Here is a 48,436-nt window from a genome sequence, read left to right on the forward strand (position 1 = left end):
GCCCAAGCTCTTATGGCATCTAAAAAAAACAATCTTGACTTAGAGTTGCTCATTATAGTAATTATATCCTATATACTTATAAAACAGTATGTTTGGATGTTTACGGCTGCAAAATTAGATAAAAAAAGTTCAGGTTTATTCTATTTGGATTAAATTCGCTAACATTCAAAAAATGATGTTTATGGGTTATATTCTAGCATTTGCAGGTAGTAATTCTTCCACTTCTATCAATTATAAATTGGTAAATTTTACCTCCTCATTAATAAATGGTCATGAAGTGCGGTTAAGAGATATGGCTAATCATCCATTTCCTATGTATAGCGAAGATATTGAAAAGGATTATGGATTCTCAAATTCACTTGTTGAATTTAAGAATGAAATAAGAAATGCTAAAGGTTTGATAATTTCTGTAAATGAACATAATAGCTACCCGTCTGCTTATTTTAAAAATGTATTAGATTGGCTTTCTAGGTTAGATGCTCAATTTTTAGTCAATAAGAAGATTTTGTTAATGGCTACATCCAATGGAGGCCGTGGTGCAATAGGGGCATTAGAGGTAGCGGAAAAAATGCTGACGCGTTTTAAGGGTGAGGTTGTCGAAACCTTCTCACTTCCAAAATATGGTGAAAATTTCGATGAAGAAAAAGGAATTACCAATGCGGAATTAGCCAAAATTCATGCTGAGAAAGTAGCTTCTTTTGTTAAATCAATTTCTTAAATATTAGGATAGAATTTAAGGGATTAAACTCGAGGATATTCGTAATGTTCATAGATACTTAGTTACCTTTATACCGTGTTAAAAGCGTTTAAAAAACATATTGTAGATTCTTTCCCTGAACTGCTAGATAATCATTTCATTATTGCCTGTAGTGGTGGATTGGATAGTATCGTGCTTACGGATTTGTGCCACCAGGCTCAACTTCAATTTTCTCTAGCCCATTGCAATTTTAGATTAAGAGGTGAAGAAAGTAACAGAGATGAAAATTTTGTTCGCGACTATGGAGATAAGTTAGGTGTAGTGGTTTATGTGACTCATTTTGATACAATTGGCTTTGTAAATCAACACAAAGTCTCTATTCAAATGGCAGCACGTGAACTTCGATATACTTGGTTTGAACAGTTATTAATAAAGCATACTTTTCCATATGTCTTAACTGCCCACCATGCCAATGATAATTTAGAGACTTTTTTAATTAATCTTTCTAGGGGTACAGGTATAGACGGATTAACTGGAATACCAGCTAAAACAGCAATTTTAAGAAGACCTCTGTTGCCTTTTACAAGGCAGGAATTAGAGTCATATGCTGAAGAGCAAAAACTAAATTGGAGAGAAGATGCAAGTAATGCCGATACAAAGTATTTAAGGAATAAAATACGTTTAGAGATTATTCCGAAATTGAATGAATTGCATCCTACTTTTGTAGATAATTTCAATAATACGATTCATTATTTAAGTCAGACCGAAACCATTGCCTCTGCATATCTTCAAAAATTGAAAGAAGAACTTTTTGTTGAAATAGATGGGAGGATTGAAATTTCAATTTCGAGGCTTAAATCATTAAATCCGCTTTCAACGTATCTATTTGGACTTTTCAATACATACGGATTTAAAGAATTAGAGAAAATCGAAGCCTTGTTAGATGGGTTGAGCGGAAAACAGTTGGTGTCTTCAACTCATGTTTTGGTAAAGAATCGTGACGTATTGATACTGTCTTCAATTGATAAGAAGGTAGGGGGAGAAGAAGAGTTTTTTATAAACGAAAGTCTGGTGGAATTAAATCGCCCACTATCACTAAAATTTTCGGTAGTACCTGAACGTTATAATAATTCTGTTAAAGAGATATTCGTTCAAAAAAATGCGTTAAAGTATCCTTTGGTGATAAGAAAATGGAAAAAGGGCGACTACTTTTACCCATTGGGCTTAAATCATAAAAAGAAACTTTCAAAATTTTTTAAAGATGAGAAGGTTGATGTTCTATCAAAAGAACAGATATGGCTATTATGCTCTAATGAGCAAATTGTATGGGTTATAGGTATGCGAGCAGACCATCGATTTAGAGTTGAAGATAGTACTGAAGAGATTTTAAAAATAGAAATGATATGATGAGAATAATTATTTTACTTCTTTTTGTGGTTGTGTTGCCTCTTGGTGCATATGCCCAATCGGATGATAACCCGGTAGTTTGGGAGAAGGAAATTAATAAAATTTCAGATACTGAGTATGAATTGATAATGCAGGCCGAAATTTATGAAGGTTGGCATTTGTATTCACAATTTACTTCTGAATTTGGAGCTTTGCCTATTATTTTGAAATATAAAGGAGCTGATCAAAAATATGTATTGATCGAGGGTACAACTGAGAGTGAAACATTTACAGAATACAGCGATATATTTGAAGTTGATGAAACTTTTTTTAAAGAAAACGCCACATTAACTCAGCGTATAAAAATTCTTGATTCTACGATTAATCAAATCGAAGTTTATGTGGAATATCAGGTGTGCAAAGATGTTTGTATTCCTATGGATAAAGAATTCATTTTCACTTTAGACGGCTCGGAAGCAAAAAAAACGGTTTTAGCGGTAGACGACAGGAGCTTAACATTAGGTGAAAAATTAAGATTAGACCTAAAGAATAAAGAACTCCTTACTCAAGGTCAAGATAATATTGCCGAAAGTACAAATATTTGGGTCATTTTCGGCTTGGGTTTCCTTGGGGGGCTCATTGCGTTATTGACACCCTGTGTATTCCCAATGATACCTTTAACCGTGTCATTTTTCACAAAACACTCACAGAAAAAATCGAAAGGAATTATAAATGCTCTTTTATATGGTTTCTTTATTGTGCTAATCTACTTTTTATTAAGTCTGCCATTTCATTTATTTGATTCGGTCGATTCGCAGATACTCAATTCTATTGCAACCAATGTGTGGTTGAATCTTTTATTCTTTTTCATATTTCTATTCTTTGCTTTTTCCTTTTTTGGATACTATGAACTGACCTTACCAAGTTCATGGGCAAATAAAATGGATGCGGTTTCGTCGAAGGTTGGTGGAGTTATCGGTATCTTTTTCATGGCAGTAACCTTGGCTATAGTATCATTCTCATGTACAGGACCCATATTAGGAGGTTTGTTAGGAGGAACAACTTTGGCCGAGGGAGAAGTTGCAACAAACCTTACGGCCGGTATGACTGGTTTTGGAGCTGCGTTGGCATTGCCATTTGCTCTTTTTGCATTATTCCCAGCATGGTTGAATTCACTTCCAAAATCTGGTGGGTGGATGACTACCGTAAAAGTGGTACTCGGATTTTTAGAAATAGGCTTGGCTTTAAAATTCTTATCAAACGCTGATATGGTTGGTCATTGGGGTATATTAAAGCGAGAAATTTTTTTAGGAATATGGATTGTTTTAGGAATAGCAATGACACTTTACCTATTCGGAATATATAAATTTCCGCACGACGGGCCTGTCAAGAAATTAACTATCGGTCGCAAATTAATTGCCTTTGCAAGTTTAACATTTACAGTTTACTTGATTCTAGGTCTTACCAAAATAACCAACCTAAAATTATTAAGTGGTTTTCCGCCACCAGAGTTTTACAGCGTATTTGAACAAGAGAGCGACTGTCCGCTCGGGATTGATTGTTTTAAAGATTTTGAGGAAGGTTTAGCTTTTGCTAAAGAAGTTAATAAACCAATTCTGTTAGATTTTACAGGTTGGGCATGTGTAAACTGTAGAAAGATGGAGGAAAATGTTTGGAGTGATCCAGAGGTGTTTCCTATCATTAAGAATAATTACGTACTCATATCATTATATACAGATGATAGAGAAGAACTGCCTGAATATGAGCAGTTTAATTTTAAATTTGATAGTGGTCGTGTAAAAGAGATTAGTAACATTGCTCAAAAATGGGGGACTTTTCAAGATATTAACTTTAATTCTATCTCTCAACCCTTTTATGTATTGTTGTCTCCAGATTTAAAAGTACTCAATTCAACCATGCAAAATTCTGATATTCCTACCTATAAAAACTGGTTATTAGATGGGCTTAGAAATAATAATTAATGTTCATGAACTGTAAGATGTTGACTACTTGTCAATAAAAAGCAGTACTGCGAGGTATTTGTTGTTAAAAATATCTCTAACTTAGAATTTAATTCCCCCGTTAAATATGAGAACATTTAAAAGAATCGGAAAAATTCTATTGGTAATTCTTGTCCTATTGGCAATAGGAATTGCAATTTTCATTTACACCTTAAAACCAGACTATTCTGGTGAACAAGAACTTGTTCATCTTGATCAAGAGGTTAATGTGTACTATGATAATTATGGTATTCCTCATATATACGGAGAGAACGAAAAAGATGCTTTCATGGCGCTAGGTTACGTTCACGCACAAGACCGTTTATGGCAAATGGAGTTACTTAGAAGAATTGGAAGTGGTGGCCTATCTGAAGTTTTTGGAAAAGATTTAGTGGGTACCGATAAGTTCTTTCTCTCGTTAGGTATTGCAGATGCTTCTAAAATTACCGTTGCCAATGTTGATGAAGAAAATGAAGGTGTTGTTTTGGCTAGAGCTTATTTAGATGGTATCAACCAATTTATTGCTGAAGGGCCTACACCAATTGAATTTTACCTAACGGGTATCGATAAAGAAGAATTTGTTTTAGAAGATATATATAACACCATAGGTTATATGGCATTCAGTTTCGCCATGGCACATAAAACCGACCCGCTTTTAACGACCATAAATTCTAAATTAGGTCCAGATTATTTAAAAGATTTACATATTGGTTCTGATGTAACTACAGAATGGATTAAAAATTTTAATCCTTCCCAAAATGATTCTATCCAAAACAACCTAACTGCCGCTGTTAACAAAGCATTAGGTGTATTGAATGTTCCATTATTTGAAGGTAGTAATAGTTGGGTTATCGCTCCGGAAAAGACTAAGAACGGAAAGGTCATTTTAGCCAATGATCCACATATTGGTTTTGCACAACCTTCTGTTTGGTATGAAGCACATATAGAAACCCCTAACTATTCTAAATATGGTTATCATATTGCAGGCATACCTTTTCCACTTTTAGGCCATAATAGAAAATCTGCCTATGGCATTACTATGTTCGAAAATGATGATGTCGATTTTTATTATGAACAGAACAACCCTGAAAATGATAATCAATACCTTTCTCCAAATGGATATGTCAATTATGAGATAATAAATAAAACCATTAAAGTAAAAGATTCAACCGATATAGAATTCACCTATAAGAAATCTGTACACGGACCTATTTTGAATGGTATTGCTGACCAAATTCAAGGAGATAGGCCAATAGCGATGTCATGGATATACACCCAAATGGACAATAAGGTGATTGATGCATTATTCGGATTGAGCCACGCTAATAGCTTCAATGAATTTAAGACAGCATTACCAAAAATTCATGCGCCAGGATTAAATATAATGTATGGTGATGCCGATGGTAATGTAGCTTGGTTTGCCACAGCACAACTTTATTATATTCCAGACTCAATAAATACAAAATTAATCTATGAGGTAGGGGAAGGACTTCCTCTACAAAAAGACCTGCTCAGCTTTAACGAAAATCCTCAAGCAATAAATCCGCCAAGTCATTATGTGTATTCTGCTAATAACCAACCTGATTCTATTGTGGGCATGCTTTACCCAGGGTATTACTTACCAGAAAATAGGGCGAAGAGAATTGTAGAGCTATTAGAGCCTAAAAATGATTGGGATAAAGATTCTACAAGTGAAATGATTAATGATGTTACGTCAACAGTAGAACCAACAATTATTGCAGATTTAGCCAAATTAATTGATATTAATTTGTTAAATGAGGCAGGATTAAAAGTTATGGACGGTTTAAAAATGTGGAATGGTAACTACAATCTTCAATCTGTAGAGGCGACTGTTTATAATCGATGGATTTATTATTATTTAAAAAATACGTTTAAAGATGAATTGGGTGAAGAATTATTTACCCAGTTTTTAAGTACCCATTTTATCAAACGTCTTATTGCACCATTATCGAGAAATGAAAGCTCGGTCTGGTGGGATGATATGTCAACTACAGATGTTGCCGAAAACATGCAGGATATTGTAAATAAATCATTTTCTGAAGCAATAACATCTTTGGAAAATGATTTTGGAAAAAATACTGAAAATTGGGAGTGGAAGAATGTCCATACTATAGAGCATGGTCACCCTATAGGGCAAATTGCGGCCTTGCGTTCATTTTTTAATGTAGGTCCTTATCCTATAGAAGGCGGTAGGGAGGTTATTAATAATCTGGCGTTTTCCTATGATGAAACAGGTTTTTACAAAACCAATTCAGGACCATCGACAAGAAGGATTGTTGATTTCTCAGATATTGAAAACAGCATTAGTATTTTACCTACGGGCCAATCAGGTAATCCTTTTAGTAAGCATTACAAAGATCAGGCAGATATGTATGTAAAAGGTGAATTTCGTAAAATGATGATGAATGAAGATGATATTAAAAAGAATGCGGAATCTACGTTGACCCTAATTCCTTTGGTCAAATAAGTGTTAAGTATTTAATGAGTCTGTTAAATTATTGAAGATATATTGGTAATTAGTCAACATACTATATTATTATTAAAACTTGATTATAAAATGTGACATTGAGTTTAAATTTATTATTTATTGTTATTTTTAAAACAATAACCAACCTATGAAAACCAACCAACTAGTGCTTGCACTAATATTGATTTTAATCACCACTAATTATGTGATTGGTCAAAATGTGCAAAAGGAACCTCAATTTTATAATTGGTTCGATAATCAGTTAAATAGATATAATACTTCGCTATTTAATGGCCTAGAGTATATTGAACTTTATAGGACTATTAATGAAAGACATAAGTTTTTTGAGAATAGCGATTTTCAAGATGGGTCAATTTTTTATGATGGTCAGTTTTATGATAAAGTGCCTTTAAAGTACGACCTAAACGTAGACGAATTGCTCTTTAATGTGGGATATAATTATCCCTACCCGACATTAATTCTTTTTAAATCTAAAGTAAAAAGTTTCACCCTTGGTAAAAGTGATTTTATTCAAATCAACAATATCGAAGGTGAAACAGAAATGGTAGGCTTTTATGAGGTGCTGTTGAATAAACAACCTATAACCTTACTAAAGAAAAACAAAAAGAAGCGATTTAAAAGAATAAAGGGTAATACCGTGTATTATGAATTTGATTACGATAATACATTTTATATATCGTATAAAAACAATTTTTATGAAATAGACTCTAAGAATGATATTATTAGAGTGTGGCCAGATAAGAAAGAGTATATAAATGAATATTATAATTCAGCATTACGTAAAACCAATGAAGATAACTTTTGGGCTAGTTTCTTTGAAAGGTTAGCTGATACATTCACTACCGAAAAAGAAGGAGAAAAGCTATGAGAAAATATTTACAACTGCTCATGCTTCTTTTGAGTATTGGCATCTTTGCACAAGAAAATGAAAATAGATATAATTTTCAATTTGAAAATAAGAATGTTTTAGAAGTTCTTAAAGAAATTGAACAAGAGACTGGGGACACTTTTTATTTAGATGAGAAGTGGGTGGCAGATAAAAATTATTCGGGAAATTTCACGAATGAAACTCTAGAGAATATTTTAGAAACCATTTTTAAAGAAACTAATCTGAATTTTTTTAGGCTAAATGATTCTAAAATAGTTTTTACTCAAAATAATATCATCTATAAAGATTTGCCTGAAGGTTTTTTTGGAAAGGAAGAGATAGATTCTGTTGTAGAAAACACCAATTATACAAGAATATCAAGTAATCCGGTATTTTCTAATATAGAAGCTTCCAATAAGAATACGGTAACACGAACGGTTCGTATAGGTAAAGAGAATTTGAACAATAATCGAAGTGGATACACCATTAAGGGTTATGCTAAAACTGCTGAGCAAGGTCAACCGATTTCTAATTTATCTATCATATTAAATGGAAAAAATTCAGGGGTCGTTACTAATGATGATGGCTTTTATGAACTAGAGGTGCCTATGGGTACGAGTATTTTAAAAACAAGCTCTTTAGGAATAGAGCCAAGCACTACCAGAATTATTGTTTTTAACGATGGCGAGTTAAACTTTAACCTAAATGAAAGTGTAGAGTTTTTAGACGAGGTAATTGTCGAAGCTAATGCCGCCAAGAATGTAGAAGAGGCTTTATCGGGAAGTACCGAGTTGGTAGTAGAAGAAACCAAGAACATACCATTGGTGTTGGGTGAACGAGATGTTTTGAAAGTAGCAACTACGCTACCGGGTATTTCTACGGCAGGTGAAGGTGCGGCTGGTTTTAATGTACGTGGTGGTAGTACAGATCAAAATCTTATTTTATTGGATAATGCTGTAATTTATAACCCTTCGCACTTTTTCGGAATTTTTCAGGCATTGAATCCCTTTACCACTAAAGATCTTAAGATTTTAAAAGGAGGTATACCTTCTGAATATGGTGGTCGTTTATCCTCTGTTTTTGACATCACTTCTAAAGATGCCAATAATGAAAAATTTTCAGGTGAGGCGGCCGTTGGGCCAGTGACCTCTAATGTGGCATTAGAAATACCTGTAGTAAAAGGTAAATCTGGACTTCTAGTTGGTGGTAGAGGTACCTATTCTGGATGGATTTTAAGATCTCTAAAAGATGAGTCTCTTCAAAATAGCGAAGCTTCATTTTATGATGCTATTGCTAAATATACGCATGTTGTAAATGATAAGAATACGGTAAGAGCTATGGGTTATTACAGTAGTGATGCTTTTAGTATTACTTCAGATTCGGTTTATGGGTATAATAATAGATTACTTTCTTTTCAATGGGATCACCAGTTCAATGAAAAGAATACTGCTAGTTTAATTGTAGCGAATAGTAATTATGAATTCAATATTGGTTACGAAGGTAATTCAGATAGTAATTTTGATTTAGGTTTTGTAGTTGATGAAACAGAAGCCAAATTTAAATTCACCTATTTACACAGTACAGCGCATAAGTTTGACTACGGTCTTTCTGCTAAATTATATAATGTGCAACCTGGTAATTTAGAACCAAATGGCGGTAATTCTATTGTAGACACTAAAATTATTCCTAATGAAAAGGCTGTGGAGGCAGCTCTTTATGTATCAGATAATTTTAATGTCAGTGATAAACTTCTCATCGATGTAGGTCTTCGGTATTCCATGTTTGCCACGCTAGGTATTGCAGATGCTCGTGTGTATGAAGAAAACATGCCAAAGAATGAAGAAACCTTGATTGAAACTGTTTCTTATGATACTAATGAAGTGGTAGAAACGTATGGTGGTCCAGAGATAAGACTTTCTGCACGATACTTTTTGGGTCGCGATTTATCTGTAAAAGCTAGTTATAACAGTACGTATCAATATATTCATAGATTGTCTAATACAACCACCATTAGCCCAATTGATACTTGGAAACTATCTGATAATAATATTAAACCTCAAAAGGGAAGACAAGTAGGACTCGGATTATATAAAAACTTAGAAGGCAATCAATACGAAATTAGCTTAGAAGGGTATTATAAGGAAGCCGATAATTTGTTGGACTTTAAAGTTGGTTCAGAACTTTTGCTAAACGAAACCATAGAGACAGAAACTTTACAAGGTGATGGTCAAGCATATGGTGTGGAATTTTTAATCCGTAAAAATTCAGGAAAGCTTAACGGATGGCTAGGCTATACCTATTCGCGTTCCTTTTTAAAGTTAGATAGTGAATTTGCTGAAGAGCGGGTGAATAATGGAGAATTCTTTCCCACTAATTACGATAAGCCCCATGACTTTAGTGCAGTAATGAATTATAAACTTACTAAAAGGTATAGTCTTTCGGCAAACTTGTCTTACCAAACCGGTAGACCTGTAACGTATCCTGTAGCACGGTATAACTTTAATAATTCCGAGTATGTTGTGTACAGTAACAGAAATGAATTTAGAATTCCGGATTATTATAGATTAGATCTTGGTATTAATATAGAAGGAAATCATAAGATTAAAAAATTGGCACATAGTTTCTGGAATATTTCAGTCTATAACGTGTTGGGCAGAAACAATCCATATTCGGTATTTTTTGTAACAGAGAATGGAGAGTTAAAGGCATATCAAAGTTCTATATTTTCGATTCCTGTACCAACCATTACATATAACTTTAAGTTCTAATATAAAAGGATTAATGCTGATGAAAATTATAAAATATTCATTTTTAATAAGTTGTATTTTATTGTTGGTTAATTGTATCGACCCTTTTGAAATTGAAACAACTGAATTTAAAAGCGCTTTAGTAATTGAGGGGACCATTACAGATCAAGAAGAAATTCAGCGCATTATGGTGTCACGTACATTTCCTTTAGACACTGTTTTAATGACAGGTTTAAGTGCTGCGAATGTTAATGTATTAGATAGTAATGGAGGCGTTTATTCCTTTAACGAAACTTCACCAGGCGATTACCGTTCCGATACTCCATTTGGAGCTACATCAGGCCTGACTTATACTTTAAAAGTAGAGACCGCTGATGGAAATAGCTATACATCAGAAGAAACAGCGGTTCCGTCAAAGACAAACATAGATAACTTATATGCCGATAGAGATTTTAAAGATGATGGTGCAGAAGAAGGTATGTATATCTATGTCGATAGTTATGATGCTACCGGTCAATCTAAGTATTATCGGTATGAATATGAGGAAACCTATAAGATAATAGCCCCAAACTGGAGTGCTTCAGATGCTTACATTGTTTCTCCATTACCCAATCCTGAAGTTGCAATACGAGCGAAAACTAAAGAGGAGCGAGTGGCCTATAATACCGTTGCTTCAAATACTATTATTCAAGAGAATACAACCGAATTAGGAGAAGACCGTGTAAATAAATTTCCTGTTCGATTTATAAATAGAGAAAATTTTATTTTATCTCATAGGTATAGTATTCTAGTAAGACAGTTTGTTCAGAATAGGGCTGCATTTTCGTATTATGAAACTTTAGAATTACTCTCAGGCACAGAAAGTCTTTTCTCCCAGCGGCAATCTGGTTTTTTAGAAGGGAATATTAAGTCTGATACGAATGCAGATGACGATGTAGTTGGTTTCTTTCAAGTAAGTACTGTTTCTGAAAAACGTTTGTTTTTTAATTACACTGATTTTTTTGAAGGTGAAAGTTTACCGAAATATCCAATCGATTGTACTTTGGTTTCTCCACCAATTATAAATGAAGCTGGTGCTTCTCCATTGCTAGTAGCTATAGAGTTAGAAACGCTTAAATATGTAGAGGAATATAATCAAGAAACAAATCCTAATAATCTTAGTGAATTCGGTCCATTTTTAATGGTAGCGGCCCCATGTGGAAATAGTACATTTTATGGTACTAATGTAGTGCCAGAGTTTTGGATGGAATAAGTGAATGACTAATTAAGCAATACATAATAGTAGATAAATTTTTAAATTTTTGAAAGTGGAATATTTAAAATCAACGATTCACTTACTCTTTGTAATATGCCTAGGTATCTTTATGCATAGTTGTATTGATTCGTTTGAAATTGAAACAATCGAGTTTAATAGTGCTTTGGTCGTAGAGGGTACAATTACCGACCAAAACGAGATACAGCTTATTAGGGTTTCAAGAACGTTTCCACTAGATACAGTTTTAATGTCTGGATTAAGCAAGGCAAAGGTTGAGGTTAAAGATAGTAATGGCAGTATTTATGAATTTAAAGAGACATCTGCTGGTGTCTATACCTCTAAGGTGCCTTTTGCGGCTGTTGCCGATCTTACCTATTCATTGACAATACAATCGAATGATGGAAAAACATATATTTCTGAAGATACAACGGTGCCAGCAACCAGTATTATTGATAATTTATACGCCGAAAGAGATTTTAAGGATGATGGTGCTGAGGAAGGTATGTTTATTTATGTAGATAGTTATAATCCTACAGGTCAATCGAAATATTATCGATATGAATATGATGAAACATTTAAGATTATAGCACCATTTTGGAGCTCTGCTGATGCCTATGTGGTTACACCGCTACCTGAGCCAGAAGTAGATATTAGGGCAAGAACTGAAGAGGAGCGTGTTTGTTACAAAACAGTTTCTTCAAATACAATCATTCAGGAGAATACAACAGAATTCAGTGAGGATCGCGTTAATAAATTTCCAGTACGTTTTATTAATAGAGAGAATTTCATTCTATCTCATCGATATAGTATTTTGGTAAGACAATTTGTGCAGAATAGGGCTGCATATGCCTATTATGAAACCCTAGAAACGCTATCTGGCTCAGAAAGTCTTTTTTCTCAAATTCAAGCCGGCTTTCTAGAAGGAAATATAAAATCACAAACAGATAAAGAAAACGTTATCGGTTATTTTCAAGTAAGTACGGTTTCAGAGAAGCGTATATTTTTTAATTATACTGATTTTTTTCCTGGTGAAAATTTGCCAGATTATGTGAGTGATTGTCCATTGCTGGCCCCGCCGCTTATAACCGAAGGTGGTGCATCTCCATTAATTGATGGTATTGAACAGAATCTTCTTAAATATTATAGTGAGTATTCTCCGATGGATGATTTATTAACGACAGAGTCACCTGGACCTTATTATATGGTATACTCCGTTTGTGGCGATTGTACGGTTTTGGGAGATAATACAGTGCCTGATTATTGGATTGAATAAGAAGAATAAAAAGCTTTAGACATGAAGAATAAAATTAATATAATAGTACTTGTGGTAATTCATTTTACATTACTTCAAATGAGGGCACAAGGTACAGCGGTTAGTCCAATAAATAATGAAGGCTTGGTTCCGCATCAAGAACAGGTATATGTACATACTAATTCAAAGCTTGTTTTTGTTGGCGAGTATCTTTACTATACCATTTATTGTTTGAAAGATAATACAGGCCAATTAAGCGATGTAAGCAAAATAGCCTATTTGAAATTGGTCAATGAAAATAGAGAAGTAGTCTTAAACCAAAAAATTAAGTTAACCGACGGTATTGGAGATAGTAATTTTTTCATTCCTTCAAGCATTCCTTCAGGAAATTATAAATTGATTGCCTATACGCAATGGATGCTTAATAATGGGAAGGATTATTTTTATAGTAATGATATAACTGTTTTAAACCCATATACAAGTAACCAAGCAGTTTTTAGGACAAAAAACATTGATGATGCAACCAAATCAGTTTTAAAATCATCTAATAATCAAAGTACTAATAGTATTAATGTGCCTGTACGGTTAGAATTAAATGAATCTATTTATGGAACTCGTCAACCAGTATCTCTACTTATATCATCCACCACATTAGAAGGTTTAGGCAACTATTCGGTATCAGTTAGAAAAGTTGATGAAATGGAGCCCCAGTTTAATACTTCAAGTTTGAATTATAAAGGTGTTTATCCACAGAAAGATAAAATAGAAAATCTCATACTTCCAGAATTAAGAGGGGAGCTTTTAATAGGGAATGTTTTAGCAGAAAATGAAAACGTAAATAAGAACAATAAGGCCTTAGGAGTGTCATTTCCAGGTAAGGAATATCTATTTAAATTAGTGACGACAAATGAGAAAGGACAATTTTTTATAAATGTAGAAGAAGATTATAATACAGAAGAGGTGTATGTTCAGGTGTTAGACGATGACGCTGAGGAATATAGCATCGAATTAAGACCAGAAGAAAATTTGAACTTGTCAGATTTAAAGTTTGACATGTTTAAATTGAATAGAGAAATGGAATCTCAAATAGAAGAACGAAGTATATATAATCAAATAGAGAACGCATATTATAGTAGTAAACCAGATACTATTTTAATAGGAAAACCCAATAGTAGATTTTATGGAGAAGGTACTATGAATTATGTACTTGATGATTATACAAGATTTCCGTCGATAAAAGAAACATTTGTTGAGGTCGTTGAACATGTTTGGATACAGGACAACAAGGATGGAAAACCAGAATTTCATGTTCGACCTATAGCACCTTATGTTGAATCAGGAAAGTTACCCTTGGTGTTTGTAGACGGAATTTTATTACTAGATCACGAGCGTCTTATTAATTTATCGTCGGCTCAGGTAGAATCTATTAATATATCAAGAAATCAACATTTTTATGGTACCAGAACATTTCAAGGTGTAGTAGATGTAACTACATTTAAATCTAATTTTTATGAGAACTATTACACTGATAATATGTTGTCTAAAAAACTTTTTAAACCTAATGAGAGTAAAAATTACTATCAGCAATCTTATGAAGGAGACTTAAAGGACGATTATAAAAGATTACCAGATTTCAGATATCAATTAATTTGGTTGCCTAATTTTAATACGAAGAACAAACAAGAAAAGATACAATTTTTCACATCTGATATTACCGGTAAATTTGAAGTCTCACTTGAGGGCTTTACAAACTCAGGAAAACCAGTATCATTAAAAAAGAAGTTTTCGGTTAAATAATAGAATGAAGTCATTTATAATAAAAGGGTTAAATTTAAAATCCAATATATAATAGATGATATGCTTACAAAAGTTTATGGTAGTGCAGTTTTTGGCGTAGAGGCTACGACAATAGTTGTTGAGGTTAATATCGACAAGGGTATTGGATATCATTTAGTAGGCCTGCCCGATAATGCAATTAAAGAAAGTAATTACCGAATTGCTGCCGCACTACAAAACAACGGTTATAAAATTCCCGGTAAAAAAATTACTATTAATTTGGCTCCTGCAGATCTTCGTAAAGAAGGATCGGCCTATGACCTTACGTTGGCTGTAGGTATTCTTGCAGCTTCTAATCAGATTAAATCTGAGAATATTGAGAAGTACATTATAATGGGAGAACTTTCCTTAGATGGTGGGCTACAGCCAATAAAAGGCGCATTGCCAATAGCCATTAAAGCTCAAGAGGAAGGTTTTACAGGTTTTATGCTACCTACTGCAAATGCAAAAGAGGCCGCTATTGTTGGTGATTTGAAAGTGTACGGAATCGATAATATTAAGCAAGTATTGGATTTCTTTGATAAGGGCACACCTTTAGAACAAACTATTATAGATACGCGAGAAGAGTTTTATAAAAATCTTGATTTTCCTGAATTTGATTTTTCGGATGTAAAGGGGCAAGAAAGTATTAAACGATGTATGGAGATTGCCGCTGCAGGTGGACATAATGTTATATTGATTGGTCCGCCTGGTGCCGGTAAAACCATGTTAGCAAAAAGATTACCCTCTATTTTGCCACCCATGACATTACATGAAGCATTGGAAACTACCAAAATTCATAGTGTGGTCGGTAAAATCAAGAACATGGGTTTAATGAGTCAACGGCCCTTTCGAAGTCCACATCATACAATTTCAGATGTAGCCTTAGTCGGTGGCGGTTCGTACCCTCAACCTGGTGAAATTTCCCTTTCGCACAATGGCGTTTTATTTTTAGATGAACTACCAGAATTTAAACGAGGCGTATTAGAAGTGCTTAGACAACCTTTAGAAGATAGGGAGGTAACGATATCTCGAGCACGATTTACGGTCACCTACCCCAGTAGTTTTATGTTAGTGGCAAGTATGAACCCTAGTCCTGGAGGGTATTTTAATGACCCAGATGCACCAGTAACATCTTCGCCTGCAGAAATGCAACGATATTTAAGTAAAATTTCTGGTCCGTTATTGGATCGTATCGATATCCATATTGAAGTTACACCGGTTCCTTTCGAAAAATTATCGGAAGAACGGAAAGGAGAGGGGAGTGTAGAAATCAGAAAACGGGTTACTGCCGCAAGGGAACTACAAACATTACGTTTTGCCGAATTAGAGAATGTGCATTATAATGCCCAGATGAATACCAAGCAAATTCGTGCCCATTGTAAGCTAGATGATAAATCGAAGTCATTATTAAAAAATGCTATGGAACGATTAAATCTTTCAGCACGGGCCTATGACAGAATTCTCAAAGTAGCTAGAACAATCGCTGATCTTTGTGGTGATTCAGACTTGAACGGCGATCATATATCAGAAGCAATCCAGTACAGGAGCCTAGATCGTGAGGGGTGGTTGGGGTAGGTTTTTGGTTATCAATTTGACCTCTAGCTAAAAGCTGTTGTCAGCCAAGTGTATTTGCTGAATTCATTTTCAGATACTAGTTTTAACGAATTTTTCTAAAGAATTTGATCATATGAAATAGTGGTTGGTTTAACAAGTTACTGAATTATTTAATCTATAATAATCATGATATAAAATAACTAGTTTGATTTTATACAAGTGATTTGAAGAAGGACTGAATTTTGTATTCCAGACTTACACATTCGGGCGTATAGCCTTAGCCATCCACTACAGAAGCTTAGATAGAGAGGGGTGGTTGGGGTAATATTTTACTTGCTGGATATATTCTTTTTTTGAATTGTAGCGCTAATTGACAATTTTTGAATTAAGACTTGTAACTAATTCTATGGCTAAGGAATCTTGCTTTTTAAAGTATTGAATAAAAAACTGATTTTTAAAAAAATAATACCCTGCGGCCTGCTCCCTCAACCGAAATCCAATCGAAGTTGGATCGTTGATATAGTCCCAATCTGAGGATCTGAACATATAATCTTCATCGAATAGATCATTTAATCCGAAGTATTTCATTGCCGCATTAACTTCTGAAGCCGTACCTAACATTGTTATGCTTGTCTGATTTAATTCGGCAATGTGTGTCGCAGCGATATCATACGTTTTGTAGTAACCCAAAATCTTATCCTTTAAGGACTTATCCTTGATAATACTCAATTTTCCTGAATTCACCAGCTCGTCAAAAGTTTTAATTTGTAGAATAAAATTATCGGCATTCCATTCAACCGATGAGTTAAGTTTTATAAAATCCTCGGTTGATTTTTGTGTTTGGTAGGCGTTGTGCACATGATTATAGAGGGCCTTTTTCTCTCGCTTTGAAAGTGCTATTCTTTCCTTAATAATAATTAAATCTTCTTTTATATCAGACAATAGATTTTCATAGATTTTCTTTTCAACAATGCGTTCCTTCCTATCCTCATTCCAATTATTGATCTGCAAAGCAATCAGGATCCCCATGACCACGAGTACAATCTCACCAATGGCATAGAGTAGGTATTTACGGAACTTGTTTTCAGTCAGTAATTTTTGACGAATTTTCCGAAAGAACTTTATCATAAAAGGAATAGGTTGGTGGTTTCCCTATCAAGGTACGGAAATATTCAGTTCCTAATTTTTTGTGTAATGGATTTGTCAGCTGCGAGATATTTTAAAGGTTACACCTTCGGGTGTATAGCCGAAGCGATGCAATATAGGAGTTTAGATATAGAAGGGTGGTTGGGGAAGATTTATGAGGAGGCCAACAAAATTCTATCCATGAGATTTACTGAATTTACTTTCGGTCAATAGTCTTTGTCCTATATTTTGTAAGAATTTAACCTTTTGAAGAATTTTTTTCAAACTTTTTTTTGACTACCATCTTCATTTCAATTATTGATTGGTAATGCAAATACGATTTCTCCAAAAGCATATTTTTATTACCTGCCAGTCCTATTTTTTAGATAGCATTTGCTGATGTATTGTCTGGATAAATTTAATCGTTTAAAGTAATGATTCAAAGTTATCTAAACAAGTTAGTAAATCATTAATAACATTATAAGTAATTGGTATATAGTATTTTAATCAATTTATATTAAGATAGAGGCTATGTTAATTAAGTAGAGTTTAACCCCCTGTTTTTAACGCTAATAATAGTGAATATCAAGGACAATTTGATTTTTTATTAAATGCCCTAAATGTTACTGGTTTTCAATCTCTCAGTAGAAAAACCATAGAGGTAAGAAATTGAAGTTTCACGTAAGTTAAACCCATTTAATATCAGATTTATACTGATTTGTGGTAGGGTTTTTTCTGTATTAATTGTTTTAGAATATATAAGAATTAATCTTAAATCCTTTGTAAAGTTAAAACCCCAATGAAACAAAAATTTAATGACGCCCAAATGAAAAATAAATTTAACCTATTAAAAAATTTAAAAATGAAAACCACTCAAAAAATGGCACTAGTTGCTTTAAGTGTTTTAACTGTTGTGTCTTGCAGCAAAAATAATGAGGATACTCTAAATGATTTATCCGTTGGTATCGCCTTAAAGGCAGATGCAAAAGTTAGAGTTGGTGATTTGTCCGTGGAAATTTTAGATTTTGTGGCAAGTGAATTTCCTGAATTAACTATAAATAAGGCAGAAGAAGAAGATAATGGTAATTTTGAAGTAGAATTAAGTGATGGCACAGAACTTATTTTTGATGCCAATGGTAGCTTTTTAGGTATTGATGATGACAGCCAAGAAAACGGTGACTTCGATGACTCTGAAGTTGCTAAAGAAGACTTATTGCAAGTTATTTTGGACTATATCGAGCTAAATTACCCTGGAGTGGGAATAGATGAAGCAGAATTAGAACATAATGATCAATACGAAGTGGAATTGAATGATGACACCATTTTGATTTTTAATATCACTGGTGATTTCCAGGGTGTTGGTGTCGATGAAAACGACCAAGATGATGATGGAAATTATGACTGGGAAGAAGAAGATGGGAACGATGATGGAGACACTATAGACCCCGCCCAATTACCAGTGATCGCACTGTCGTATTTGGATGAGACTTACCCAAATCTTACCATTCTACATGCGGAAATTGAAGATGAAGGCGATTTTGAAGTAACCATGAGCAATGGGTTGGAAGTTTATTTCGATGCCGAAGGAAATTTCCTTTCTGTGGATGAAGATTAAGATAATTTATTTTGTTATAGAAGGGCTATAGTCCCAAACCATAATAAAATTACCCTGTTGCCTAACTATTTTTTAGAGTTAGGGAACAGGGTTTTTAATTTGTATTTTGAAGAGTTATAGAAGAAGTAGTGGTTGGTTTAACAATTTACTGAATTATTTAATCTATAATATTCATGATATAACATAACAAGTTTGATTTTATACAAGGTATTTGCATTAGCTCTGATTTTGTATTCCAGAGTTACACATTCAGGTGTTTACCTGAAGCCATCCAGTAAAGGAGCTTAGATCGGGAAAGGTGGTTGGGGTAGGTTTTTGGTTATCAATTTGACCTCTAGCTAAAAGCTGTTGTCAGCCAAGTGTATTTGCTGAATTCATTTTCAGATACTAGTTTTAACGAATTTTTCTAAAGAATTTGATCATATGAAATAGTGGTTGGAGGTTTCCATTTTAAGGTACAGAACTATTTAACTCATGATTTTTAATATATAAATTAATGAATTTGTTTTCATAGTTAGGATTCCCATGATGTTACCCTAGTCAAGAAAATCGTAGATTTCAGACTTTCACATTCGGGAGTATAACGAAGCAATCCAATTAATTAAGGAGTTTGCTTACAGCTGTGGTTAGGGTACATGTATTTATTGCTTTTTGGTTCCCCCTCTAGCGCTCGTTTGCAACGAGTGCCCACAGGAGTAAGCTATATCTAACTACGGTAAAACCTATGTGGAGTACTTCACCGCCCCCACACTCGCGCAGGCAAAATTCCATAAGAATAAAGCTAGTGCGAGCAGCTTGTGCTGAACTTGTTTCAGTATGACGCTCGTACCGTCAAGTATGAGGGTTTAGTTTGATAGGCGGTCGCCAGCTACAAGCTATAGGGACTGGAGCTGTGCATGTTTGTACAGTTGGTAATTACATATTTAAACCCTGTAAACATCTGCCCTCCAAATTTTTATGAGCATTTTTATTTCTTTGTTGGTTAAGTTTTCTTTTAAAGCTTTTTCTACTAAGGGTAAAAACTCCTCATCACTCGCAAAACGTAGCGCTATAATTTGGGATACTTTTAGTTCTTTAGGGAATAATTTGCCTGTCATTACATAATACCTCAAATTTTCTTCAGCTTTTATGGCCCTGTCTTGTGCTTTTAAAGGAAAGCTACGTACAAACCATGCCATAATTAAAAATATAATAGCGATTAGCACTACTAAAGAAGCCAAATACAGGTTATCATTACTGGTATGAATAAGATTGATTATAGCACCGATTAATAATGCTAGTATCGCAATAAACAAGAGTCCATGAAACCCTTTTACAAGTTTACCATGATTTTTAAAATTCTGTTCTTCCATTTTTTTAGTTTGATTTAAAGATAATCTTATTAATTAGTACTTTTCTAATATAAAGAAAGCCACTCAAATTATTGAGCGGCTTTGTTATTATAATTCTTTATTTGAAGTGCAATTAATATTCCGATCAATACAAATACAATTTCACCAATGGCATAAACCAGGTATTTGCTAAACTTGTTTTAAGTTACTCATCGTTGTTTAATTTTTCTAAAGAATTTGATCATTTAAGGAATAGGTTGGCGGTTTCCTTACCACGATAGGGGAAAATTTAGTTGCTGATTTTTAAGTTATTTAATAGCCTACGTTTTCAAACCAATTAAATCACTTACTGACTTATGTTCTATGTTATAAATTAGTATTTTGCATTTAGAGCTGCGAAGGAGACCATCTATTTTGTAATTTTAGACAAAGCCTTTTATATGCCAACCACAGAACAGTGTAAGAACTGCGAAAAAACCTTTGATTCATCATATGAATACTGCCCTCATTGTGGTATGGAAGCTACGGATAACCTTACTGTTGGTGTCTTGTTCAGTAATACTATAGAGAATTACTTTTCCATAGACGCTAGATTCTTTAGAAGTTTTCTTACCCTCATGATAAGGCCAGGTGTTCTTGCACGGCGATTTGTTGATGGAAAACGACTGAAATACTTACATCCTGCACAGTTTTACCTTTTCATCTCGGTTGTCTTTTTCTTTATTTTTTCTTTTACCGTACGCAAAGCCGATAATGAGGTTTCTGAGGTAATTAAAAAAGGGTTGGAGCAGGAAATTGATTTAGATTCTATTGCGGTAAATGCAGATTCCTTGGATATTACAGAAGCCAGAAAGGCCCTTAAAAAAAATCAAAAGATTATAGGCTTATCCGACGAAGAATTAGTAGAATTAGATTCGGTAATGACTTCAGATTCAGGGATGTCAAACATATCATTTGGCTTTGAACGCAAGTTGTTAGATTCACTTATCTCAGTAGGTGCACCATTAAATCAAAAATTAAAGATTATGGGAATGAAGGACGATACAAATGCCTTCGGACGTAAGTTCTATACCCAAATGCTGAAGTTTTATGAACAACAGGGTGGAGGTATTATTCAGGTATTATACGATACAATACCTATTGCAATGTTTCTTCTTTTGCCACTTTTTGCCGTATTTCTTAAAATATTTTATTGGAGACCGGCTACCTTTGCGCATCATTTAGTATTTAGCTTTTATTTCTTCACCTTTATGTTTACAACGTTCTGTTTTATACTTTTAGCAAATAAAGTTTGGGAGATTCCCATTTGGCTTGAAGTGCTTTTTTGCTTTTCTTTTATTCTTTACCTAATGATTGCCTTACGAAATTTTTATAGGAGTTCATGGTTGGGCGCTTTCTTTAAGGCCAGCATCATTTCATTTTTCTATATGCTTATCATTGTGCCAGTAGCTGCGATAGGAATTATTATGGTGGCCTTTCTGCTATATTGAGTTTTGGCAAAATGCCAAAGTGATTTAAGACGTACACTATTTTATTAGGCCCAATTTATTATTGGTTACGTACTTTATTTCTCTAATAGCATAAAGTAGATATTTACTCAACTTAATTTCAATGAGCAGTTTTTTTAGAATTTTGGAAAGAAAACAATAATGTTAGCAAAAGATTGGTGGTTTCTTCATCAAGGTACGGAAATATTTAATGTATGATTTCGTGTAAGGGATTTGTACGTTGTTAGCTTTATTTCGATTTAGTATGTATTAGTGTTTCACATTCTGGCAAATAGAGAAACTATATAATACAGAAGTTTAGATAGAGAAGGTTGATTGGGGTAATAAACTATCCCATTACTTTTCTAAGAGCCTTATCGAAAATTTTAATCTCTTCTATTGTACCAGTGCTAATCCTTGCCCAATCATTAAATGGTGGAAAGGGTCTTCCTATAAGTACATTTTCTTTTTCCATGGCAGCCATCATTTCGCGTATGGGTATTCCAGTTTTGAAAAAGACAAAATTGGTATGTGATTTTTGGTATTCTAGGTTCAAATCATTTAACGTCTTGTAGATATCATTTTTTGCTTCCACATTTTTGGAGACGCTAAATTTGTAAAACTCATCATCTCTTAACGCTTCTTTAGCAGCCTCAATCGCTAAAACATTTGACATGGCCATAATATTTTTTTTAAGTCTGGTCGCAATATCTGGTCGAGCGACTAAGTATCCTATTCGAAGTCCAGCAAGGCCATATACCTTTGAAAATGTTTTTGAGACAATTACATTCATATTTTCCTTCACCAATTCAATCATTGAAGGGTAATCGGGTTCGGTAATAAAATCGTAATAAGCTTCGTCACTAAAAACCATTGTTCTATTACTAACGGATGAGCAAAAATCTCTTAATTTATTTTTATCAAGTAATGTTCCTGTAGGGTTGTTAGGGTTGCATATAAAAATCAAACCTGTTTTAGAGGTTATTCGTTTCTCCATTTCATTTAAATCATGGCCCATGTTATTATCTATGGGAACTCGATGTATGGTAGCGCCAAAATTCTCGGCATAGGTCATAAGGGACTGAAAAGTAGGGTCAGCGGCAATAATTTCACCTCCGTTAATTCCGTAGGTTAAGCCAGCAGCCTTTAAACCTTCTGTAGAACCGCCAGTAATAACAATGTGATCTTTGGTTACACCTTCTTTCTGTGCGATTTGTTCTACCAAAGGATGAAGAACCATTGAGGGGTATCTGCAAGCAATATCCAATGAATTTTTAATTACTTCTCGTACTGCTTTTGATGGCCCGTACGGATTTTCATTAGAATTCAATTTGGCAATACTTGATTTTTCTAAATAATCAGATTTTTCTGTTGGTAAAGCAAAAGCTCCCAATCCACCTAAAAAAGTAAAACCACTAGAAAGCCCAGCAGTTTTAAGCCATTGTCGTCTGTCAATTGTGTTCATAAATGTACCCTTTGCGTAAAAGATACGAAAATTGCCTATAAAATTTCAATTAAAGGAACAGATGATTATATCTAATTAAGAATATAACTCCTCATTATTTACATCATCTTCTTGTTTCTTCGGTGCTGTAAAAATATCTTTTAAAATAAAACTTGTTACTATGGTAAGACCTGTGGTTAAAATAGGAATAGAATAATCCCAATTTAACAAGTGCATAATACCACCAGAAATAATGGTGATTACGCCAATGACCATTACAAAGTTCCAAATAATTTCAGTAAGGCTATTTCTTGAATTACCTTCTTTGTCCATAAAGTAAGCAGTACCTTCCATAGCGAACCATGCAATGAATGTGAGGGCTGTACCAACTTGGAAAATTACGGTGTACGGAAAAGATAGAATGGTCAAAATGCCATTAGTTGTCCAAAATAGAACTAAAGCCATTTTTATAATGTCTATGGTAAGTTTTTCTGTTTTCCTAAAAAAACGAAGGGTGTATAACACCAGTATTACCGTAAATGAAATAAAAACTATTCCTTCTGAATATGGCCAGTGAAGAACCTGCATTAGCATACCTATTAAAAGGGTGGCTAAGGCTGCCCGTAGCGGATTTTTGAATGCTTTTTTAGATTTTCCCATGTTTATTTATTTTAATTAATAACTTTTATATTGGCTTTCAGTCCTTCCATAATTCCAATAATATTATTTACGGTCTCGTTTAAATAGTACCGTACAACAATATGGGGGATTCGAATGGTTGTAAATCCATTTTTAAAGGAGTGCATAGCCTCTTCTAGATTGTTAATAGCCTCATGTTCAGTTATTTTATCATATTTAGAGTCAATTTCAATATTGAGTTTTACACGTGATATGGCTATATCTATTGATTTCTTACCATCCCACCATTCTAGCATTGAGTTTACACCAGCTTCTTTTAGCGCGTAGTAAAGCTGAATAGCTTCTAATGGGGTATCATTTTTCTTGATTAATTTTTCAATACGCTCATGATGCTTGCTGCAGAGTTCTACACCTGCACTTTCCATTGCATTTTTGTGATCTAAATAACCGAGTTCTTTCTTACATTCTAAACAAATCATTAATAGGTTAAGTTTAAGGTTTGGGGAAATTAATAACCTCGATATTTTAAGATTAGTATGTAACCTCGATGAATGACGTCCAACTTTTAGACGAACTGCATTTTTTTAGATTAACGGTATTTTGAAATGTTAAAATTGTGGTGAAATTGATTTTGATGATGGTGAGCTAATTCATATTTAGAGATTATATTTACAAGAATGATAATTTTAATCCATGTTTAAGAGATTAGGACCCGGTGTTCTTGTAGCAGCCGCTTTTATTGGTCCAGGTACGGTTACTGCTTGTACTCTTGCAGGAGTTGATTTTGGCTTTAGTTTGCTGTGGGCCATGTTGTTATCGATAATTGCGACTTATGTTCTTCAAGAAATGTCTGCAAGGTTGGGTGTCATTACACAAAATGGATTGGCCGATGTTATAAAACAAGAGCTTAAAAATCCTTGGATAAGAAATAGTGTAATCACCCTTATATTTTCTGCTATTATTATAGGTAATGCTTCATATGAAGCAGGCAATATTGGTGGTGCTACCTTAGGGATGGAAGCTCTTTTTGGACTTAGCTATAGTAAGTTATATCCAGCTATATTAGGAATAGCGGCATTTTCACTTCTCTTTTTCGGGAATTATAAATCTTTAGAGAAAGTATTTATATTTCTTGTATTAATAATGAGCCTGTCTTTTGTAATGACAGCCGTATTGACACAACCCAATCTTTGGGAATTAATAAAGGGATTATTTGTGCCATCAATACCTGACGATGGTATTTTGACTATCATAGCTTTGGTAGGTACTACGGTAGTACCATATAACCTCTTTTTACATGCCGCTTTGGTAAGTGAGAAGTGGAAATCAGAAAAAGATTTAAAACTTGCGAAGAGAGATACGCTGGTGTCTATTATATTAGGCGGACTTGTATCTATTAGTATAATAATATCTGCAGCAGCTATAAAAAGTACAGAAGTTAATAATGTATTAGATATGGCAAAAGCATTAGAACCGCTTTATGGTTCTTCAGCTCTTTATTTTATGGGAATAGGTTTATTGGCAGCAGGTATTACTTCTGCTATAACAGCACCTTTAGCCGCTGCATATGTTGCTAATAGTTGTTTTGGATGGAAGGCTGAATTTAAGGATGCCAAGTTTCGGACTATATGGATACTGATTTTAGTCTTAGGGGTGGTTTTTCTATCCTTTGGTATTAAACCTATAGAAATTATAAAATTTGCCCAAATCACTAACGGATTACTTTTACCTATCATCGCCATATTTTTACTGTGGGTCGTTAATAGGGAGGGTGTTATGGGAAAATATAAAAACACCTTATTGCAAAATTGTATAGGGTTGGCTATTATTCTCCTTTCAATTTTATTAGGAGTTAAAAGTATTTTAAGCGTTCTAGGATTATTTTAAATGAATTATAAAAGAATTGATATCAATTGTGATGTTGGTGAAGGTGTCGGTAATGAGGCCGATTTATTTCCTATGATAAGTTCTTGCAATATAGCTTGCGGAGGTCACGCAGGTTCAAAAGAAACAATTAAGCAATGTCTAAAATTAGCAGAGGAATTCAATGTTAGAATTGGAGCGCATCCTTCATATCCTGATAGAGAGAATTTTGGGCGGGTTTCTATGAGTATATCCGATACTGATTTAATTAAGAGTATTGGTAATCAATTAAAATTATTTATGACCGAGTGTAATGAATTAGGGGCAACACTTCATCATATTAAGCCTCATGGTGCACTTTATAATGATATTGCCAAAAACGAACATTTAGCTAATGTATTTCTAACCGCCATTTTACCTTATAAGAATAATGTTGTTTTATATGTACCCTGCAAAAGTGTAATCGAAGCATTAGCGAAAGCTAATAATTTCAAAATCATGAAAGAAGCTTTCGCCGATAGAAACTACAATAACGATTTAAGTTTAGTTTCTAGAAAACAAGACAAGGCACTAATATCAAATGGTAAAGAGGTTTTAGAACATTTGGTTCTTATGTGCAATGAAAATCAGGTTCGAACGGTGAACGGAGAAAAAATTCCAATTCAGGCAGATACCTTTTGTATTCATGGCGATACCCCAACTGCTTTTCAAATTTTAACGTATATTACAGAGCATTTGCAAGAACATAATCTACAAGTTAAAACGTGAATTCCCCTGAAATAAATATAAAGCCCTTCGGTGTACATTCTGTTCTTATTGAATGGCCCAATGAGGTAAGCGAACATATTTTAGAAACTATAATAGGTTTTCAAACCTATATAAGGTTAAACATGTTAACCGAAAAGGATTGGGAAATGGTACCTTCATATAATTCTCTTCTAATTGTAAATAGAAAAAAGACTATTGATTTTGAGAAAATCTCAAAAGATATAAACGTCGGATACTCTAAGTTAAAAGAATCCGAAAAACCAGAACGGTATTTATGGAGATTACCTGTTTCATATGATTTGGAATTTGGCTTAGACCTCGAAGAAGTTGCAAAAAAACTTAATAAATCGATTCCTGAGATTATAGCGATGCATACAGGTACAACATATACTGTATACAGTATAGGTTTTTTGCCTGGTTTTATGTATTTAGGCGGAATATTAAAGGAATTGGAAGTGCCGAGGAAACCAACGCCTAGAGCAAAGGTGATTAAGGGTGCAGTTGGTATTGCTGGCAAACAAGCCGGTATTTATCCACAAGAATCCCCTGGAGGATGGAATATTATCGGTAATTGTACTGTTCCTATTTTCGATGCTACAAAAGAAAATCCTTGTTTTGTTAATGTGGGTGATAAAATTGAGTTTTATGAAATATCTAGAGCAGAGCATGATTTACATAAGATAGAGGCCGAAGTTGGTATTTATAAACCTGAAAAAATCAATTTAAATGCTTAAAGTACTAAAAGCGGGATTTTATACTACGGTTCAAGATTCAGGTAGGTTTTATTTCAGAAATAAAGGTATTCCTGTTTCTGGTGTAATGGATGAAATGACAGTTTTTAAAGTAAATTCATTATTGGAAAATGAAGTTTCTGCGGCAGTTTTAGAGATAACCATGACCGGGCCAACCCTTATTTTTGAAGAAGAAACGTATATGGCTTTAGGTGGGGCAGAGATGTCGGCAACCTTAAATAATTTACCGATACAGAATTATAAAGTATATCAGATTGAAATTGGAGATATTTTATCATTCGGCCGATTAGATAAAGGATTTAGGTCGTATTTAGGAGTTAGAGGAGGATTTACCTCTAAAGAGATACTGGGAAGTAGATCGTTTTACAAACCTATTACCAAAGTGAATAGACTTCGTGACAATGATGTTGTTCCTTTTATTTATAATAAATTGTTTCAACCTAAAATTTCAGAAATTAAAGTTGATTCTTTTTTAGATATAAACAAATTAGAAGTGAGTAAAGGTCCTGAGTTCTATTTATTGACCGATAGGCATTTAGAAGAGATTTTTTCCAAGTCATTTACTGTTGCTCATGAGAATAATAGAATGGCTTATCAAATTAAAGAAAATATTTCTTCGCATGAAGTGTCAATGTTAACATCGGCAACATTGCCAGGTACTGTTCAGCTTACTCCTGGTGGCAAATTAATTGTATTGATGAAAGATGGGCAAACTACTGGAGGTTACCCAAGAGTACTGCAGCTTACGGATAAGGCTATTTGTATTTTGGCACAAAAAAGAGGCGGAGATAAGGTGAATTTTAAGCTGGTATAATATTTTCAATACTTAAAAACTATATAATCATTGAATATAGTTTATAACAAATTATCCAATAGTTTAAGATTTCATGTTTATCATACTTTTTTTGTATATGTATTTTATGTACTATTGTAGTATGAAATTATCTTTTTTAAATAGCAATGTGGTCATAGTCATTCCAAGTTAGGGATGATATAGCTTTTCATTGTTTAGAAAAACCTGTATCAAATATATTTGATACAGGTTTTTTTATTTTAAAAATAATATCATATAGTTTTGAAGTATTGAATATGGTATATAATAGTAGTATAAAAAACTGAAAATCAGTTATTTAATTGAATTTTAGCTGAAATGAATTTGTACTGTCAATTATTGTTAAAAATAGAAATTTTTATAAACTTTTATCTTTGGTTTAATAGGATTGAGTAATCAAGATAAGCATACTAGAATTATATTATGGAATTGAATAAACATAGTAAAAATGTAACCCAGGATCCAACGCAACCGGCAGCTCAGGCAATGTTATATGCGATAGGTTTAACCGAAGATGATTTAAAAAAACCATTAATTGGTATTGGAAGTACAGGTTATGAAGGTAACCCTTGTAACATGCACTTAAATGATTTGGCACAAGAAGTTAAAACTGGTGTCAATGATAGTGGTTTGGTAGGCCTAGTGTTCAATACTATTGGGGTAAGTGACGGTATTTCTATGGGTACTTATGGTATGCGTTATTCTTTACCTTCTAGAGATATCATTGCCGATTCTATGGAAACTGTTGTTCAAGCAATGAACTATGACGGTTTAGTTACCGTAGTTGGTTGTGATAAAAATATGCCAGGTGCTCTAATGGCTATGATACGATTGAATAGACCTTCTGTATTGGTATATGGCGGTACTATTGCTTCTGGATGTTATAAGGATAAAAAGTTAGATGTTGTTTCTGCTTTTGAGGCATGGGGTGAGAAGGTAGCGGGTACAATGAATGAAGAGGATTATAAAGGTGTAATCCAAAATGCATGCCCTGGAGCTGGTGCTTGTGGGGGTATGTATACGGCCAATACAATGGCTTCTGCTATTGAAGCATTGGGTATGGCCATGCCTTACAATTCTTCAAATCCTGCAATAGGAAAAGATAAGCAAAATGATGCTATTGAATCTGGTAGGGCCTTAAAAAACTTATTGGAAAAAGATATTAAGCCTAGTGATATTATAACTCGTAAATCATTTGAAAATGCGGTTCGTTTGTTAACCTTATTAGGTGGTTCAACAAATGCAGTTCTGCACTTTTTGGCAATAGCGAAAGCGGCAGATATTGAGTTTACGTTAGATGATTTTCAAAAAATAAGTGATACTACGCCGTTTTTGGCTGATTTAAAGCCGAGTGGTAAATTTCTTATGGAAGATGTTCACCGTGTAGGTGGCGTGCCAGCCGTAATGAAATTTATGCTTGAAAACGGAATGTTACATGGCGATTGTTTAACTGTTACAGGTAAAACAATAGCTGAGAATTTAGCTGATGTTCCTGGCTTACTAGAGCATCAACAAGTAATACGACCTTTAAGCAATCCAATTAAGGCTACTGGCCACCTAAGAATTCTATACGGAAACTTGGCGACTGAAGGTTCAGTTGCGAAAATTACAGGTAAGGAAGGCTTGTATTTTTCTGGCCCAGCAAAAGTATATAATGACGAATTTTTTGCCAATGCAGGTATTGGTAAAGGAGAAGTTAAAAAAGGTGATGTGGTTGTTATTCGTTATGAAGGTCCAAAAGGTGGACCTGGTATGCCAGAAATGTTGAAGCCAACTGCAGCTATTATGGGTGCCGGACTCGGTAAGGATGTGGCTTTAATTACAGATGGTCGTTTCTCAGGTGGTACACACGGTTTTGTTGTAGGGCATGTATCTCCAGAAGCTCAAGATGGTGGAACTATCGGATTGTTGAAAGATGGTGATATTATTACTATCGATGCAGAGAAAAATGAGATTTCAGTAAATCTTACAGATGATGAAATTACGGCAAGAAGAAAAGCATGGATACAACCGGAGTTGAAAGTGAAAAGAGGTAGTTTATATAAATACGCTCGAACAGTATCATCGGCTTCACAAGGCTGTGTTACAGATGAATTTTAGATATTAAGTAATATACTTTTAATTAGTACTAGGTGCAATATAATGTCGGGTAGGTATAGGTTTTAATGCTTTACTTGAATTTGAACATTAATTATGGAAACAGTAAAAGAGAAGAAAACAAGTACAGATTCTAAGAAAGCTATAAAGATTTCTGGAGCAGAGGCATTAATTCATTGTTTGTTGGCAGAAGGTGTCGAAACAATGTACGGGTACCCGGGTGGCGCAATTATGCCTGTGTATGATGAATTATATAAATTTCAAGATAAATTAACACATATTCTTACGAGACATGAACAGGGTGCAACACATGCTGCTCAAGGGTACGCTCGTGTTTCAGGTAAAGTAGGTGTTGCAATTGCAACTTCTGGCCCTGGTGCAACCAATTTAGTGACAGGTCTTGCCGATGCGCAGATAGACTCTACCCCAATGGTCTGTATTACGGGGCAAGTTACTAGAGAGTTATTGGGAACCGATGCTTTTCAGGAAACTGATATTATTGGCATTTCAACTCCTGTGACAAAATGGAATTATCAAATTACAGAAGCTTCAGAAATTCCTGAGGTTATGGCGAAGGCATTTTATATTGCCAAGTCAGGAAGACCAGGTCCGGTTTTAATAGATATTACCAAGAACGCCCAAATTGAAAAATTTGAGTTCTCGTATAAGAAATGTACGAGTGTACGAAGTTATAAGCCGGTGCCAAAACCAGAAATGAGTACTATTGAGGCTGCTGCAGATTTAATCAATAATGCTAAAAAACCATTTATCGTTTGGGGTCAAGGTGTAATACTTGGTCAAGCTGAAAATGAGCTTAAACAATTGGTTGAGAAAGCGGGTATACCTGCTGCATGGACTATTATGGGTGTTTCTGCTTTAGATTCAGATCATCCATTAAATGTTGGTATGGTAGGAATGCATGGTAATTATGCGCCTAATTTAATGACGAACGAATGTGATGTTTTGTTGGCTATAGGTATGCGTTTTGATGATCGTGTAACAGGCAGATTGGCTGATTATGCTACTCAGGCAAAAGTGATTCATTTTGAAATAGACCCAGCGGAAATCAATAAAAACGTACATGCCGATGTTGCTGTTTTAGGTAATTCTAAAGAAACCTTAGGTTTGCTTCTTCCATTAATTAAAGATAATAAGCACGAGGCTTGGCATAATATATTCAAAGAAAAATATCAGATTGAGTTCGATACAATTATCAATAATGATATTCACCCTACCAAACCTGGTTTGACCATGGGAGAAGTAATTGAGGAGATTAATTTAGCTTCAAATAATAAGGCAGTTATTGTTTCTGATGTGGGTCAGCATCAAATGATTGCATGTAGGTATGCTAAATTTTCCCAGACAAAAAGTAATATTACTTCTGGTGGGTTAGGTACTATGGGTTTTGCGCTGCCTGCAGCTATTGGTGCCAAAATGGGAGCAATGGACAGGGAGGTTGTTGCTATCATTGGTGATGGAGGTTATCAAATGACCATTCAAGAGTTAGGGGTTATTTTTCAGCATAAAGTTCCTGTTAAGATTGTTGTTTTGAACAATGATCACTTAGGTATGGTACGTCAATGGCAAGAGCTTTTCTTTGAAAAAAGATATGCTTCCACAGTAATGGTGAACCCCGATTTTGTAAAAATAGCGGAAGGGTATAGTATTGAAGCAAAGCGAATTTCTGAACGTAAAGATTTAAAATCGACCATTCAAAAAATGATGGCTTCGAAAGAACCATACTTTTTAGAAGTCAAAGTTGAACAAGAAGATAACGTGTTCCCAATGATTCCTTCTGGTGCTTCGGTTTCTGAAATTAGACTGAAATAACCAAAATTATGAACGAGGCCAACATACAGGATATTCCAAAATTACACACGAAGATAGTTCGTAAATCTGAAGAAATTGGATTTACGATGCCATCTGATTTATATGTTGGTAGTTTTCTTAAAACACTTATAGCTTCGAAACCTAACGGAAGGTTCTTGGAAATAGGAACTGGCATAGGTTTAAGTCTTTCGTGGATGATTGAAGGCATGGATAACAATTCTCACTTAATTTCAGTAGATAATGACAAAGAGTTGACAGACATTGCTGAAACTTATTTTGGGAATGATGATAGAATCCAATTGATTTGTAAGGATGGTACTCAATGGATAAATGAATATGCTGGTGAAAAATTTGATTTAATTTTTGCAGATGCATGGCCTGGAAAATATAGTGAAATTGATGAAGTATTAGATTTAGTTAGGGTTGGTGGGTTTTACATCATTGATGATATGACAAAGCAACCTAACTGGCCTGAGGGACATGAAGATAATGTTATTGAATTGACAGCGTATTTAGAGAAGCGTAATGATTTTCAGTTAACAAAAATGAATTGGTCAACCGGTTTGATTTTGGCAGTAAAGAAATAATAAAAATTAATTAAAAGATCCCATAAAATTCTTTTGTACAAAAGAAAAGGAAAATGGCTTATGGAAAATAAATGGTTTACAATATCAGTATATTCAGAAAACAATGTTGGATTACTGAATAGGATTTCAGGAATATTTTTAAAGAGACATATTAATATAGAGAGTTTAAACGTCTCTAAGTCAGAGATAGACGATGTGTCTAAATTTACTATTGTAGTGAATACTACAGAAAAATGGGTATATAACATTGTAGGTCAAATTGAAAAGCAAATTGAAGTGATTAAAGCATTTTATCATACTGATGATGAAACGATTTATCAAGAATCAGCTTTGTTCAAGATTGCATCTGGTCTGCTGTTCGATGAACGTCAAATTCAGAATATTATAAAAGATAATAATGCTCAAATTGTGACTGTTTCAAGAGATTTCTTTGTTATCGCAAAAAGCGGAAGAAGAAATGAAGTTGATGAAATGCACGATCAATTGAAACCATACGGTATTATGCAATTTGTACGTTCTGGGAGAATTTCTGTCACTAAAGATGTAATGGAAATTTCTGCAATACTTAAAGAATTTTAAAAAACGAATCGATTCAATAATTAATAAAGTAAATATAAAATGGCCAATTATTTTAATACACTATCATTAAGAGATAAATTAACGCAACTTGGGAAATGCCGATTTATGGATTCGTCTGAGTTTGTAGATGGTGTAAACGCTTTAAAAGGCAAAAAAATTGTTATCGTAGGTTGTGGTGCACAAGGACTTAACCAAGGGTTGAATATGAGAGATTCTGGTTTAGATATCGCGTATACACTTCGTGATGCTGCGATAAAGGAAAAAAGACAATCTTTTATTAATGCTACAGAAAACGGTTTTACGGTAGGTACATACCAAGAATTGATCCCTAGTGCAGATGTAGTAATCAACTTAACGCCAGACAAGCAACATACTGCTGTTGTTGGAGCAGTAATGCCGTTAATGAAAAAAGGTGCTACACTATCTTATTCACATGGTTTTAATATCGTTGAGGAAGGTACTCAAGTTCGTAAAGATCTGACTGTAATTATGGTCGCTCCAAAGAGTCCAGGTTCAGAAGTACGTGAAGAATATAAAAGAGGTTTTGGTGTACCAACATTAATAGCGGTACACCCAGAGAATGATCCAGAAGGAAAAGGATTAGAGCAAGCTAAAGCATATGCAGCTGCTACAGGTGGTCATAAAGCGGGTGTATTAGAATCTTCATTCGTAGCAGAAGTAAAGTCAGATTTAATGGGTGAGCAAACTATACTTTGTGGCTTGCTACAAACAGGTTCTATTCTTTGTTTTGATAAGATGATCGAAAAAGGGATAGATGCTGGCTACGCGTCGAAATTGATTCAATACGGATGGGAAACCATTACAGAAGGTATGAAATATGGTGGTATCACCAATATGATGGACCGTCTTTCAAATCCTGCTAAAATAAAAGCATTTGAATTATCAGAAGAATTAAAAGATATCATGCGTCCGTTGTTTCAAAAACATATGGATGATATTATGACCGGTCATTTTTCTAAAACAATGATGGAAGATTGGGCTAATGATGACAAAAATCTTTTAACATGGAGAGCGGCAACAGGAGAAACTGCTTTTGAAAAAACACCTGCAGGTAATCAAGAAATTACTGAGCAAGAATTTTATGACAATGGGGTGTTAATGATTGCAATGGTAAGGGCCGGTGTTGAATTAGCTTTTGAAGCCATGACAGAATCGGGTATTATAGCTGAATCAGCATATTACGAATCATTGCACGAAACTCCACTAATAGCAAATACGATCGCTCGTAAGAAATTGTTCGAAATGAACCGTGTTATTTCTGATACAGCTGAATATGGTTGTTATCTTTTTGATCACGCATGTAAGCCTCTCTTGACAGGTTTTATGAAAAATATCGACACAGATGTTATCGGTACGAACTTTTCTGGAGGAATGGATAATGGCGTTGATAATGCTAAATTGATTGCGGTTAACAAGGCATTGCGTGAGCATTCTGTAGAGATTGTCGGTGCACGTTTACGTGAATCAATGACTGCTATGAAACCTATAGTTTAGATTTTTTTAATCTTACGAAGTCATTCTAATTGTCCGGTTGGGTACATTCGAAAAGTTACAATCCATTCTTGAATTGTAGCATTGATCGAATTGTTCTTAGGCGGACAATTTAAGTTTTTGAGGTGGATATCGATTTATTTACGATAGAGTTTAGTAGAAATAGCAAATTATATGAAAGGGAAGAAGCCAACTTATTTTCCAAAATTAGATGATATAAGAAATGCAGCAAATATTATTTCTGAAATTTCAGAGGTAACCCCTTTGACAGAAAGTATTAGACTTTCAAAACAATTTGATTGCCAGGTTCGTTTAAAGCGCGAAGATTTACAAAGGGTCCGTTCTTATAAAATTAGAGGAGCATTTAATAAAATAAGCTCTCTTTCGAAAGAAGAGAGGACTAAAGGGGTTATTTGTGCAAGTGCTGGCAATCATGCTCAGGGTGTAGCTTTCGCATGTTTTCACTTAAAGATAAAGGGTACTATCTATATGCCTTCGGTTACACCAAAGCAAAAAGTTGAACAAACGAAATTATTCGGTGGTGAGTGGGTAGAAATAGTTTTGGAAGGAGATTCATTTGATGATGCTTCACAAGCTGCTCGCAAATACGGTCATGAGACAGGAAAAATATTTGTACATCCATTTGATGACCCTAAAATAATAGAAGGTCAAGCTACTGTTGGACTCGAGTTAATACAACAAACCAAGGCGCCCATCGATTATCTTTTTGTTTGTATTGGTGGCGGTGGCTTAGCATCAGGACTTATAAGTGTTTTCAGTGAATTGTCACCAAAGACCAAAATTATTGGTGTAGAGCCTAAAGGCGCTCCTTCTATGAAAACATCTATGGAATTAGGTAAAGTTGTTTCACTCGAGCATATCGATAAATTTATTGATGGGGCCGCTGTTAAAAAAGTGGGTGAATTGACATTTCCTATTTGTAGTTATTATTTAGATAATATGATAACTGTTGATGAGGGTAAGGTCTGCCAAACGATTCTTGATTTATATAATAGAGACGCTATCGTTGTTGAGCCTGCAGGGGCTTTAACTATTGCAGCTTTAGATGATTATAAAGATAAAATAAAAGGAAAAAATGTGGTGTGTATTATTGGTGGTAGTAATAATGATATTACTAGAACTGCAGAAATTAAGGAGAGAGCTTTATTGTATGGTAAGCTTAAACACTATTTCATTATAAGATTTCCCCAACGACCCGGTGCACTAAAAGAATTTGTTGTTGATATTTTAGGACCGACCGATGATATTACACATTTTGAATATTCGAAAAAATCGAGTAGGGAAAATGCTCCGGCAGTTGTAGGGATTGAACTTAAATCTCCTGAAGATTTACAACCATTAATAGAACGTATGAAAACCAACAATTTCTATGGGGATTATATAAATGACAAACCTGATTTGTTTGAATATTTGGTTTAAGCTATATTTAATTAATACGGTTAAATTTCTATCAAGATTTAGAAATCAATTAATAAGTCATCAATTCGATATTAAATAGAAGAAAATAATGAGCGATTTTAAAATACCAGAAGAATATAAAATAACATCAACTATAGATCAAAGACATTATTTAGTTGATGGTGAATTAAAGGAGTGGAAAGGGGAAACAACAGATGTTTATTCAACTATTTCTTCAACCAGTGAGTATAAACCAACGCTATTGGGTAGTATTCCAGATCTGCAAGAGGCAGAAGCATTAGATGCTTTGAACGGGGCTTTAAAGGCGTATAAACGTGGCCAAGGTGTTTGGCCAACGATGCATGTTAAAGACCGTATTGAATGCATGGAAGTTTTCGTTGTAAAAATGAAAACTAAACGAGAGGAAGTTGTAAAATTATTAATGTGGGAGATTGGAAAATCATTACCCGATTCTCAAAAAGAATTTGATCGTACAGTTGAATATATTGAAGATACTATTGAAGACTATAAGCAACTAGATCGTGATGCAGCAAAGTTTAAGAAGCACGACGGAGTATATGCGCATATTAAACGAGGGCCATTAGGTATTGTTTTATGTTTAGGGCCTTATAATTATCCTTTGAATGAAACATTTGCACTTTTGATTCCTGCCATTATTATGGGTAATACAACCATATTTAAACCAGCGAAACATGGCGTGCTATTGATTACACCTTTACTGGAAGCTTTTCAGACTAGTTTTCCAAAAGGTGTGGTCAATGTTATTTTTGGAAGAGGAAGAACAGTTGCTGCTCCTATTATGCAATCAGGAAAAGTGGATGTTCTGGCGTTGATTGGTAATAGTAAATCTGCCAATGCTTTGCAAGATCAACATCCAAAAAGTAACCGTTTACGTTTAGTTCTTGGTTTAGAAGCTAAAAACCCGGCGATTATTTTACCTGATGCAGATTTAGATTTGACAATTAATGAATGTTTGGCAGGTACGTTATCTTTTAACGGTCAACGTTGTACAGCGTTAAAAGTGGTATACGTTCATGAAGATATTAGGTCGAAGTTTAATGAAAGCTTCGCAAAAAAGGTTGATGAATTAAAATTTGGAAACCCTTGGGATGATGGTGTAAAGTTAACCCCATTACCAGAACCAGGAAAATCAGATTATATTCAAGAGTTAATTGATGATGCTCTTGCAAAAGGGGCGAAAATTTTAAACAAAAAAGGGGGTAAACGATTCGATAACTTTATATGGCCAGCAGTTTTGTATCCGGTGACTAAAGATATGCGGGTGTACCAAGAAGAACAATTCGGACCAATAATACCGATAGTGCCTTTTACTGATATTGAAGAACCTTTAGATGATATGGCCGAAAGTAATTATGGTCAGCAAGTAAGTTTATTTGGTAAAGATGTATATGCACTTTCGCCGTTAATTGACACCTTGGTTAACTTGGTTTGTCGTGTGAATTTAAATAGCTCATGCCAAAGAGGTCCTGATGTGTATCCGTTTACTGGAAGAAAAGATTCAGCACAGGCTACCTTAAGTGTTCATGATGCCTTACGTTCTTTCTCTATCAGAACTTTTGTAGCTTTTAAGGATAATGAATTGAATACTGAAATTATTCAACATTTATTAGAAGCCAAGCTTTCTAACTTTGTAAGTACAGACTATATATTATAAAAATAGAGTATATATAGATTTTAAAGAAAACCTCTCCTATTGTTTAGGGGAGGTTTCTTTTTTACAATTGTTACTAATTTGAACCGCTCTATATAAGCCATTGTATGGGTAGAATGGTATGATTTGTTTTTCCTCTTTAAATAATGCTATAGCACGGTCAACATCTTTGCAAAATGGTTTAATTGATTGTCCAAAGAATTTTGCCGATCCCATATCCCATTCAGCTTTGTTCAAAATTACCCTTGGGTTGTTTGGTGCAATAGTTTGTGCTTTTTTATAAATGCCCATATTTTCGGCAGATAAGGTCATGCCGTATTTCTGCCCGTCACAAGCAATGTAAGCTGTATTTAATAGCGCATAAGAAACTAATATCTCTGGGTTATTCTCTGAAATAGCTGAAGCTGTATCTAGAAAGCCTTTTGCTCTTGTGAGTTTCTTGGTGAGTAATGCTTCATCTTTCACATTAAAACTGCCTATAATCTCTATTAAGCCAGCATAGTATGATGGTAACCAATTATCTGTTTCTGCAGATGCAATTCTTTCGAATAGTTGTATGGCTTCTGTATTTTTTCCTTGTTCCCATAATTCAAACGCATTTCCCATACCTTTTTCATAAGGGGTTTGTGCAGATAAGTTTAATGTGAAAATGAATGTGGCAATTAGAACTATTGTTTTCATGATTTAAAGTTTTAGAGTTATTTATTGTTGTTCAAATATCTATCTATCCTTATTTTTTTAATAAAATAAATAAGCCAGTTGTAGGATTATGGTATTGAATTGTAATTTCTAAAGATTGTCAAGTTGATTATCATTTTTATTATCGCTAATCGTCCAAAAGAACCCTACGAAAAAGAAGCGGTCAGCAGCAAGGGAAATAGCTCTTCGGTCAAACAAACCTTTCGTGTTTGTCTGATCGGAATATTGGTATCCATTAACATTTTGGGTTCCTAAAACATTACTTATGGAGAAATACAAAATCTTTTGTTGACTGATTAAATAGGCGTAATTAAAGTTTAAGGAATGGAAATTTTTAGCTTGTTCAGTCAAGAATCCTTCTTTGCTAGGGTCGGTATAGGTTCGTCCTGAGGCAAAATTGTAACTCAGACCTGTCTGACTTTTCCAATCTTCAATCCAATGTTTTACAACTAAAGAGGTATTATGTTTAGCTGTAAAATTAGGGGTAGCCTTAGTCGGGTAATTTTTATACTCCCTTTCTGTGTCCAGATACGAATAAGATAACCAATATTCAGTGTTTTTAATTGTCTTGTTATCCCTCCAAAAAACATCGAGTCCTTTTGCATATCCATTACCCAAATTGGAATAGTTGGAAGTGGGTAAGGCTAATGGTGTGTCGTATTTTACCAAATCATTATAATCTTTATAATAAGCCTCTACTCTAAAGATTTGTTTGTTTTTTACATATTGATAATTGGCGATCCAATGCGATGTATTTTCAGCAGAAAAATCAGCATTGAATTTTAAGTACTCATTTTTCGGATTTTGAAAAAACTCACCGTAGGCTAATGAAAATTGTGAGTTTGCACCTGATTTATAGGCTAAGGAAATTCTTGGCGACAGATTGAATTCTTGCAATAGTTCAGCATAATCACCTCGTATTCCGACCTTGGTCGCTAGTTTTTTTGAAAAGAAAATATCGGTTTCAATAAAACTGCTTAGAATATTATTATTAAAACCATAATTGTTTTCAATGGTATCATTGTTATAGTTTTCAGTGAAGTTTGTGATAAAGTATTCAGTACCAAAACTTAATTTATATCGACTAGAAAAGTACTTGTTCAAAGCTACTTTAAAGTGAGCTGAATTTTCAACATCGGTGATGTCCGCTGAACTAAAATTTAAATCTGAACGGTCGTTGGCAAAGCTAATACCAATAGCAATACTCCAATCTTTTTCTAAGAAATCTTTATATGATGTATTGACATATAGGTTTCTATTTTTTAATCCAAATCGTACACCATCAATTTCATTAATATCTTCTTGGGTCAAATCAAAATTCACCGAACTGTACGCTCCATAAACTTTTAATAATCCATCATTATTAAATCTGTATCTGTATACCGCTTCACCTCCTATAGATTCTACAGGTTTATGCCATTCATTAGTATCTGAATATAATTTCTGATAAGGTGCTAAATTGATATAGGATGTATTTAAGCTCAATGAACTCTTCTTCCATTTTTGGGTGTTCCCAAGTCCGACGCCAACAGACATTACTGAGATTTCAGTTTTTTCTTCTTGAGGCTCGTCTATACTATTTAAAAGTAAAACACTCGACAGTGCCTGACCATATTCGGCAGAATATCCACCAGTAGAAAAAGTGATTCCCTTAAATAGGAATGGCGATAACCTACCTCTTGACGGAATGTTATTGGCAGAAGGGGAGTAAGGTGTAAATACACGCATACCATCCACAAAGATTTGTGTTTCTTCTGCATCGCCTCCTCTTACGAACAATCTACCATCTTCCGCAACATTACTTGTTCCTGGCAATGTTTGTAATGCTCCTAAAAAATCACCCAGCGCACCGGCTGTAGTAACAATATCCAAGGGTTTTAATGCGGTTACCTTTGCATTGTCGCCTACTTTGAAGGTACCGGCATTAACGGTGACCGCATCTAAAGTATTTACATCATCTTTTAGCTTAATAAATACATTTTTAAAGATGCTGATATCTGCTGTTTTAGAATACGTCTCAAAAGAAATGGATGATACTAATAATGTTTGCTCTCCCTTTTCGTTAGTTTCAAAAGAGAATTGTCCATCTTCATTAGTTGCCGTGCCATCATAAGTGCCTTGTAAATATACATTTGCACCAATAATAGGTACTCCTTGATGGTCAATTACTTTTCCTGATACCGTATTTTGTGCAAAAAGGCTAACTTGAATTAGTGTACATAATAAGAGGGATAAAGTTTTCATTTTAATTTATATTTTTGATTGATATCGCAAATATGAATTGTAATTGAAGTTTTTTGGAATTCGATTATCCGAGTTGTTGATATTGTAAACTGAATTGTAATAAATACAGAATGCTTACAATTTGTAGCAGGTAATTATTAACATAAATATGGTAATCTATGAGCGTTATTACCTGTATTATGGTATTAACTTTGCCTTTTATTTTTTTAACAATTATAGTTTAGAACTTTAAAATACAGGTTATGGATACTATAAAATCAAATAAGAAAGCTTTGTTTGCTTTAGCTATTGGAGGTTTTGGTATAGGTCTTACCGAGTTTGTTATTATGGGAATTTTGACCGAAGTATCTGACTCTTTGGAAATTACCATTCCACAAGCGGGTCATTTTATTGCGGCGTATGCATTAGGTGTAGTGGTGGGGGCCCCATTATTAACAGGGTTGGGTTCTAAACTTACGCCCAAGAAAATGCTGTTTTCACTAATGATCTGGTTTACTGTTTTTAATACATTGTCTGGTTTAGCATCTGGTTATAAAAGTCTACTTTTTCTTCGGTTTTTATCAGGAATACCACACGGTGCTTTTTTTGGTATTGGTGCGGTAGTTGCCACAAAATTAGCAAAGAAGGGAAAATCTGCTCAAGGTATAGCTATTATGTTTTCTGGATTAACGGTTGCCAATGTAATTGGCGTTCCTATCGGAACTTATTTAGGTCAACAATTTAGCTGGAGTATATCTTTTTATTTAGTTGGTTTTGTAGGCTTATTGGCTTTAGGTAGTATTTATATGTGGATGCCGAAAATTGAAATTGAAGCTCCAGAAAAAAAAGTAAGTGTTACAAAAGGTTTAAAGAATACTGAACTTTGGGCCTTGATTGCCTTAACGACTATTGGTACTGGTGGTTTCTTTGCTTGGTATAGTTATGTTGCGCCTCTAATAACAGATGTGGCCGGTTTGCCAAATCATTATGTTGGTTACGCAATGATGTTGGCTGGCTTAGGTATGGTAGTCGGTAATTTTTTGGGCGCGAAAATGGTAGATTTGTTCTCTCCGTTAAAAGCGGTAATTATTAGTCTATCGGTCATGTCCGCAGTTTTAATATTAAATATGTTTATCGCCACTAATCCTTATTTATTAATGGTAATGACCTTTATAATTGGAGTGATATCTTTTTCTGTTTCTACTCCTATACAAATGGCAATAATTAACACCTCTAAGGGTTCTGAAATGTTGGGTTCATCAATGAATCAAAGTGCATTTAATATGGGAAATGCTTCTGGCGCATATTTAGCAGGATTACCAATAGCATTTGGATACGGAATTATTTACTCTAGTTTGGTAGGTGCAATTTTGGCTTTTGCTGGGGTTTCAATAGCGGTAGCTATTTTATTTGTAAGAAAAAGAAAAGCAATTAAGGACAAGAAATTGGTAATTGGTTGTTAGGGAATTTATCTTCTATAAGATTAAGGAACCAAATCTAAAGGTTCCTTTTTCCTGTTCAAAATTTAGATAAGTTAACTTAAAAATATATTTCATTACTTTTTTAGAATGACTCGGTTTTCGTGTTAAATTTTGTAATTTGGGTATTTCATCGTAATTAAATGCATTTTAACGCGTTATTATAAAACCTAAACCTTCTTTCGTGCAACGTACTAAATTATTCCTAGGAACTATAGTATTGGTTCTTTTACTATTTGTCCTTACAGCTTCGTCATTTAAACCTGAACATTCGAAGGCGATTATTTCAAATTCAAATCCTGTTAAAACTTTAGCAGAGAAAAGGGAAATTAAATTATATGCCATACGTCAAGAAGCCTTGAAATCGGCATTAACTATATATTTTGATAAAGCGATTAAATCAGGTGATATAGTAGGTGCAGGAGTAAGTATAGTTAGTGGTGATTCTGTTATACTTTCAAATGGATTTGGAAAAAGAAGTGTAAAGGGACTTGAAAAGGTAGATGGTGAAACGCTTTTTAGGTTGGGTTCAATATCGAAAGGGTTTACCGGCGTGCTAGCAGCCAATCTTGAAAGTGAAGGTAAAATTCATTGGAATGATAAAGTCGTTGAATTCATTCCAAATTTTAAATTTGGAAATAAAATTAATACAGATAAAGTTGAAATAGCCCATCTTTTATCTCATACTTCTGGTACACCATATCACAGTTTCACCAACTTGGTGGAAGCAGGCTTATCGATGTCTAAAATTGCCGGTCGTTTTGATGAAGTTCAACCAATTGCAGAACCTGGGCTTCAATATAGTTACCAGAATGCCATGTTTTCATTAAGTCAAGAAATTATGTTGAAAGCTACTGGTAAGAATATTCAAACTTTGTTGACTGATAAGTTTTTTAAGCCATTGAATATGCAATCGGTATCTATGGACCACCAAACACTAATTAATTCTGAAAATGTTGCTTTACCACATACTAAAAGTAGTGGTCATTGGAGAGCTTTATCTTTAACCGATAAATACTACAATGCCATTGCAGCAGGAGGTATCAATGCCAGTTCGCTAGATATGGCAAAATGGATGCGTTTTTTACTTGGGCATAATCCAGAGGTAATGTCTAAGGAAGATGTTGAAAAGGTATTTCAGCCATATATTGCTTTAAACGGACACAGTAAATATTACCAAAGATGGCCAGGTCACTTAACATCCGCTTATGGTTTTGGATGGCGTATTCACACATTAAAGGAAAATGAAAAGTCAGCAGAAGAAACTATTTGGCATCATGGTGGTAGTGTAAATAATTATAGAAACGAAATTGCATTATTTCCAGACTCAGATTTAGGAATTTGTGTATTGTTGAACGGTAATTCGAAATTAGCAAGGACTGTTATACCAGATATTCATGCAATTGTTAAAAGTATTTATGAACAAGATATATCAACACAAGGAAGCTTATAATAATTTGTAAGAAATTCAATAACAAGAATCTAACTCATAAAAAAGTCCCTTTAATCATATGATTAAAGGGACTTTTTATTTCAAATGTATTCATTAGATGTTGCTGGCCAACCAATCGCCAACTTCACTAGTTTTATAACTTTTACCACCATCGGCAAGATCTTCGGTAACATACCCTTCTGCTAATGATTTATTGACAACTCTCCTGATTTCCTCAGCCTCTTGTGTCATGTTCATATCTTCAAATAGCATGGCCGCTGAAAGTACGGTAGCTAAAGGATTTGCAATATCCTTACCTGCTGCTTGTGGGTAAGAGCCATGAATTGGCTCATATAATGAAACTTTACTACCTACTGAAGAAGAAGGCATTAAACCCATAGAACCTGCAATAACAGAAGCTTCATCTGTTAAGATATCTCCAAATAAATTTGCCGTAATAATTACATCATACCCTTTTGGCCATTGAATTAATCGCATGGCTACAGCATCGATAAACTCATAGGTAACTTCAACTTCTGGATAATCTTTTTCCATTGCCTGAACTGTCTCTCTCCATAATCTAGAAGATTCTAGAACATTGGCCTTATCTACACAACATAACTTTTTAGAACGCTTCATTGCCATGTCGAAACCTTTTTTGGCTAAACGTTCAATTTCAAAACGTTGGTAAGTCATTGTATCAAATGCCGTATTACCGTTATCTTTTCTACCACGTTCACCAAAATAGATCCCGCCTGTTAATTCTCTTAAAATAATTAAATCGGTACCTTCAATTCTATCTCTTTTTAAAGGAGATTTATCTATGAGAGAAGGGAAAGTAAAGGTTGGACGTACATTGGCGAACAAACCTAATTTTTGTCTCATCTTTAATAATCCTTGCTCAGGACGTACTTTCGCGGAAGGGTCATTGTCAAAGCGCGGGTGTCCAATAGCACCGAAAAGAACGGCATCTGCATTGGCACAAATTTCATGTGTTTCATCAGGATAAGGCTCACCAACAGCATCAATGGCCGCTGCACCCGTAAGCGCAGGTTTCCAATTGATGTCATGGTTGTATTTCTTCGCAATGGCATCACATACCTTTACCGCTTGAGCAATAACTTCTGGACCGATACCATCACCGGCCAATAAGGCAATATTTAATTTCATTCTGTGTATTTGTATGTTGCTTATATCTTGTCATTGCAAGGTATGAAGCAATCTGTTTAAATTATATTCAACATTTTCTCGGTAGCCTTAATGGCACTAACCGTTTGGTCAGAATCTAACCCTCTCGAGGTAAATTCTTTTCCATCCATTTCCCAAGTAATTACTGTTTCACAAAGGGCATCAGAAGTACTTCCTGGTGGTATCCTCACCGCATAATCTGTTAACTTCGGTAACGTTTTATTCTTAGCAATATATACTTTTTTTAATGCATTCATAAAAGCGTCATACTGTCCGTCGCCTTGAGCATGTGCTTCATAAATTTTACCATCTACTTCAACGGATAGGGTAGTAGAGGGCATTAAACCTTTTGCATGGGTCAATACATACGATTTGACAAAAACTCTTTGTTTGTAATCGGCTGTATCTAAAACATCGGATATTATAAAGGGAAGATCATCTTTAGTAACTCGCTCTTTTTTGTCTCCTAATTCAATTATTCTTGCTGTTACCTTTTTTAATTCATCATCGTTCAGTGTCAGTCCAAGTTCTTGTAAGTTTTTCTGAATGTTGGCTTTACCAGACATTTTTCCCAATGCATATTTACGTTTTCTGCCAAAACGTTCTGGCATAAGGTCACTAAAGTACAAGTTCTTTTTACTGTCACCATCGGCGTGTATACCAGCAGTTTGCGTAAATACATTGTCACCAACAATGGGCTTGTTTGCAGGAATTGTAAACCCTGTAAATGCTGAAACTAGTTTACTTACTTTAAATAAAGAGGTTTCGTTTACACTAATTTCTACCTCAGGTAAAAAGTCATTGATTACGGCAACGGCACTTGCCATTGGTGCGTTGCCAGCTCTTTCCCCCATACCGTTTACAGTTAAATGCAGACCATGGCAACCCGCTTTTACAGCTTCCATAATATTAGCGACACCTAAATCATAATCATTATGACCATGAAAATCAAAATGTAAATCGGGAAATTTTTGAACTATCTCTGAAATATAGGCATACGTCTCAGTATATGTTAGAATGCCCAACGTATCTGGTAATAATATTCTTTTTATAGGTTGTGTTGAAAGAAATTCTAAAAATTCAAAAACATACGCTTTTGAATTTCGCATCCCATTACTCCAATCCTCCAAGTAGATATTATTAATAACACCTCTTTTAGCAGCATTTTTAAAAATTTCACTTATTTCTGCAAAGTGTTGTTTAGGAGTTTTCTTTAACTGATGTTCTAAATGGTTTAAAGAACCTTTTGTCAATAGGTTTTGAGAAATGGCACCCGATTTTTGCATCCAATCCAATGAAACACCACCATCTACAAAAGTTAGAACCTCTACTCGTTCTAAATATCCTTTGGTAGCGGCCCATTCGGTGATTTTTTGAACTGCTTCAAGCTCACCATCAGAAACGCGAGCCGATGCAACCTCTATACGGTCTACCTTAAGCTCGTCTAAAAGTAGTTTTGCTAAAGTTAATTTTTCTGATGCAGAAAAGGATACCCCAGAGGTTTGTTCACCATCCCGAAGGGTAGTATCCATTATTTCCAATTTTCTTTTCATTAGTGTTCTTCCGTTAAATGAAAATTGAATTACAGAGGTGTGCTTTCAGCGAAAGTCTCAATATTATTTTTGATGTTCAATAAGTAATCGATATCATCAAAACCATTTAACATGTTGTTTTTCTTGTAATCGTTGATATCAAAAGATTCACTTTCTCCTGTTGGTAATAAAGTAATCTTTTGCTCTTGAAGATTAACCTCTAATTCTGTAGATGGATCAGCCTCAACTGCATCGAATATTTTCTGTAGAAATTCAGCACTTACTTGAACCGGCAATACACCTATATTTAAACAGTTACCTCTAAAGATATCTGCAAAAAAACTAGATACTACACATCTAAATCCGTAATCATATACTGCCCAGGCAGCATGTTCACGAGATGACCCAGAACCAAAGTTCTTTCCACCGACCAATATTTTACCACTGAATTTATCTTGATTCAGAACAAAATCTTCTTTCAAAGTATTGTCTTGGTTGTAACGCCAATCTCTAAAAAGGTTGTCACCAAAACCAACACGTTCAGTTGCCTTTAAAAATCGTGCAGGAATTATTTGGTCTGTATCTACATTCTCTATGGGTAAAGGGACTGCGGTCGATGTTAATATGTTGAATTTATCGTATGCCATTTCTTATAGCTTTTTAGCTTCTGGGTTTTAGCCATTAGCTTTTATTATTATAATTGTTTGTTTTGCAAAAAGTCAAGGGCCAATAGCTGAAGGTGAATTCGTTATACGAGTTCTACCATTAATTCTCTTGGGTCTGTCACTTTACCTGTTACAGCTGCTGCCGCTGCAACTAGCGGACTAGCCAATAAAGTTCGTGAACCAGGACCTTGTCTTCCTTCAAAGTTTCTGTTTGAAGTACTTACGGCTAATTTGCCAGGAGGCACCTTATCATCATTCATAGCTAAACAAGCAGAACAACCAGGCTCACGAAGCTCAAATCCAGCTTCATTTAAAATATCAAGAATACCTTCTTCTTTTATAGCTGCTTCAACTTTATGTGATCCAGGGACAAGCCATGCAGTTACATTATCGGCTTTTTTTCTTCCTTTTACGATTGATGCGAAAGCTCTAAAATCTTCAATTCGTCCGTTGGTACAACTTCCTAAAAAAACAAAATCAATTGATTTCCCCATCATGCTATCACCTTCATTAAAATCCATATACTTCAAAGATTTCTGATAAGTAGTAGCACCACCTTGGACGTCACTGGCCATAGGAATGTCATTGGAAATTCCCATACCCATACCTGGGTTGGTACCATATGTAATCATTGGTTCAATTAATGAACCATCAAAAGTTAATTCCTTATCGAAAATGGCATCTTCATCTGTATAAAGTGTTTCCCAATACGCCATTGCTTTATCCCAATCTGCACCTTTTGGTGTGAATTCGCGACCTTTTATATATTCAAACGTTTTTTCGTCAGGAGCGATCATACCACCACGGGCACCCATTTCTATACTTAGGTTACAAACGGTCATACGACCCTCCATGCTCATATCCTTAAAGATTTCACCAGCATATTCTACAAAGTATCCTGTAGCTCCAGAAGTGGTCAATTGAGAAATAATGAATAAGGCAACATCTTTAGGTGTAACCCCTCTACTCATTTTACCATTGATGTTAATACGCATTCTCTTTGGCTTAGGCTGCATAATACATTGCGTAGCCAATACCATTTCAACTTCAGAAGTACCAATACCAAAAGCAATAGCACCAAAAGCGCCGTGCGTTGAAGTATGTGAATCTCCACATACTATAGTAGCACCTGGTTGGGTAATACCATATTCAGGACCTACAACATGTACAATACCATTTTTTGCATGACCTAATCCCCAGTAAGAAATACCATATTCATTGGCATTTTCTTCAAGCATTCTTAACTGGTTTGCAGATAAAGGATCTGCAACCGGTAAATGTTGATTTATGGTAGGAGTATTATGGTCAGCCGTTGCAAATGTTTTCTCAGGATGCATTACAGGGATACCTCTGTTTTTTAAACCTAAAAAAGCAACGGGACTAGTTACTTCGTGAACCATGTGTCTGTCTATGAACAGTACATCTGGACCATCTTGTATTTTATGTACTACGTGTGAATCCCACACTTTGTCAAATAATGTTTTTGTTGCGCTCATACTCTTTCTAATCTAAGTTTACAAATCTATTAAAAACAAGGGTTTTTTGGAAATTAACACACTT

37 protein-coding genes are annotated in these 48,436 nt (G+C 34.5%); 26 read left to right on the forward strand and 11 right to left on the reverse strand.

What is annotated here, in order from left to right:
- The first annotated feature begins 181 nt into the window (after positions 1-181).
- The 10 genes from AACZ41_RS16375 to AACZ41_RS16420 all read left to right on the forward strand — a co-directional run bounded on the left by AACZ41_RS16375 (position 182) and on the right by AACZ41_RS16420 (position 16,107).
- On the forward strand, positions 182-718 hold the full coding sequence (locus AACZ41_RS16375; RefSeq protein ID WP_339629682.1) for an NAD(P)H-dependent oxidoreductase: 537 nt from the start codon (positions 182-184) through the stop codon (positions 716-718).
- A 75-nt stretch (positions 719-793) separates the two neighbouring features.
- Positions 794-2,104, forward strand: a complete 1,311-nt coding sequence (gene tilS, locus AACZ41_RS16380) for a tRNA lysidine(34) synthetase TilS (protein ID WP_339629683.1) — start codon at positions 794-796, stop codon at positions 2,102-2,104.
- A complete protein-coding gene (locus tag AACZ41_RS16385) occupies positions 2,104-4,065 on the forward strand; it encodes a cytochrome c biogenesis protein CcdA (RefSeq protein WP_339629717.1) in 1,962 nt (653 codons plus the stop codon). Before tilS ends, AACZ41_RS16385 begins: the two co-directional genes overlap by 1 nt.
- A 106-nt stretch (positions 4,066-4,171) precedes the next feature.
- A complete protein-coding gene (locus AACZ41_RS16390) occupies positions 4,172-6,571 on the forward strand; it encodes a penicillin acylase family protein (RefSeq protein WP_339629684.1) in 2,400 nt (799 codons plus the stop codon).
- 148 nt (positions 6,572-6,719) lie between these two features.
- Complete coding sequence (locus AACZ41_RS16395; protein WP_339629685.1) at positions 6,720-7,460, forward strand: hypothetical protein; 741 nt, start codon at positions 6,720-6,722, stop codon at positions 7,458-7,460.
- Positions 7,457-10,228 (forward strand): TonB-dependent receptor, encoded by a 2,772-nt coding sequence (locus AACZ41_RS16400; RefSeq protein WP_339629686.1) that lies wholly within the window; start codon positions 7,457-7,459, stop codon positions 10,226-10,228. Before AACZ41_RS16395 ends, AACZ41_RS16400 begins: the two co-directional genes overlap by 4 nt.
- A gap of 19 nt (positions 10,229-10,247) precedes the next feature.
- Complete coding sequence (locus AACZ41_RS16405; RefSeq protein WP_339629687.1) at positions 10,248-11,459, forward strand: DUF4249 domain-containing protein; 1,212 nt, start codon at positions 10,248-10,250, stop codon at positions 11,457-11,459.
- A gap of 55 nt (positions 11,460-11,514) precedes the next feature.
- On the forward strand, positions 11,515-12,735 hold the full coding sequence (locus AACZ41_RS16410; RefSeq protein WP_339629688.1) for a DUF4249 domain-containing protein: 1,221 nt from the start codon (positions 11,515-11,517) through the stop codon (positions 12,733-12,735).
- 21 nt (positions 12,736-12,756) lie between these two features.
- Complete coding sequence (locus AACZ41_RS16415) at positions 12,757-14,511, forward strand: hypothetical protein (RefSeq protein WP_339629689.1); 1,755 nt, start codon at positions 12,757-12,759, stop codon at positions 14,509-14,511.
- 60 nt (positions 14,512-14,571) lie between these two features.
- Complete coding sequence (locus AACZ41_RS16420) at positions 14,572-16,107, forward strand: YifB family Mg chelatase-like AAA ATPase (protein ID WP_339629690.1); 1,536 nt, start codon at positions 14,572-14,574, stop codon at positions 16,105-16,107.
- Between the two features lie 345 nt (positions 16,108-16,452).
- Here AACZ41_RS16420 and AACZ41_RS16425 read toward each other — a convergent pair whose 3' ends face one another.
- A complete protein-coding gene (locus AACZ41_RS16425; RefSeq protein ID WP_339629691.1) occupies positions 16,453-17,214 on the reverse strand; it encodes a DUF6090 family protein in 762 nt (253 codons plus the stop codon).
- 66 nt (positions 17,215-17,280) lie between these two features.
- Here AACZ41_RS16425 and AACZ41_RS16430 point away from each other — a divergent pair, with 66 nt between their 5' ends.
- Positions 17,281-17,445 (forward strand): hypothetical protein, encoded by a 165-nt coding sequence (locus AACZ41_RS16430; protein ID WP_339629692.1) that lies wholly within the window; start codon positions 17,281-17,283, stop codon positions 17,443-17,445.
- Positions 17,446-18,073: 628 nt separating this feature from the next.
- Complete coding sequence (locus AACZ41_RS16435) at positions 18,074-18,826, forward strand: PepSY-like domain-containing protein (RefSeq protein WP_339629693.1); 753 nt, start codon at positions 18,074-18,076, stop codon at positions 18,824-18,826.
- A 923-nt stretch (positions 18,827-19,749) separates the two neighbouring features.
- Here AACZ41_RS16435 and AACZ41_RS16440 read toward each other — a convergent pair.
- The gene (locus tag AACZ41_RS16440) at positions 19,750-20,178 is read right to left on the reverse strand and encodes a DUF6526 family protein (protein WP_339629694.1); all 429 of its coding nucleotides are present in this window, start codon (positions 20,176-20,178) and stop codon (positions 19,750-19,752) included.
- Between the two features lie 419 nt (positions 20,179-20,597).
- Here AACZ41_RS16440 and AACZ41_RS16445 point away from each other — a divergent pair, with 419 nt between their 5' ends.
- Positions 20,598-21,647, forward strand: a complete 1,050-nt coding sequence (locus AACZ41_RS16445; protein ID WP_339629695.1) for a DUF3667 domain-containing protein — start codon at positions 20,598-20,600, stop codon at positions 21,645-21,647.
- A 346-nt stretch (positions 21,648-21,993) separates the two neighbouring features.
- Here the strand turns inward: AACZ41_RS16445 and AACZ41_RS16450 are convergent, their stop codons facing one another.
- The 3 genes from AACZ41_RS16450 to AACZ41_RS16460 form a co-directional block, all read right to left on the reverse strand.
- Entirely contained in the window at positions 21,994-23,109 is a 1,116-nt protein-coding gene (locus AACZ41_RS16450) for a histidinol-phosphate transaminase (RefSeq protein ID WP_339629696.1), read from the reverse strand.
- A gap of 75 nt (positions 23,110-23,184) precedes the next feature.
- The gene (locus AACZ41_RS16455) at positions 23,185-23,748 is read right to left on the reverse strand and encodes a hypothetical protein (protein WP_339629697.1); all 564 of its coding nucleotides are present in this window, start codon (positions 23,746-23,748) and stop codon (positions 23,185-23,187) included.
- 11 nt (positions 23,749-23,759) lie between these two features.
- The gene (locus tag AACZ41_RS16460) at positions 23,760-24,206 is read right to left on the reverse strand and encodes a hypothetical protein (protein WP_339629698.1); all 447 of its coding nucleotides are present in this window, start codon (positions 24,204-24,206) and stop codon (positions 23,760-23,762) included.
- Between the two features lie 214 nt (positions 24,207-24,420).
- Here AACZ41_RS16460 and AACZ41_RS16465 point away from each other — a divergent pair, with 214 nt between their 5' ends.
- The 11 genes from AACZ41_RS16465 (at position 24,421) to AACZ41_RS16515 (ending at position 37,662) form a co-directional block, all read left to right on the forward strand.
- Positions 24,421-25,614, forward strand: coding sequence for an Nramp family divalent metal transporter (locus AACZ41_RS16465; RefSeq protein WP_339629699.1), 1,194 nt, complete (start codon positions 24,421-24,423; stop codon positions 25,612-25,614).
- On the forward strand, positions 25,615-26,358 hold the full coding sequence (pxpA, locus tag AACZ41_RS16470; RefSeq protein WP_339629700.1) for a 5-oxoprolinase subunit PxpA: 744 nt from the start codon (positions 25,615-25,617) through the stop codon (positions 26,356-26,358).
- Positions 26,355-27,092: a 5-oxoprolinase subunit PxpB gene (pxpB, locus tag AACZ41_RS16475; protein ID WP_339629701.1), complete on the forward strand. Its 738-nt coding sequence runs from the start codon at positions 26,355-26,357 to the stop codon at positions 27,090-27,092. Before pxpA ends, pxpB begins: the two co-directional genes overlap by 4 nt.
- Positions 27,085-27,924, forward strand: coding sequence for a biotin-dependent carboxyltransferase family protein (locus AACZ41_RS16480; protein WP_339629702.1), 840 nt, complete (start codon positions 27,085-27,087; stop codon positions 27,922-27,924). The genes pxpB and AACZ41_RS16480 overlap by 8 nt, the downstream gene beginning before the upstream one ends.
- 441 nt (positions 27,925-28,365) lie before the next feature.
- Positions 28,366-30,042, forward strand: coding sequence for a dihydroxy-acid dehydratase (ilvD, locus tag AACZ41_RS16485; protein ID WP_339629703.1), 1,677 nt, complete (start codon positions 28,366-28,368; stop codon positions 30,040-30,042).
- A 93-nt stretch (positions 30,043-30,135) separates the two neighbouring features.
- Positions 30,136-31,869, forward strand: a complete 1,734-nt coding sequence (gene ilvB / locus AACZ41_RS16490) for a biosynthetic-type acetolactate synthase large subunit (protein WP_339629704.1) — start codon at positions 30,136-30,138, stop codon at positions 31,867-31,869.
- Between the two features lie 8 nt (positions 31,870-31,877).
- Positions 31,878-32,456: a class I SAM-dependent methyltransferase gene (locus AACZ41_RS16495; RefSeq protein ID WP_339629705.1), complete on the forward strand. Its 579-nt coding sequence runs from the start codon at positions 31,878-31,880 to the stop codon at positions 32,454-32,456.
- A 60-nt stretch (positions 32,457-32,516) separates the two neighbouring features.
- Positions 32,517-33,035 (forward strand): acetolactate synthase small subunit, encoded by a 519-nt coding sequence (ilvN, locus tag AACZ41_RS16500; RefSeq protein ID WP_339629718.1) that lies wholly within the window; start codon positions 32,517-32,519, stop codon positions 33,033-33,035.
- Positions 33,036-33,074: 39 nt separating this feature from the next.
- Entirely contained in the window at positions 33,075-34,550 is a 1,476-nt protein-coding gene (ilvC, locus tag AACZ41_RS16505) for a ketol-acid reductoisomerase (RefSeq protein WP_339629706.1), read from the forward strand.
- A gap of 171 nt (positions 34,551-34,721) precedes the next feature.
- Entirely contained in the window at positions 34,722-35,987 is a 1,266-nt protein-coding gene (ilvA, locus tag AACZ41_RS16510; protein WP_339629707.1) for a threonine ammonia-lyase, read from the forward strand.
- Between the two features lie 88 nt (positions 35,988-36,075).
- Complete coding sequence (locus AACZ41_RS16515; RefSeq protein ID WP_339629708.1) at positions 36,076-37,662, forward strand: NADP-dependent glyceraldehyde-3-phosphate dehydrogenase; 1,587 nt, start codon at positions 36,076-36,078, stop codon at positions 37,660-37,662.
- A gap of 36 nt (positions 37,663-37,698) precedes the next feature.
- Here AACZ41_RS16515 and AACZ41_RS16520 read toward each other — a convergent pair whose 3' ends face one another.
- Positions 37,699-38,340, reverse strand: coding sequence for a hypothetical protein (locus AACZ41_RS16520; RefSeq protein WP_339629709.1), 642 nt, complete (start codon positions 38,338-38,340; stop codon positions 37,699-37,701).
- Between the two features lie 108 nt (positions 38,341-38,448).
- The gene (locus AACZ41_RS16525; RefSeq protein WP_339629710.1) at positions 38,449-40,602 is read right to left on the reverse strand and encodes a carboxypeptidase-like regulatory domain-containing protein; all 2,154 of its coding nucleotides are present in this window, start codon (positions 40,600-40,602) and stop codon (positions 38,449-38,451) included.
- Between the two features lie 242 nt (positions 40,603-40,844).
- Here AACZ41_RS16525 and AACZ41_RS16530 point away from each other — a divergent pair, with 242 nt between their 5' ends.
- Positions 40,845-42,044: an MFS transporter gene (locus tag AACZ41_RS16530; RefSeq protein ID WP_339629711.1), complete on the forward strand. Its 1,200-nt coding sequence runs from the start codon at positions 40,845-40,847 to the stop codon at positions 42,042-42,044.
- Positions 42,045-42,243: 199 nt separating this feature from the next.
- Complete coding sequence (locus tag AACZ41_RS16535; RefSeq protein ID WP_339629712.1) at positions 42,244-43,512, forward strand: serine hydrolase domain-containing protein; 1,269 nt, start codon at positions 42,244-42,246, stop codon at positions 43,510-43,512.
- Positions 43,513-43,605: 93 nt separating this feature from the next.
- On the opposite strand, the gene leuB is transcribed toward AACZ41_RS16535, so the two are convergent.
- The 4 genes from leuB to leuC all read right to left on the reverse strand — a co-directional run bounded on the left by leuB (position 43,606) and on the right by leuC (position 48,372).
- On the reverse strand, positions 43,606-44,661 hold the full coding sequence (gene leuB / locus AACZ41_RS16540; RefSeq protein ID WP_339629713.1) for a 3-isopropylmalate dehydrogenase: 1,056 nt from the start codon (positions 44,659-44,661) through the stop codon (positions 43,606-43,608).
- A gap of 56 nt (positions 44,662-44,717) precedes the next feature.
- Positions 44,718-46,232: an alpha-isopropylmalate synthase regulatory domain-containing protein gene (locus AACZ41_RS16545; RefSeq protein ID WP_339629714.1), complete on the reverse strand. Its 1,515-nt coding sequence runs from the start codon at positions 46,230-46,232 to the stop codon at positions 44,718-44,720.
- Positions 46,233-46,261: 29 nt separating this feature from the next.
- The gene (gene leuD / locus AACZ41_RS16550; RefSeq protein WP_339629715.1) at positions 46,262-46,858 is read right to left on the reverse strand and encodes a 3-isopropylmalate dehydratase small subunit; all 597 of its coding nucleotides are present in this window, start codon (positions 46,856-46,858) and stop codon (positions 46,262-46,264) included.
- A gap of 101 nt (positions 46,859-46,959) precedes the next feature.
- Positions 46,960-48,372 (reverse strand): 3-isopropylmalate dehydratase large subunit, encoded by a 1,413-nt coding sequence (leuC, locus tag AACZ41_RS16555; protein ID WP_339629716.1) that lies wholly within the window; start codon positions 48,370-48,372, stop codon positions 46,960-46,962.
- Positions 48,373-48,436: the final 64 nt, after the last annotated feature.

The sequence above is a fragment of the uncultured Maribacter sp. genome (assembly GCF_963974015.1).
Classification (GTDB): Bacteria; Bacteroidota; Bacteroidia; order Flavobacteriales; family Flavobacteriaceae; genus Maribacter.

Coding starts and splice junctions, on each gene's coding strand:
- leuC (WP_339629716.1), bottom strand. CDS start 48,372: ATGAGCGCAACAAAAACATTATTTGACAAAGTGTGGGATTCACACGTA.
- AACZ41_RS16435 (WP_339629693.1), top strand. CDS start 18,074: ATGAAAACCACTCAAAAAATGGCACTAGTTGCTTTAAGTGTTTTAACT.
- AACZ41_RS16445 (WP_339629695.1), top strand. CDS start 20,598: ATGCCAACCACAGAACAGTGTAAGAACTGCGAAAAAACCTTTGATTCA.
- AACZ41_RS16545 (WP_339629714.1), bottom strand. CDS start 46,232: ATGAAAAGAAAATTGGAAATAATGGATACTACCCTTCGGGATGGTGAA.
- AACZ41_RS16430 (WP_339629692.1), top strand. CDS start 17,281: ATGGATTTGTCAGCTGCGAGATATTTTAAAGGTTACACCTTCGGGTGT.
- leuB (WP_339629713.1), bottom strand. CDS start 44,661: ATGAAATTAAATATTGCCTTATTGGCCGGTGATGGTATCGGTCCAGAA.
- AACZ41_RS16440 (WP_339629694.1), bottom strand. CDS start 20,178: ATGGAAGAACAGAATTTTAAAAATCATGGTAAACTTGTAAAAGGGTTT.
- AACZ41_RS16480 (WP_339629702.1), top strand. CDS start 27,085: ATGCTTAAAGTACTAAAAGCGGGATTTTATACTACGGTTCAAGATTCA.
- pxpA (WP_339629700.1), top strand. CDS start 25,615: ATGAATTATAAAAGAATTGATATCAATTGTGATGTTGGTGAAGGTGTC.
- AACZ41_RS16400 (WP_339629686.1), top strand. CDS start 7,457: ATGAGAAAATATTTACAACTGCTCATGCTTCTTTTGAGTATTGGCATC.
- AACZ41_RS16395 (WP_339629685.1), top strand. CDS start 6,720: ATGAAAACCAACCAACTAGTGCTTGCACTAATATTGATTTTAATCACC.
- leuD (WP_339629715.1), bottom strand. CDS start 46,858: ATGGCATACGATAAATTCAACATATTAACATCGACCGCAGTCCCTTTA.
- AACZ41_RS16530 (WP_339629711.1), top strand. CDS start 40,845: ATGGATACTATAAAATCAAATAAGAAAGCTTTGTTTGCTTTAGCTATT.
- AACZ41_RS16495 (WP_339629705.1), top strand. CDS start 31,878: ATGAACGAGGCCAACATACAGGATATTCCAAAATTACACACGAAGATA.
- AACZ41_RS16385 (WP_339629717.1), top strand. CDS start 2,104: ATGAGAATAATTATTTTACTTCTTTTTGTGGTTGTGTTGCCTCTTGGT.
- AACZ41_RS16390 (WP_339629684.1), top strand. CDS start 4,172: ATGAGAACATTTAAAAGAATCGGAAAAATTCTATTGGTAATTCTTGTC.
- AACZ41_RS16455 (WP_339629697.1), bottom strand. CDS start 23,748: ATGGGAAAATCTAAAAAAGCATTCAAAAATCCGCTACGGGCAGCCTTA.
- AACZ41_RS16375 (WP_339629682.1), top strand. CDS start 182: ATGGGTTATATTCTAGCATTTGCAGGTAGTAATTCTTCCACTTCTATC.
- AACZ41_RS16415 (WP_339629689.1), top strand. CDS start 12,757: ATGAAGAATAAAATTAATATAATAGTACTTGTGGTAATTCATTTTACA.
- AACZ41_RS16460 (WP_339629698.1), bottom strand. CDS start 24,206: ATGATTTGTTTAGAATGTAAGAAAGAACTCGGTTATTTAGATCACAAA.
- AACZ41_RS16515 (WP_339629708.1), top strand. CDS start 36,076: ATGAGCGATTTTAAAATACCAGAAGAATATAAAATAACATCAACTATA.
- AACZ41_RS16405 (WP_339629687.1), top strand. CDS start 10,248: ATGAAAATTATAAAATATTCATTTTTAATAAGTTGTATTTTATTGTTG.
- AACZ41_RS16450 (WP_339629696.1), bottom strand. CDS start 23,109: ATGAACACAATTGACAGACGACAATGGCTTAAAACTGCTGGGCTTTCT.
- AACZ41_RS16425 (WP_339629691.1), bottom strand. CDS start 17,214: ATGATAAAGTTCTTTCGGAAAATTCGTCAAAAATTACTGACTGAAAAC.
- ilvD (WP_339629703.1), top strand. CDS start 28,366: ATGGAATTGAATAAACATAGTAAAAATGTAACCCAGGATCCAACGCAA.
- AACZ41_RS16465 (WP_339629699.1), top strand. CDS start 24,421: ATGTTTAAGAGATTAGGACCCGGTGTTCTTGTAGCAGCCGCTTTTATT.
- AACZ41_RS16420 (WP_339629690.1), top strand. CDS start 14,572: ATGCTTACAAAAGTTTATGGTAGTGCAGTTTTTGGCGTAGAGGCTACG.
- AACZ41_RS16525 (WP_339629710.1), bottom strand. CDS start 40,602: ATGAAAACTTTATCCCTCTTATTATGTACACTAATTCAAGTTAGCCTT.
- ilvN (WP_339629718.1), top strand. CDS start 32,517: ATGGAAAATAAATGGTTTACAATATCAGTATATTCAGAAAACAATGTT.
- ilvC (WP_339629706.1), top strand. CDS start 33,075: ATGGCCAATTATTTTAATACACTATCATTAAGAGATAAATTAACGCAA.
- ilvA (WP_339629707.1), top strand. CDS start 34,722: ATGAAAGGGAAGAAGCCAACTTATTTTCCAAAATTAGATGATATAAGA.
- AACZ41_RS16520 (WP_339629709.1), bottom strand. CDS start 38,340: ATGAAAACAATAGTTCTAATTGCCACATTCATTTTCACATTAAACTTA.
- ilvB (WP_339629704.1), top strand. CDS start 30,136: ATGGAAACAGTAAAAGAGAAGAAAACAAGTACAGATTCTAAGAAAGCT.